The sequence below is a fragment of the Dehalobacter sp. MCB1 genome (assembly GCF_003590275.1).
Classification (GTDB): domain Bacteria; phylum Bacillota; class Desulfitobacteriia; order Desulfitobacteriales; family Syntrophobotulaceae; genus Dehalobacter.
The window spans coordinates 1-57,671 of sequence record NZ_LXPC01000008.1 but is presented as its reverse complement, the minus strand read 5'-3'; the positions used below and the strand labels follow the sequence as shown (position 1 = coordinate 57,671).

The following is a 57,671-nucleotide window of genomic DNA, read 5'->3' as shown; positions in this document are numbered from 1 at the left end:
CTGACGGCTGGTCGATGACAAAGAAAGCCAAACTCCCATCCTCAGAATTAATGATGATGTCTTTGACAGTGCTGATTTGCTTTCCTTCATTAATGTTGATGATTTTCAAACCCCGAATTTCTGCCGAAGACTTCATTTTCCGATATCCTCCCGCCTATTAAAAATGACTATCATTGTTCTCAATGTAGTTCTACAATCATACAAAATTCTCCTTCTTTATCGAATAAAATACAACTGCAACCTTGTTGCTTCAATAATTGAATAAGGTCCATATGAGGCTGAAGCAAAGTGTGGCCAGCCAGGGCAGCACGTTCAACCGGACAATCTGTGCGGCATCTGTTTGCGTGACCGCACTAACAATAGCCGGAAATCCCCATGGAATCACTGCAGCGTCTGTCCAGATCGCCGTAACCTGCCCCAGAACGGCTAAAGGAACAGCTGAAATCCCAGCAGCCTGTCCAAGAGCTGCTGCAATCCCGCCGGCTAACGGCAGAGCAGCAAAACCCGATCCGCTCATTGCCCCCAATACCGCTGTCAGCATCACCAGCAAGGCACAGGAATACTTATTAAGCACCACAATACCAGATAAATTATTGGCCAATTGTTCCAGATAACCCGCTCCTTGGTGCAGTAGCACGTTTTCGTAACCGGAATGCGTCCCGAGAAGGAAGAAACCTGATATTATAACGATCGGGGCAAATACCTCCATCGAAAACTTCATTCCGGTCTGGATATACCGCCCAAAAGTATTAAACGATGTCTTATAATCAGCCAGAACCGTACCAAGAATCAGGACAAGTAACGTTACGCCGCCTATAACCGCTACGGCACTGTCTCCCCGCAGTTTGCCATAGATCAGCCAGATCACTGCCAGCAAGTAAAATGCAGCTGCCGTCAGGGCCAGGATCGTTCTTTTTCTTTTCTGACTCTGATGGTTTTGCTTTATCGGAGGAAGTGCATCAAGTTCTTCTTGTTCTTCTTGTTCTTGCGCCTTTTGCTGCTCCTCCCCCTTCTGGCCGTCCAGTCGTTCCCTGTTGTCTACCAACTTGTACACAGGAATGTTTTTCTTTTGCTGAACCGTCATTACCCGAAAGCCGATCAAAGAAGCGATGATTCCGCTTCCGCATACGAGCGGCAGAGACTGCCATAAGACCTGCTCCATAGCAACGCCGGCTGACCTGGCAGTAAGACCGGGCGCACCCTGAATTACGTAATCACCGGCCAGCGCAATTCCTTCGCCAAAAATGCAAAGACCAACCGCCAAACCAAGCGGAGAGATCCGACTGCGGTGAATCAGTGGAAGGATCAAAGCCCCTAGCAGGGAAACTGCAGGTGTCGGCCACAAAAATAAACTTAGGGCAAGAAGCATAGCCCCTGCGAGCCAGTACAAAAAAGCGGCATTTTTAATCTTCAGGATTGGTTTGATTAGGATGGTTTCCGTTTCCGTTTCTTTCAGCATACCGGTCATAGCGACCACCAATCCAATCAGCAGAATGATCGGAAGCAGATCCGCAGCTGTCAGGAGAACTCCCCGGAAAGCAACCTGAATCCCCGCAACGAAGCTGCCGGTGTCCAGCGTGCCTACTGCCAAAAGTCCAAGGGCAGCAATGATTACCGGTTTTTTCTTAAAAGAAATGGCAATGATAATCAAAAGAATAAAAGCAAAGTAGACGAGCATGCCGGGACTTGGCAAACGATATTCACTTCCTTTTCCAAAAGACAAATGCTATACTTTTTTATGGGTTGAATCATTTGAAATGAGAGGACTATGATCATGAAACATTATGATATCGGTATTGTCGGCGGTGGAATTTCCGGCATAATGTGTGCCTATGAACTGATCAAACACAACCCTCGGCTTAATATCTGCATTTTTGAAAAAGGAAACAATATATTCGACCGAAAATGCCCCCTGACCGAAAACAAATCAGCGAAATGTGCCAATTGCCCGACCTGTGCGATCATGGAGGGGTTCGGAGGGTGCGGTTCCTTTTCTGATGGAAAATATAATTTTACCACCGAATTTGGTGGCTGGCTGAATGAGTATGTTTCCAATGACCATGTCATGGATCTGATAGAGTATATGGATTCCATTCTCGTTAACTTTGGCGCAACGACCAAACGTTTCAGTACTCAGACTCCCAAAGCGCGCGAAATCGGGAAAATTGCACTCCAAAATGACCTTCATCTTCTCCAGGCCGAAGTCAAACACCTCGGCACTGAGAATAATCTTAAAATTATGGCCAATATCTTCAACTTTTTGAAAGAAAAAATTGAAATCAGACATAAGACAGAAATCACCGATATCTCCCAGGATCAAGACAGGTATATTCTGTCCGCAGCCAGTGGTGAATATTCCTGTGACTGTCTGGTCTGCGCGGTTGGCCGGGTTGGAAGCGAGTGGTTTACTTCACTATGCAGGAAGATGAGTATCCCAATGACAAACAACCAAATTGATCTCGGCGTCAGAGTCGAGCTTCCTTACGAAGTGTTTAGTCAAATCACCGATGAAGTCTACGAGGCCAAGCTGCATTACTACACCCGGAAATACAATGACCTGGTCAAAACCTTCTGCATGAATCCACGCGGACATGTTGTCACAGAAAATACCGTTGGCGTACTTACCGTAAACGGCCACAGTTATTCCGACGATAAACTGAACAGCAGCAATACAAATTTTGCGTTGCTAGTCTGCAATAAATTTACATCGCCGTTCAACGAGCCTTTAAAATACGGTAAATATATCGCCACGCTTTCCAACATGCTTGGCGAAGGTGTCATTGTTCAGCGCTTTGGTGACCTGGTAAAAGGCCGGCGGACAAATGAAAAAAGAATGATGAAATCATTCACCAAACCCACTTTGCAATCCGCGAACGCCGGCGATCTCGGTCTAGCCCTCCCCAAACGCCATCTTGATAATATTATTGAAATGATCTATAAACTGGATAAAATTGCACCTGGCACGGCAAATTACGATACGCTACTGTACGGCGTTGAAGTGAAATTCTATTCCGCCAGACCACATCTAAATAAGCAACTTGAAACGAAATATCCGAATTTTTATGCGATCGGCGACGGTGCGGGAATTACACGCTCCCTGTCCCAATCCGCAGCCAGCGGCATCTACGCCGCCCGCAATATACTAAAAAAGCTTAGTTGACAGCAGAGTTTTGTCCCACCGCATACTAGTATACCGTTCTCTAAATAACTGGACATTTAAACCTTCATGCTGGGTCTGCGCGCCACAGTTCCGGCGCAAGCGGAGCATGGATGCGGAGCGCGGCTGTTAGCGCCAGGGAGGGCGCTATCTGCCGAGAGCGGAATGTGGCGCGCAGACCAGACCCGAATGAATATAATTTGTCAAATTATTAAAGGCCAATGTACTAGAAATCGTATAAACTATAGACGGCTTTCGAGATAGCCGAACGCTTCATCAAAATTCGGGTAGTTGCAGATGCCTTCGGCTCTGGCGGTATCCCCGATCATAAGGAAGTCCTTTGTTTCGTCTTTCATTGGCAAATCGACAATCGTATTTCCGAATACAATAACTTCCTCACTGCAAATATCAAGAATATCTTTGATGACAGCAAGGGCCCGCCCCTTGCTGTTTTGATTAGGCATGATTTCCACACAATCATCATATTTATTGATTTTATAATGGTTTTTCTTCACCGTTTCCAGAGCTTGTGCTGCCTGATGCAGTGAATTAATCCTTGCTAAATTCTTAGGTGCTGCAGTCAGCATCGTCTGATTAGGCTGGAACCAAAGATCCGGAAATCTTTTTAGAAGGTCTTGCTTCATTTCTTCACCTATCTGGTGCGGAATAGCTTCAAGCTTTTTCTCCCATTTACGCAGCGGCTCAAAAATAACGCCGCCGTTTTCTCCTGCAACCAAAGGTTGACAGATCCCAATTCCCCTGGCCAATCCCGCCAGATAGGAAGCCGTCCGACCGGAAATAAAAACAATTCTGATCCCCTGACGTTCCAGCGATCTTAATTTACAGGCTACCTGGGCAGGAATCGGATCGTCCGTTGGTGCCAGGGTGCCGTCAATATCAAATACAGCAAGCTTGATTCCTATGCTAATCCCCTCCTTGATTGTACGAATACTTTCTAATACACCAAAGAACCAACCGTATAGTTGTATCCCGAAGGAGATTTTCTAATTCAATAAATATTTATTAATCAATTATTTGACTTCTCTCATATTCGCCGATATGTAGTCTTCAAATATTTCGTTTGCTGTTCTCCTTAAAAAGAAAAGACACCTTGGGTTCAACCATCCATTTAAACAAATTTTTGATTCCGTTCAAGGCCAGGATGATTGCCAGCGCTGCCCCAAGTATGATTACCAGCGCTCGCTGCGGTCCTGTCTGTAAAATCTGATAAAACCCGTAGGCAACAAGGGCCTTCACGATCAAGCCGTGAAGCAGATACGTATACATCGTATTGCGCCCCAACGCTGAAACCAGAGGAATCTTCCTGCCAGGCACCAGCAGCATCACGCCTAAGCCTAAAACTACAGCCAGCAGGTAAATACCCGCTCGGTAAAATCCTGCAAACCATTCCGTATCGCCTAGCGCCTGATAAGATGCGCTTCCATAAAACCACGAAACGGTATAATTCTGACCAAAATAACAGAAGGCCAGAAAAGCTAGCAGCATAACACCGACAGCAGCGAAGCGCCAATTTCTCGTCAACAGCTTTTCCAGATGCTTTTTCTCAAAATAAAAGCCTGCCAGGAAAAACGGAAAGAAAACAACAATCCGCGACAGACTCGCGTAGTAACCCAGCTCACCCGTATATCCGGCAATAAGGCCGAAAAGAAATGTAACAGGCAGCGCATATCTGATCTTGACCACATAAGGCAGTGCCGCTTTCCAAATAATCATGCTGAATAAAAACCACATAATCCAGTACGGTGTAAAAAAAGTAAAATGCAGGCTTTCCTTATGGAAAATCCAAAAGTCAAAAATGGAATAGATTATTTCGAAAATAACATAGGGTATTACCAGTTTGCTGATAATTTTTATCTCATATTTCGGATCATCAATATTCTTGGCAAAATAGCCGGAAATAAAAACAAACAGCGGCATATGAAATGAATAAATGAACGCATAAATGGATTTGAAGATTGGAATATAGATGAGCGGTTCAATCATATGACCGACAACCACCAAAACAATCAGCATGAATTTCAGGTTATCGAAGTACGGATCTCTTTGATTCATCCTCTGGCCTGTTCCTTTCTTATCCTAATGTTTAACCGATTTCATATGTTCTGATTATATCATTCATTTTTTTAATAATCCCAAGATTTTTGATTTAAGCCTAAAAAAATTCCCCCTGATTGGAACAGGGGGCCTCATTTTTCAGACTACTTTCTGCCTGGAGCCCATATTCGGGGTGATTTTGCAGCTGTACTGGTTCCATGTATGGTCACATTAATTGTTTGGGTATCAATACCGAAAATTTTTATAAATACGCAATCATAGGTATCTGTAAGATTAATATCCAATTCGTAATTCCGTTCTGTTTCCGTCAGTTTTGTCTGATAATAATCTACGCTTACCTGGCTTTCATCCAGTCCATTTAATATTGCATAGGTGTCGGCAATATCATTGAGCGTTGCTTCAGGATTTTCCGAATGATCGATCGCCAATGTTTCATTAAAACGCGCATCTCTGATTATTTGTCCAACCTCAAACAAGTGTAAACGATTTAAGTACATCCCGCCAATATCCACAACAAGTCCTGTAAAGCCGAACAATACAATTAACAGGACAGCAAATAGAATTGTGATATTTCCATCTTTATTTTTTAACAGTTTACACATCGGCAAGCAAACGTTTCTAGGCATATTGCCACCTACTTTCTGACCTAACACGCTTTGATTTGCTAACCTTCTTTTGTCATAATCAGTCGATTTTTTTTAAGGTTTTTCGTAAATGTCAACTGTTCTCCGAATATCACTCTTCCTACCGGGGTCAACGGTTCAACTGTATAAACTAAACTGGCTGTGATCTGCGCATATCTCCATTTTTTTGTATTTTGATCCGTACCGCCGCCACTTTTGGGCGTGTAGTAGTCTTTCTTTTCAGTCCAACATTTTAACTTGGCATCACTCACAGACAAATCTTCCTCATCAATCAGCGACGATGTCTTTTCCATCGCCTCTTTTATTGCTTTTTTGGCAGATTCTCCACTGATTGTTTGGGAATAATCACTATCATAGCTTATACTCATTGTCCAAGACGCATTGCGATAAGCATAATCAAAAGTAAGATACTTATTCATCATCCACCCTAAATCTATCACAGCAAACGTTAACATTAGAAATAAAGGAAGTACCAGGGCAAATTCAACAAGTGCCTGTCCATTTTCATTTTTTAGCATGCGCATCAAATTGAATACCCTTCCCTTCAAACGTATCTGTTCCATATCTCTAACCATCCTCAGGATACCCCTCTAAAAACACCTGTGAAGTAAATGTTGACAATACCCTAAATTCATCACCAAAAAACAATTTTGACTGCGGCATAAGCACCGGTACATCATATTCCAAGGTTACTGTCGCGTTAAAATATGTATAATAGCTTGGTAATTCTTGAAACCGAGATCCTTTGTTCGCATGATACGTATAATTCTTCCGTTTTGTTTCTCCAGCTTTGGCCTCAATGGTTAACTGATCGAAATCCAATCTGTCTGTATAATCACTGATGGAATTTTTAACTTGTTCATTGATATTTGTCTTGCTGGTAACTTGCCGGATTCCCTCATTTGCTGCACTCTGTACCAATACTTGCGCATCGACAATTCGTCCGGCATCCAGAATAAAACCAAAAAATAGTAGTAAGATAGGCAAAACCAGTGCAAATTCGACCATAGCCTGACCTTTTTTGCATTCCTGTATTTTTCTTAAACTTATAAATTCTCTGATTTTCATATTTTTACCACCCAGCATCAATATAATCAGCTGCTGCCATATGTAGGTATTTGTTAAGCCTTGCTCTTTTTTACAATATATTTACGTTCTGTTTACAATCATTTTACATTTGGTTTTATATGGATTCTATCTATAAAAACTCAGACCCTCAAGAGGAAATTTGTCGAAATGATGTCTTCTACAAGAAATTGATACTTTCGGACTATTTCTGTTTCCCAATAGTACCAGTAGATTAATCCATGCGTTTTCAGTACCTACATATTTTGCGTAAAAAAAAGGCCCCGAGGGTCTCTCGTACCTTATCAATACTAATTCATGTAAACCTCCGAGAAAAATTTTTGTATCGCAAAGGCGAAGAAATGAGCAATGCCGGCAAATTTACCTGATTATTTTCTATACGCTAACTGGCTTTAATACAGTCCCAGCATTCTTCCAGGACACCTGTCCGTTGGTGAATTCACCCAGCCAGCCGATAAAAGTATCCTGATCTCCATCCCGGATATATACTTCAAGATCAATTTCTTCACTAAACTGTTCATTGCCGCTTTCCGTGCCTTTTTGCTTCAGGCCGTGCCGAACCTGTTCAAACCAGGAGTACGGAATCCGGAGTACATAGATCTGGTGCGGAACAAGCTGGACAATCGCTGTGTTCTCCAATGCAAGGCGGGCTGTTCCGCCATAGGCTCTTGTAAGTCCACCGGTACCAAGCAGAATGCCGCCGAAATAACGGACAACAATAATCTGGACGTTCCAGAGCTGCCGGTGTTGGAGCAGTTCCATGACCGGCCTTCCCCCCGTACCCTGCGGTTCACCGTCATCTGAGGCTTTCTCAATCCTGCCTTCGTGAATACGGTAAGCGTAAACGTAATGGCGGGCATTAGGAAGAATTTCCCGGATTTCCTTTATATTTTTTTCGGCTTCTGCTGCAATTTCGATATATTTTACTAACGCAATAAACCTTGACTTTTCAATGACTTGTTCGGCCTCTGCTTCTCCCGTGATTGTTTTAAATGCTTCCACTTCTCGTCCCCACCATTAGCATCATTAGCTTAGCATCTAACCTAACTTCAAGTTGGTTTGGTCAGATGTCATGCTTTAATATAACACAGATTCTAGAGAATGTGTCCTATTACTGTTCAAAATCCAAAGCAGTGATTGAGCGGTCCGCTTCCCTTGCCTAAATTAAGTCCGTCTTTTAAGGCCCCCGTAATATATTCTTTTGCCTTTTTCACACTTTCCTCTATGGAATATCCGAAAGCCAGATTACAGGCAATGGCTGAAGAAAGCGTACATCCGGTTCCATGAGTATTCGAATTCTTGATTCTTTCACCCTTGACCCAGATTACCTTTCCGTCCGCAAAAAGCAGATCATCTGCTGTGTCTGCAAGATGGCCGCCTTTAAGAAGAACGCCGCCTTTCAGTACTTTTGCTATTTTTTGTGCTGCATAAAGCATGTCCTCTGTGCCCAGAATTTTCATTTCACACAGCGCCTCTGCTTCAGGAATATTTGGGGTTATGACGTCTGCGATAGGCAGAAGTTTCTTTAGAACAGCCTCCATGGCATCTTCGTTTAAAAGCCTGTCTCCGCTGGTTGAAATCATCACCGGGTCAACAACAATATTCTTAGCATGATACTGTTTCAATTTCTCAACAATGATGGCAATAATTTGACTGTTGGAAACCATCCCAATTTTAATTGCATCAGGAAAAATATCGGTAAATATACAGTCTAGTTGTTGTCCGACAAACGCGGGGGATGCTTCCAAGACGCCAAAAACGCCGGTTGTATTCTGCGCCGTCAGCGCTGTGACTGCACTCATGGCATAAACTTTATGCGCAGTGATCGTTTTAATATCTGCCTGAATACCTGCGCCACCACTGCAATCGGAGCCAGCAATTGTCAGTACTTTTTTCATACCATTCCCCCCAAAAAAATCATTTCGTTATTCACATCGGAATTATCACTTAATATTCTGTCTATTTTATCAAATCTTTTGCAAGCAAGAGCAGTTTTCGGGTTGCTGAAGCGACATCCGGTTTGGCGAATATTGCGGATATTATCGCAACGCCGCTAACCCCACTACCTCTCAACTGTAAAAGATTGTTTTCATTGATTCCGCCTATCGCCACAACAGGAATGCTGACCGAGGAGCAAATCGTTCGGAGTGTTTCCAGCGGAACATCCGCAGCATCCTCTTTGGTTGAAGTTGAAAATACCGCACCAACACCAAGATAATCAGCTCCCTGACTTTCAGCAAGAATGGCCTGCTCAACTGTTTCGACAGAGACACCGAGAATTTTGTCTTTTCCAATCAGCATGCGCACATCCCTTGAATTCCTATCATTTTGTCCGACATGAACACCGTCTGCATCAACTGCAAGTGCAACATCAATATTGTCGTTAATCACAAACGGAATGTTGTACTTATCAGTTATTTCTTTTACTATTTTACCTTCTCTTACAAAACTTTCAAAGCCAAGCTCCTTTTCACGAAGCTGAATAAACGTTGCGCCTGTTTTGATAATCTCTTCAACCTGATTTTCAAGTTTATTGCCGTTAAGCCAGGTCCTATCAGTGACAACATACAAAAGCACGGAGTTTTTATCTACTTTCAATTTTGGCACCGTCCTTTAAGAGATCGGCATTAATTTTGCTCATATAATCGATAAGCAGCATTCTAAACGTGTTCGTGCCGCCGTCAAGCTCACAAAGCCTTTGGTAGGCAAGCTCTCCGCAAAGCCCCATGGCGGCCACAGCCGTAGCCGTTGCCTCCAGAACATGTGCTTTGTTCGCACCGACAAAGCTTCCAATCACGGCTGTAAGCATACAACCCGTTCCGGTTACACGACTCATCATGGGGTGACCGTTATTAATGATATAAGCCTTTTTACTGTCCGCAACAATGTCGGTTGCTCCTGTAATTGCAATGACCGCCCCTGTAGCTTTGGACAGCTCTTGGGCCAAGGCAACCACGCTGTCCAGGCTATCTGCTGTGACTGCATCAGAGGCTGAGGCATCAACCCCCTGTGCATTACTGCTTCCCGAAGCAATAAATTTGATTTCCGATATGTTCCCTCGGATTACAGCAAAATTTACTTCTTTCAAAAGTGTAAATATTGTTTCATTACGCAAGGCCGAAGCCCCTGCCCCCACAGGGTCTAAGATTACAGGAACCTTAAGCTCATTAGCCTTTTTCCCCGCTGTAATCATAGATTTTATGGTTCTTTCATTCAGGGTCCCGATATTTATAATAAGGGCGGAACAAATCGAGGTGATTTCGCCGGCTTCGGCTATATCATCTGCCATAATCGGAGAACCCCCGCTGGCCAGGATAATATTCGCACAGTCGTTGACTGTAACATAATTGGTGATAGCATGGACAAGCGGCACATTTGAATTGACATTTCCTAATATTTGCTTAAACATTTTCCCTTACCTTCTTTTCTATTCTTTGTTCGCTAATTTGTAATGTTATTTTTGTTTATTGATATTGCGATTATTTGTGATGCCCATTTTATTTGTAAGGATACATAAACACATCATAATCAGAACTACAGGTACTGTGCTTCCAAGAACTGTATCGATATTGAGAAAGAATCTGTAAATAATAAAACCCACAATCCAAAGACAAGAGTTTACCAAATTGAGCTTTTTTACGTCATCACGCTTTTTCAGGATAAAATAATCAGTGATAAAAATTGCTGCCATTGGTACGAAAACAGATCCGATTAGAGTTAAAAAGTTTTCATATTGTTCGATCGGCGTATACATGGCAATCAGCGTTCCGATAATACAAACAGCAATACCTGTTGCTTTGCCGTTCCATTTTGGCCGGATATTCAGCATGCTTTCACTTGCAGAATAGACATCAAGAAATGTCGTGGTGACCGTAGAAAGAATCACAATCAACATGGCGGCAATACCCAACCCTGCATTCATAAGTATCTGCACCACATCAGAACTGCCTGTGAAAATAGCCGCTCCCAAGCCAATTACATACATCGAACAGCTTCCTAAAAAATAGCTCATCGTGCTCACAAAGGTAAATTGAACAGGTCGATCCGTATTTTTGGTGTAGTCGGAGATAAGTGGAAGCCACGATACCGGCATCGCAATAGACAATTCAAGTGCCAGACCGAAACTCATGATCTCATTTGTTTTTAAAAGAACTCCACCTTTAAAGACAATAACACCAAGAATTGCAGTCAGAATAAAAAGTGCGCCAACCGCAACGATGTTCAGCCTGCCAATATTTTGGAGTCCTGCCAGGATCCATATGACTATTAGAAGTCCAATCAATACGCACCAAAGCATATTTCCCGCTAAGCCAAGTTTATCATTGGCAACCGAGCCAAGTGCGTTCGCTCCGCTTAAAATCATAATCGCTGTCCAACCGACCAGCTGCAAAATATTTAAAAAAGAAAAGAAGACCGAACCAAATCTGCCAAAAGAGAGTTCTACGCTTTCCATCGCCGACCTTTTACTTTTAGCACCGATAAGTCCAGTTAAGTACAATAATATACAGCCAATGAAATGCCCTGATACAATTGCAGCCACACCAAGTCTGAGACCAAGCGGCGCAAGCAAGGCGCCCGTTAAAATCTCCGTGATTGAAATGGCAGCACCAAACCACAAAAGAGAGCCGCTTAAAAATGATAGTTTTTTTTCATTCATAAAACCTCCCATAAAAATGTAATGGGATATGCCCTGTAAAGCATATCCCACTCATAATCGAAGTGTTCTCCCTACGTTGGCATTATCCAAATCAGGTTAAGGGTCGAAGCCTTTTGGTTCCTCTCAGCCTGCACACACAAGCTCCCCTGTGATTAATTTTTTTCAGTTTACAACCTTTTCTTAAATGTGTCAATCAAAGAATCTTTATTTTACGACAAAAGCTGTTTCCTTAATGGCTGATCCCTCGTGATATGCCATTTAGAGCTTCTCCGGCTTCATTGATATGAATATTTTCGATCGCAAGGTCACCTAAGGCGATCACCCCGACAATTTGCCCCTGTTTCAGCACCGGAAGACGTTTTACCTGGTATTCTGCCATGACTTCTGCCACAGTATCGATATCCTGCGTTCCATCGATACAGATTGGATCTGCTGTCATGCACTGTTCTGCCGTCGCCTGCTTGACATCCTTGTCCGAAGCGATGACTCTCAGCACAATATCCCGGTCAGTTATAATCCCCAATACTCTTCCTGCCTGAACGACCGGTACCGCACCAATATCTTTATCCCTCATCATTTTGGCTATATCTGGAACCTTGGTTGCCGGGTCCACCCAGCTTACGTCCGTTGACATAATATCCATGACCCGCATATAAAAAAACACCTCCGTTTTTAATATTTCAGCACTAGTCTTTCACTGAAACGAATGAATTATGTCAGCAAATAATCCCTTCCAAAATGTTGATCCCGATTAAATGGAAAACGATTATCTGTATTATCCTTTGTTGTAAAAATAAAAATTATCCCCGATTGACTGGGGATAATTTATATTTTATTGACTGTATTATTGTTGTCTAATGTTATCTATTTATATAATTCATTATTTTTTATTGATGCATTTGATTCATTTTGGTTTTCGGCCATACACGATCGCCACGACACCGCCGACAAGATTTTTATATCCCGTATCCTGAAGTCCGCATTCAGCAAAGATCTGGGCGAGCTGTCGCTGAGATTCAAATTCACAGGCCGAATCAAAAAGATACGTGTATTCTTTTTGTTTTCCGCCGTGGACTTTTCCCAGCCACGGAACGATCTTCTCAAAATACAGCCAGTAAAGCTGTTTGAAAACCGGTATGGTCGGCTTTCCCATATCCAGAGATACGACCATGGAACCAGGTTTGACAACACGAATCATTTCCCGGATTCCGCGGCGAAGATCGGGAAGATTCCTGAGCCCCCAGCCAACGGTTGCTCCGTCAAAACTGTTATCGGTAAAAGGCAGGCTCATCGCATCACCCTGCAAAAGCTCGATGCTCGCTTTATACCGGTCATTTTCGATATTTTTCCGGCCGACAGCCAGCATTTCTTCTGAAAAATCCACCCCTGTAACCCGACCGGAATCCCCGACGGCGGCAGCAATCTCCCTTGTAAGCTTACTGGTCCCGCAGCATAGGTCAATCATCTTCATTCCAGGTTTAGCCTCGACGATTCTGACTGCTTTGGCCCTCCAGGAATTATCCATCCCCATACTCATCAGGGAATTCATCAGATCATATTTCCCGGCAATTGCGTTAAACGTTTCTTTAACGTATTCTGATTTTTCTTTACCTTCAAAATCCATTTTCTCTCTCCTTGTACCATCTTGCCCGGTATACGGTCAGTACTATCATATGATAATCAGCCCAAATTGTCCAATTTTAATGATACGATAAAAAGCAAACATCCATACCTGAAAACTTTTTCGAAATCCTGCGGGGTTCTTTTACCCTCTGGCCTGATATGTTAAAATAGGGTAAGCATCTTTTTCCAGGGAGGATAAGACGAATGTATGAACTAAAAAATTTTAGTGAAGTCATTGTGAAGAAAACATTGGAAGATTATCTGCCCGTCGCCAATATCCCTTGCAAATGCGAACGGTGTCAGGCCGACATAATGGCTTTTGTACTAAACCGCTTCCCCCCGAGATATTATGTTTCCTTAAAAGGCGAAGTCATGACGCACTTTGAATCACAAATGTTTCCGGACAAAGCCCGAGTCTTGGCAGAAGTCGTTGGTGCTGCCCAGATAGTTGCGGCTTTCCCGTCCCATCCGCTTGACCAGAAAGAAGAATAAACCTGCTAAGGGATTGATTGACAGTCGCAAAGGCGCTTCAAATAATATGAGGCGTTTTTGCTTTTGTATGGGTATGGATTTGATTATCGTTATTTACTCTGTTACAATGATTGCGACTTCATAATAAAGCAGGTGATCAGCATGATTTCCGAGTATCAGGGACTTAAGCTCGATCAATTTCAAATGGATGCGATTGAAGCAATTAATCAGGGACATTCCGTCATTGTTTCAGCTCCTACCGGAACAGGGAAAACAATGGTCGCAGATTATCTGGTTGAAAAATCGATTCGGGAAAGCAAACGGATTATTTATACAGCACCGATAAAAGCGTTAAGCAACCAGAAATTTAAAGATTTTTCCCGCCAATTTGGCAGCGAGACCGTCGGGATCATGACCGGGGATGTTGTGATCAATCCTGGCGCCCCGTTGCTGATCATGACCACAGAGATCTTCCGTAATCAGGTCATTACCAATGATCCTGAACTGGAGCACGTTTCCTATATTATCTTTGACGAAATTCACTGGCTCAATGATGAGGACAGAGGTACAGTCTGGGAAGAATCCATCATTCTTGCTCTGCCAAACATTAAGATTCTGGGCTTAAGTGCCACAATTGCCAATGCCGCGGAACTGAAGGGCTGGATTGAGGACATCCGCAAAGACACCGTTGTCTTGATCGAGGAACAGCAAAGGGTTGTTCCTCTGGAATATTATTATTTCTGTCAGGACACCGGTATCATCGGCTATGATGACCTGATCAGGTTCTATTATCAGAAGCTTAAATCCACGGACAGAACCGATAATTCCCCGCTGTTTAAACCTACGTCACATCTTGACCTGATCAAAACTGTTGAGAAACAATATCTTCCTACCCTCTATTTTGTATTCAGCAGAAAGCAATGTGCCGATAAAGCGCATGAACTGGCCAATATCAAAAACTACCTGTCGCCGGAACAAAGCAAAGAAGTGAAAAACATCTTTTTGGAGCATTTTGGTTCTGAAGATACTTGGTCCTCTTCCACACGCAAGTTATTCAGAGTCTGCCGGAAAGGTATTGCCTATCACCATGCCGGGCTGCTGCCTTTGCAGAAATCCGTCGTAGAGGACCTTTTTCTGGCGAAGACGATCTCCGTTCTGTACTGTACCGAGACCTTCAGTGTCGGGATCAACTACCCTGTCAAGGCCGTTTGCTTTGATTCTCTAAACAAATACGACGGACGCAGCTTCAGGGCTCTGGCAAACCACGAATTTTTTCAGATGTCCGGCAGAGCCGGCCGACGCGGTATTGACGAGATCGGTTATTCCTTTGCGATTGTTGATTTGAATTACTTTGAAAAAGAACCGCCGGTAAAATTTGATATTGCCAAGTTAGAACCGTTGACCAGTCAGTTCCGACTTTCCTATAATACAGTTTTGAATCTCCTGGCAACATTATCGTCGGAGCAAATTGAAACCTATTTCAAAAAAAGTTTTGCTGCTCATTCCTATATCTTGACCGCTCAGAAAACGGAAGAAGAGATTCGTCTTCTGTCCGAGCAATCAGCCCAAGCCAAAGAGAACCTCTGTGAGCATGTCGGGACCTATCGGTGTCCGCTGAATTACTACCCGAAAAAGAAAGAATTGGACAGGCTTCATAAAGCCTTTGACAAATTGGACCCGCGACGCCGCAATAAGATTTTCGGTCGTCAGATGTACCGAAAAATTATGAAATGGGAGAAGATCCTTAAGACTGCTCCCCAGAAATGTACCAGAAAACAAAACGATAGCTGTAAATCCTTCGCCGGAAAGTGGATCAACCTTGAAAAAGAAATTTCAAATCTCAAAAATCAATTGTTCTCAATGCCGGATTACAACACCTTTAATTCCGAATTTGAAAGAAAAAAAGCCCTGCTGCAGCAAATGGGTTATATTGAAAATGACATGCTTTTGCCGCGGGGGGAGCTCGCCAGATATATTTATGTACAGGAAATCCTGGTAACCGAATTGATTTACTCAGGGATCATCGAACAGTTGGATGATGAGCAGCTGACCGCGCTGATTTCCTGTATTGATTACGAAAGCAAACGTAATGAGTATTTCCAGAAGTTTGACCAGATTGATTTTAAGCCTGTCAGGGAAATGATGAATTATATTCAGAGCATCTGCGGGCCTGACGCTGTGCGCTTTGAATCCAGAGCGGCCGTCCTTGCGTATCATTGGAGCAAAGGTGCTGCATTAATCGAGCTTCAGCAACTCTGCACCCTGGATGAAGGAGATATTATCGCGGTCTTAAGGCGGACCATCGATTTACTGCGCCAGATGCGGGAAGCCGTAACAGACCACTCACTAAGAGAACGCTTCAGCGCCTGTATCAAAAAACTGGACAGAGATGAGGCTTCGATCCAAGAATTAAATTGAAACGTTTTTCCGTCAAAAAGAGGAGCCATTTTAGGGCTCCTTTTGTTGAGTCTGCCATTTCCGACCGGATTAACCTCAGGCAGACCTTTTTAATTTTGAATCTTTCCTAACCAAACCAATTCTGAAGATTGACTGCCCGACGTTCAGGTTCTTAGGACCAGCGGTATTCAGCCAAATACCACTCCTGCAAGAAATTGCTCGTTTACTGCTATTAATTACTCCCAGCCGCTTAAGTACTTCCTGACCGCCTGACATACCTCCTTTCAATCTTCCTGTCCTGACTTGGGCCTTTTTTCTGTTCCAGGCGATCTGGTCGCCAACCGTGACAACGCATTGTCATAAGTCATTCAGAAAAAGGCTTTACGCTAACGTTAGAGATATTCTCTTTTTTGCTTTAAATTCCTTGGTCAAATAGTTTCATATTGTTTCTAAGTTTGTCGAAACGGAAAGGGCCTTGTTACTACTATGACCTCCTCATAAAATTTCGAGTTTCCGGGACTTCAGATTAAGTTCTTGCCTATGACCTTTTCAATGAATACGCTGACAATCTGCGGATCAAACTGTGTGCCGGAACATTGTAATATTTCATTGATCGCTTCTTCATTACTTAATGCTTTTCTATATGATCTTTCAACTGTCATCGCATCATACGCGTCAGCAATGGCTATAATCCTTGCTTGTAATGAAATCTCTTCCCCTTTAATGCCCCTGGGGTATCCTTGTCCTCCCCACCTTTCATGATGCTCGAGAACAAAATTGGCTATCTCCGAAAATTCATTGACTGAGCTTAATATCCGGTAGCCTATTTCAGAGTGTCTCATGATTTCATTCCATTCATCCTGATTTAATTGCCGAGGCTTATTCAGGATTTTTTCGTCAATTCCTATTTTCCCTATATCATGCATCAATCCGGCTATTCTAACCTGGCTGATATCATTTTTATCAAAATGCATCTTTGTTGCAATCGCCGCACAGATTTCTCCAACCCTTTTCGAATGTAACATTTCCCTACTGCTTTTTTCATATAGCGTATTCATAATCAGGTCTATTGTTTTACTCCTCGTGCTCATGCTGTCGGAGAGTTTGTGCCTATACATCTGATCTTCCGTATTTTTTAGTATCTCCTGGATATCTTCTTCCTTACTTATCTTTGTTTTATACCCAAAGGAAATCGAAATATCAATAGATCCAGCTTTTTCTCCTGAGGAAAGGTCCCTGATCCGGGTGAGTATTTTCTCCGTTTCAATCGCATCCGTTTTCGGCAATAGAATAATAAATTCGTCCCCGCCTAGCCTAGCAACGATCTCGTCAGCACGGCATCCCTTCCTCAGTACTTTAGCCACTTTTTTTAAAAGCTTATCGCCCATGGCATGCCCAAAGGAATCATTAATAAGTTTTAATCCGTTGACATCACCCATCACAATGGTTAGCGGAAGATTTCTTTCTGTATCGAGTCTCTTTAATTCTTCTTCGTAAAATCTTCGGTTATACAGTCCGGTAAGTTGATCATGATAACTCAAGTATTTAATTTCTTCCATTTTTTGTTTTTTCTCGGAAAAATCTCTGAATACTAAGACCACACCTATGATTTCTCCGTTTTCTTGCACAATAGGTGCGGCACTGTCTTCAATAAACCGCTCAGTACCGTCTTTTGAAATCAATATGGTATGGTTAGCCGATTCGATGGTCTTTCCGCTTTCAAGTACTTTTTTAATTATGTTTTTGCACTTACTTCTGGTAATCTCATTAATAATATTAAATACTTCTTCATATGGTTCTCCTCTTGCCTCATCTTGCGTCCATCCTGTTAAGAATTCCGCAACCCTATTAATAAATACAATATTACCTTTATCATCCGTGGAAATGACTCCGTCTCCCACAGAAATCAGCGTTGTTTCTAAAAGATTTTTTTCCTTTGCAAGAGCTGTTTCAAGCCTTCTGCGGTCGGTGATATCGCGAAAAGTCCATATCCTCCCATAGTATTTCCCTTCCTTGTCCATCACAGGCGCAGAATGTCTGTCCAGAATCATCCCGCTTTTTAATTCAATCTCGTCACGGCTAGTCTCGTTGATGTGATCATAAAGATATGTCACTTTTTCTAAAAATCGTTCAGGATCCCTGGTCAAGCTAACAACATGCTTAAGCAGTAAAGTATCATCTTCGTCATCAATAATATATTGGGGGACATTGAACAGCTCAAACATTCGGTGATTAGTAAGCATCCTTGTATGATTCTCATCAACAACCAATATTCCGTCCAGGGATGCGTTTGTCTGTGCCTCAAGAAAAGCCGTCTTAAATTTCATTGTAGCCTCTGCCTGCTTATTTTCGTTGATGTCGCGAATACTCTCAATCGCACCAATAATGTTACCCGACAGATCGTGCAGGGGAGATACCTTGATAGAAACCCAAGATCCCTTATTGTAAAGGGCAGGACAAAACGCTTCCGCCATATAATTATTTTCTTGAGAGGTAAGGTTGAAATATTGGGTCTTAATTTCTTCACTATCCGTAAAGACCAAATCCATTAGCTGCGGCCTAGCCTGGCCATAAAATGGAATAGAATAGGCGTAGTCACCTTTGCCAATCATCTCTGATGCAGGGATACCTGTCATTTTCTCAATCGCTTTGTTCCAGATGATGATTTGCTTATCCTTATTTACAGCAAGAGTGGCGTCCGGAAGAAATTCGATAATATCCATGAGCTGCTGCTGCTGTGCAGATATATCGATAAAAAGCGTAATGAAATAATACTTCTCAGGAGAATACACATTGACTCTATACCATCTGTTTAACGATTCTGAGAACTGTTCAAATTCCTTTTTCCCGCCATTGATCGCTATTTCGCCATAGTATGTTATCCAGTCAAATGCATTGTCACGAATATCTTTTAAAATATCGGTAATCTTTTTACCGATTATCTCTGAGCCCTTTAATCCCGTGAAGGTTTCAAATGCAGAATTTACTTCTATAAATTCATAATCGCAAGGGATCCCGTCATCCTTACATATGATTCTGTGATAAGCATACCCTATTGGGGATTCTTGGACTATTTGCTTATAGAAGTTATCATTCATGAAATATCTCTCTTCCTTACATGTCTAAGCGACATGCAAAAATATAATGCGCCGGTCTTTTAACTTCCTCACCATGAATTCCTGATTTCTCCACATGCCGATAGCTACCTATTTTTTTCATTATATTCTATTAATATAAAAAATTCGACATATTTCATTGATTACAATGTTGAATATTTCAGATAAATTATTTGAATATATTAGGTAAATTACATTGTATTTATTGATTAAAATTAAAGCTGCCGACAAAATCTGTCGGCGGCTTTATTATCTGAAGCTTTTTTGATTTCTTATTGATACTTTAGTACTTTTATTCGCAAATCCTACTTATATTGATTCGCCAGTCTCTTCTTCAGATTTTCTGCCACTAAGGCAGGATCAATCGGATTTCTGGCAATACCGGATTCAATTGCCGCTCTAGCTGTTGCGGCTGCGACAGCAGCGGCAACTTCGGGATTAAAGGCACTTGGGATAATGTAGTCAGCACATAATTCTTCCGGTTTGACGCAGTCGGCAATGGCCTGGGCGGCAGCGATCTTCATCGCATCGTTGATATCGGTCGCGCGAACATCAATCGCACCGCGGAACATTCCCGGGAAAGCCAGGACGTTGTTGATCTGATTGATAACGTCGGAGCGTCCGGTCGAGATAACAGCAGCACCGGCATCGAGAGCTCTTTTAATCGGCCAGATTTCCGGGATCGGATTGGCCTGAGCAAAGACGATCGGATCTTTGGCCATGGATTTAATCATCTCTTCGTCAATGGAATCTGGAGCTGATACGCCAATAAAGACGTCCGCACCCTTGATCGCATCTCTGAGGCTGCCTGTGCACATTTCATAATTTGTCTTTTCAGCGATTTCGTCCTTATATTTATTCATACCTTCAGGGCGTCCCTTATAAATCGCACCTTTGGTATCGCACATAATAACGTTCTTCAGTCCCATACTCATCATCAGCTTGATAATTGCAATCCCGGCAGCTCCGGCGCCGTTCGTTACAACTTTGATTTCATCTATACTCTTGCCGACAACCTTCAGCGCATTAAAAAGACCCGCCAAGGTAACGACAGCCGTTCCATGCTGATCATCATGGAAGATCGGGCCTTTAAAATTATTGCGGGCTTTTAACTTTCCTTCAATTTCAAAACATTCGGGAGCTTTAATGTCCTCAAGGTTAACACCGCCAAAGGTCGGGGCCATTAACTCGACAAGCTCAACAATTTTATCAATATCATTCGTATTTACACAAATGGGGAATGCATCAACGTCGGCAAAGGCTTTAAACAGAAGGGCTTTTCCTTCCATGACAGGCATAGCCGCTGCTGGGCCAAGGTTGCCAAGTCCGAGAATGGCTGTTCCATCGGAAACGATACAGACATAGTTGGCATGATTGGTGTAAACATCGAGATTCGCTAAATCTTTTGCAATTTCTTTCACAGGATCAGCCACTCCTGGGGAATAGGCGAGCGTCAAATCGTCCCTGTCATTGGCAGGAACCGTTACTTTTACTTCAAGTTTACCAGGCCTTACGGCGTGAAACGCTAAAGCCTCTTCACGCAGGTTTTTAATCCGGGACATTCACATCTTCCTCTCACTTTGTGGTTTTTTTCGTTTTATTTTTGGCTTAAGTCTTTTTTATTCAGTATGCTTTTTTAAGTAATACATTGTCGTTATTTGACACATTGCTTATGTAAACAAATTATGAAAGCGTTTCGTTAAATTATCTCATGAATGAAAACAAAAAATCAACCATTTTGTTTTTGAAAGTAAGTATCAGAATCGGTGAAATTATCCTCTGATGTTGGGATCAATACGTTATATTGATTTGAATGGATTAAATAGCGGATATCACAATGTCTGGCCGCCCCTACAGGGTAGCCAGACATTGTGTCACTCGAGTCATATAAAACTTTAGAGCAACCTTAGCTCAAGCTTCTTTCGCTTCAATCTCAGCTTGAGCAGCCAGAATATCTTTGGCATTCAGGTATACGGGAGTATCCACCATTTTTCCGTTGTAGGATACGGCTGCTTTTCCTTTGGCAATACCCTCTTCTTCGAATACTTTGACAACGCCGTTAGCCCATTCGACATCGGCCGGATCCGGAGCATACAGACGGTTGGACGGTCCAACCTGACCCGGATGAATAATCATACGACCTTCATAGCCCATCTGCTTGCCGTCGGCAACGTTCTTTTCAAAAGCGGGGATATCCTGGTAAGCAACGAATGGTGCGTCAATTGCTACAATACCGGCTGCACGGCAGGCAACACCAACTTTGGCGCGTCCCCACAGCTGCTCATTCGCTTCGGAGGTCAGTTTGATCCGCATGTCGCGGCAATAATCTACTGCACCAAAAATAGCATTCACGTTACGTTTGCTGGCCATGCAGCACTCATACGCATTCATAATTCCTTTTGCTGTTTCAAGCAGCATAGAAATTTTGATGGAACCCACTTCCAGACCCCTGCGGCGCTCCAACTCTTCGAGTTTCCAATCCAGACGTTTAACATCATCAGGATGTCCGGTCTTAGCAAGCGTTACGCCATGAAGGCCTTCCCAAACGACAGCCTCAAGGTCATCGTTGGTTAATTCTGTTTCCCAGTTGTTAATTCTGACATAAACCTGGGAACCATTGGACCCGGCATATTTCAAATTCTCGGCAATAATTTTGCGTGCATTTTCCTTCTCCGCCGGTGGTACGGAATCCTCCAGATCCAGTGTGATGATATCAGCAGGAAAGCTTGGCGCTTTCTCAACCATCTTCGGGTTATTTCCCGGTACGTAGAGAATCGATCTCATAACAGCCATTTTAAGATGCCTCCTATTTTTACTGGAATTAATAATTATTCCTTTATTTTCTCCTTCAAAATAATTGGGATATCTATTGGAGTTTCAGCGACAAAACCGCCTGCTTTAAGAACAGCTTCAATTTTGCTCTTCGCGGACCCACGTCCGCGTTCAACAATATTAGAAGCATGGGAAAAACGCTGGCCTTCGGGAGCCCATGCTCCAGCCACGTAGATCACAAAAGGTTTTGTGAATTTGCCTTCCGCAATCACATCGGCACATTCCTCTTCCTGAGAGCTGCCGATCTCGGCATAGACGGCTACACCTTTTGTTTCAGGATCTGCTTCGAATAAGGGCAGCAAATCAGCCATAGATGTTCCAAGTACAGGCTCGGTTCCGGTATGAACGACTGTACTTACGCCGAAACCACCTTCTCTTAGTACCCAGGGGATGGTCCCTGATTGTCCGCCACTGCGCGAAAAGACACCAATATTACCTTTCTTGAAGAACTTGTTAGCCCACTCGACATTGCCGCCAAGCCAGCCGACAACTGCTTCTCCCGGTGTCAGAATGCCAATGGATCCTGGGCCGATTAAGCGGGTTCCTCTCAGCTTGCAATAAGCGACCATTTCCATAATATCATGGATAGGTGTTCCTTCAACGCACGGAATGATATTTTTGACGCCCGCGTCGGCAGCTTCAAAAACAGCGGTTTTTAGAACGCTGCCCGGCACAAAGATGACGCTAAAGTCAATTTCACCTTGTTCTCTGGCAATTTCCTTAACCGTATTATAGACGGGGATATCATGAACCTCGTCCCCTTTTTTTCCGGGGCTGGTTCCGCCGATGACTTTGGTACCATATTGTTTCATGTATTTGGTTCTTACAGACCCTTCACGGCCGGTAATTCCCTGGATAATGACTTTAGACTGGTTACTGATTAAAATGCCCATTCTTATCCCTCATTTTAGTTTTGAAATAAACTATTGTAAACCACGTTTGGCCTGATAGGCATCAAGGCCCGTAATCGGAACATCGATGGTCAAAGCCTTATTCCCTTCGAACTTGCAAGCGATCTCACAAGCCAGACATTCTGTTCCAAGCCGGAGAACTTCCTCCGCACCCAGATGCTCGACGGATGGTTTTCCGTCGGCAATTTGGAGCAGTCCTCTGGCATATTTTTTACAAGCTGCTGCGCACGCTTTGGTTTCACATGTGTCACACTTGCTGGTATCGATGCTTATGGTAATACTTTTTTCTTTGATTTCCAGCATGGCATTTCCCTACTTTCTTTGAGCATCTTTTTCTGCTCTGTATTCTTTGGCCAGAGCCAGAAGTCTTTGACCAATAAATTTAGTATCTGTGACATGCTCTTTTCCGTATATTTCAATTCTTTTGCCAATCCCGTCCGGAGTCATCAGCTCTGCCAGGCCCTTGCACAGAATCTCCATGGATTCATCCTCGCGATTGCCGCAGAGTAATAGAACGCAAGGCAGGCCGGGCTTCTTGGGAAGCTCTTCCCATAGTACTTTGACAATCGCATTGGCATGGTGCCATTGCTCCTGATTCGCCATCATAAAACCGCCAAGAAGATAACCATCAATATTGGGCTGCGATAATACACACTTGGCAACACGATATATTTTGGATCCGACAGGATTGCCGCTTGTGTCGGCATAGTTGGCAGGCTTAAGCCCTACCTGATTCAGTGCATCGAGTCCCATCATCGCCGAACCACCGCCAATTGGGTGATAACCGATATAGCCGGGACTTACTTCATCGTATCCCATATTCATCAGGAAGCCCGTACCGCGGGCATCTGTTTCTTCAATGCTCCAGCCGATCATATCGAGTTCGGTGACTTCACCAGGCAAATCGCGGGCAATTTTAATGTCAAATTCCGGATGACGGCCCACCGAGCTATTGTCAATCTCCATTTTACAGTCCGCACAGATCAGGTTTCCATCCTCCGTCATGACAAAAGGATTGATCTCCAGGGTCTGGCAGTCATACTTTTTGTACACTTGAGCCAGTTTGGTCAGAAAAGAAGCAAACTTGCTCAAGTCTTTATTAGGAATGCCGGCAGAGGCACAGAAGTCAATCGCATCATAAATCTGCAGACCAAAAATGGGGTCGATATTCATCTTAAAAATCAGTTCTTCAGGAACACTCTCAATATCCATGCCGCCTTCTGAGCTGAACATCAGCATCGGGCAGCGGGCGTCTCTCGCATTGTTAATGACAAATGAACAATAATATTCTTTTTTGATCGCCAGTTTTTCCTCAATCAAAACCTGTCTGACGGGGAGCCCTTTTACTATCTTGGACAGTATTTCAGCTGCTGCTGCCGAAGCTTCGGACGGGGTTTTAACCAATTTCACAATCCCAGCCTTTCCTCTTCCTCCTGCCTGAACCTGACCTTTGACAGCAACGGACTTACCAATCCATTCTGCCGCTTGTTGTGCTTCTTCCGGAGAAGATGCCGGCCTGCCCTTCGGTACGGGTATTCCCGCTTTGGCAAGCCATTCCTTACCTTGATACTCTAGAAATTTTGCCATCCGTAATCCCTTCCATATCGTCGTTTTGATCTGATACCTTGTTAACCTAAAATTGTAATAAAATGGCGAGCAGATTTTTTTAAGCCAAGGAAAGATTGAGGCGTACTGAAGTATGGTGATTGATGACAGCGCAGTATTGCAAAAAATATGCCGCCAGGATATATAAGATTTTAGAATTAATAGGGTACTAGGGCTTGTATATACTGAACGAAAACTCAAAAAATTAAAGGAATACATGGTTATTCCTTTTCCTTTAATTTTTTTGTTTATTTATTATAGTGATCTATGTACCGTTCGTTATTAACTCACCTTATGATTATTATAACGAAATTATTTGCAAAAACAAGACTAAATACAGCGAATAGCATGATTTATTAGGGAAAAACCAATCTTAAAAACTTAATCAGCTAATGCCTGGGCAATTGCTTTGCGGGCAAGTTCGTCACATCGTTCGTTCTCAGGATGTCCAGAATGGCCTTTGACCTTGACCCAGACAACTTCATGCTTTGCCGTGAGTTCTAGAAGTAATACCCAGAGATCACGATTCTCAACCGGTTTCTTTTGAGAACTCTGCCAGCCATTCTTTTGCCAGCGGGAAAGCCATTTTTGTTCGAACGCATTAATTAAATAGGCGCTGTCACTGTGGACTTGGACACTGCAAGGTTCTTTCAGGGCTGCCAGTCCTTGGAGTGCCGCAGTCAGTTCCATACGTTGATTGGTTGTATTTGCTTCAAAGCCACTAATCTCTCTTTCATATTCGCCATATTTTAGGACTGCCGCCCAGCCTCCCGGTCCGGGATTACCTGAACAGGCTCCGTCCGTATAAATTTTTATACTTTTTACAGTCATTGAACCCCCTATTTTAAGTAAAGAATCAGGGCATTTTCATCACAATTAGGAAACTTAACACAATTGATGCATTCTTTCCAGACCTTATGGGGCATTGAATCCTTTTCGGTGATTTCGAATCCCATATGTTTGAAGAAATCTACTTGATACGTCAGGGTAAATACCTTGGGGCAATGGAGCTCCTTGGCCTCTTCCAAAAGGAGCTCAACAATCTTGCGGCCTAAGCCCTTCCCTCTATAGCTTTCATCAACCGCCAGTGCCCTGATCTCAGCGAGATCATCCCAGGTAATATGTAAAGCGCCGGTTCCGACAATCCGGTCATCCTCCACCGCTACAATGACCTCCCTGATTCCCTCATACAGTGCACTTCGAGTTCTGGGCAGCATGAGTCCCTGTTCAGCATAGTAATTGATCAGGTTAATAATGTCTTCCACATCGCTTAGCTTTGCGTGTCTATAGGTTACCATCTTTTCTCCTTTATCCGTCCGTGTTTCCCGACAAATGTTAGAATGATCATTCTCTTTACCACAATCTTACTATGCATCGATCCCGAATGCAATGAAGTTATCTTTTACTCCTTTAAAACCTTCCGTCCGCCATTCTTTGGGCATGATCATCAATGGATATTTGTCGGGCTGCTTCAGCCAGGATTGGCACAGACGCAATTCTTCCATGTAATCGGCTTCGCAAAAAAGGAATATTTTGCGGTTCCACTCCAGTTGCGAATATCCCGGAAAACCTTGATGATGCTTCGCATAGTTTTCAAAAGCTGAAAATACTAGCAGCGTTTGTACAATTTTTAGCGATGGTTTCTCCAGAATAGGTTTAATAATCCTAATAGATTGATCCCGTTGGAAAAAATACAGTTGCCGGCTTTCAATCAAATCACTGAAGTCTCTTGGATACCAAGGAACCTCCAGGTACTTTCCAAAATATTGGGGGATAAATTCCCTGTCATAGATTATCTTAAGATCTAATAATTCCCTGGAATCAAGGCTGCCATTGATCTCCATATTTTCCAGCAGTTCCAGTATCCCGTTAATGGCTCTGCAAAATTCATCATTAAGATTCCCGGAAAAATCGACCCATCCCAACTTTAGAAATTTGGAAGCAATATTTTTATTCCTGGTCCATTTTACTTTAGTAGACAGTTCAAACTTGTTCCCTTTCTTTTTAAACTCGGCAATTTGAATATTTCCCCAGCAATAGGTGATTTTATTCTTTTCGGATACTGCCCGGACTCTTCTCTTAGCCAAGCTTTCAAAATAGCGGTTGATCACCATCAGGTGATTCCAAGCCACCGGATTTAATTCTCTTTGCCAGTGTTCCCAACCGGGGTGCAACTCTCCTGTATCCAGCCGAAAAAAGCCTTTATCGTAATCTTTTTCTGACAGGACATATAAATTTGGGGTTAATTTTTCCCGCCAAAAAACCGTCCTGGCAAACAGCATGCCTCCTATTTGAGAAACCGCACCTAAAAATACAGGAGAAAATTCTTTTGCCACATAATAAATCAAAGTCCTGCTGCCATTTCCTAGATGCCCTCCCCACAAAATCCCTCCTAGAAGGAAGTCTTCCTCCCGGTAAACTCCCTGCGCAGCGATGATCCCGACTCTGAAACTGATATCCCCGGCACTGAAATAATCAAACTGGGAAGGCAGATGCCAACCTTTCCTGACCTCTTCTGGACATTCTTCCCATCCGGATACACTAAAAATGTCCGGATTAGCATCCCATAATTCCTTCCATTTTATATTCAAGTCAAATCCTCCCTTTACAAGCTGTTTTTTTATTATTACGCTTGATAAAGGCAGGAAATGACAAGGTATCTTTTTCAATTATAAAATTATAGAAAAATTAACCCGGGTAAACCCGGGTTCTTTAGCTGATGGTCAAGATAGAATATAAATTTTTTATATATATTTCTGTCTATTTGTTTAAATTTTCCCTAACGCCTAATTGCATATAAATAACTTCTTCCCCGATATTCGTACAGTAATCCCCGATTCTTTCGATATAGCGGGTTGCTAGAAGCAGGTAGACAGCCTGGCCAGATATTGCCGAATCTTGTGCCATCATCTCGTTAAGTTCGTTAAAAATCAATTTATAGTAATGATCCACTTTGTGGTCGGTCTCAGCCAATGACCGTGCAAGTTCAATATCTTCATAGATAAAAGCCTGGACGGCCGTACGCATCATTTGGATTGCGATCTCAGCCATTTTCGGCATGTCGATCAACGGCTTGATCAGTGGATCGGGTCCAATCCGCAAGGATACTTTGGCAATATCGACGGATAGATCGCCCATTCTTTCCAGAGAGGAAATGATTTTATAGCTCGCAACAATATTGCGGAGATCCGAGGCAAACGGCTGCTGGGTTGCAACAAGGTGGGTACAGAGCAGTTCGATGTCCTGCTCAGAATCATTGATCAGGCCGTCATCGCTGACTACCTTTTCCGCCAGAGCCATATCCCTGTTCTTCAAGCTTTCCATGGCCTGTTCCAGCGCCTTCTCAACTAACACGCTCATTTCTACTATTTTTTTCTTAAGCTCCTGAAGCTGATCTTCAAATTTATGGCGCATCGTATCCCCCCGAATGTGACTTCATCTGCAAAATGTGTAATGTAATATAAAATAACATACCCTAATGTACAAATGATAACAAAGAATTTAATTCCAAAGCAAGCTATCTAGGATGATCCATCATCATGCTTATTAAAGCACTGGAAATTGTAAATAGTAAGGGTATAATAGAATAGGGATGGGATTAAAGCAAAAAATACAAAGGAACTGAATGATGTTCTATCGGATCAAACAATTACTCAATGCGTTGCACCCGGTTGTAAATGAGAATGAATACTCCTGGCTAAATACCGTACTGTCGGAGCGGGAAAGACAGCTATTTCTGAAGCAGACCCTTACAGAACAGAGGCATGCACTCGATGTCGCCCGGGATATTCAGGAACGAAGCAGTTTTATTGAAAATGGTTATGGAAAAGAAGTTTACCATAGCCTTTTAAGTGGTGCGCTTCTCCATGACTGCGGAAAATCCGTGATTCATCTGCTTCTGTGGCAGAGGATATTTATTGTTATCTTTAATTATTTACCTGAACGGACCAAAAACATCATCCGCCAAAGCAAATCAGTTTTTGGCAAGACGGTGGTGATTTACACTCAACATCCTGACTGGGGGAAACGGCTGGCCGCCCGGGCCGGACTCTCTCCTGAAATCCAGTGCTTAATCCAAAATCACCATACCCCACAAAATTCTTTGGAAGAAATCCTCCATCAAGCCGACAACCGGCACTAGTTTCAAAGTTACCCGTACAGTAATTCCAAAGTAACTTGAACTATTAAAACAAACTTTCACAAACTACAGACTATGTCTCCGCAATGGATGGCCAACGTCAAGCGTAGTACGATGCAAGCGCGTCTTTTGACGAAAGCGGCCATCCATTGCGAAAATAGCCCAAGCAAAGGCTTTAAACTGCTATTCTTTCAAATAATCCTTAAGTTCATATAATTCAAAATCCTGCGAATAAACCGGTTTATGCTGGTTTATCTTTTTGTATTTCTGAAGATATCTGCTTTTTTGATCAAGCTTTTGCGTAAGGATCTTATTTTCCTTTTCAATCTGCTCAAGCAGGTCCATAAGGACTCTCCTGCTTAAACGCAGATTATCAAGCTGTTTTTCCAATTCCATAATTCTATGAGTTAACAGGACGGTTTCCTCATTCGTGCTCAAACTTTCATCTCCCGGAACAGAATTATATTCTTATATAGTTATTCTATACGCTTCAGATTGTTTTTAATCCTTCCCGGCTAAAAAAGTTCCAACCCGCTGAACCGCTTCCTGAAGCCTTGTCTCATCCTGAACCAGGCCAACCCTGACATATCCCTCGCCATACCGGCCAAAGGCAATGCCCGGCACGATAAGAACACCAGCCTCGCTGGCCAGTTCAAGCGCAAAGGATAATGAATCTTGCTTCGTAGGCACCGGGGCCCATACAAACATGGATCCTTTGGACCTGTTCATCTTCCAGCCGACTCTGGCACATCCGTCGACCCAGATATCCCTTCTGTTTTTATACGTCTGCTGATTGGCAAGGATGGTCTGATCACCACCGCTTAAGACAGTAGCTCCGGCCTTCAATACAGGCTGAAAACTTCCATAGTCAATATTGGATTTGATGGTCTCCAGCGCTCTTATGACTTCTTTATTGCCGACCACAAAGCCAAGTCTCACTCCGGCCATATTATACGACTTGGAAAGGGAATGAAACTCTACCCCTACCTCCTTTGCTCCTTTGGCCTGCAGAAAGCTTGACGGACTATAGCCGTCAAAAGCCAGTTCCGTATACGCAGCATCATGGCAAACCACAATTTCATGTTCGGAGGCAAACCTAACAACTTCATTAAAGAAAGCCATCGATGCAACTGCAGCAGTTGGATTATTTGGATAGTTGAGGATCATCAATTTGGCCCGGTCAGCGGTCTGGGGGGCAATTCGATTAAGGTCCGGCAGAAAGTCGTTCGTTTCCAATAACGGCAGTGTAACCTTTTCACCTTCGACCAGCGCCAATCCGTCTGAATAAATCGGATAACCCGGATCAGGGATAAAAGCAGCGTCACCCTTATCAATAAATGCCCAGAAAATATGCGTTAGACCATCCTGGGAACCCATGACCGGAAGCACTTCCGTCGCAGGATCAATAACAACGTTAAATCTTCTTTTATACCATAATGAGCAAGCTTCCCGAAACTCCGGAATTCCTCTGGTCAGTGTATAACCATACGCTTTTTCATCGAGGCTCTGCTCACTGATTATTTTTCTGATCTCCAGGGACGGAGGCAAATCAGGGCTCCCTACACTGAGATCAATGAGCGTTTTCCCTTCACGTTTAAGCTCTTCTTTCAACGAAGCCAATTGTGAAAAAATCGATGTTTGCAGACTTCCCATTCTTGCTGCGAGCTTCATGTCTTCTTCCTCCTCAGCTGCTCAATTTGTTGAATGGTCTCCATACCGACTCCCCAAGAGCCTAATTTTATGCCAGGCTTAATCGCATGACCATGAAAATCAGATCCGCCTGTAATCAGAAGGCTCTTCCTTTCTGCCAGTGCTCTAAAGTAATTTCGTTCCTCCGCACCGTGGTCGGGATGATAGACTTCAATTCCCTGCAGCCCTGAGTCGACCCAGGCGGCAATCTCGGGTTCTGTACATTGGCTGCCCGGATGCGCGAGCACGGCTACGCCTCCGGCTTCTCTGATAATTGTAATAGCTTTGACAGGATCAAGCTTATACCTGGGAATGTAAGCCGGCCTTCCTATCTTTAAAAATCTCTCAAAAGCGTCTTTCAGATTAGCGGCATACCCGTGCCTAATCATGGCCTGAGCCACATGGGGTCGTCCGACAGAATCTCCGTTCACAAACTGACTTACTTCATCAAATGTCAGGGTGATTCCAAGTTGTTCCAGCTTCTGAAGGATCTTTCTTATTCTTTGCACTCTTTTTTCCCGCAGTTCTTGTAGCCTGATATGAAGGACCTCATTGCCCTCCTGTAACCCATACCCGAGGATATGGACTTCCTTGCCGACCCAGTCGGTGTTAATCTCGATGCCTTTAACCAGACAGAGTCCAGTCTTGGCTGCAGCCCGCCCTGCCTCCCTCCAGCCATTAATGGTATCATGATCCGTGATGGCCAAAGCTTTCAATCCGACTTCTGCGGCAGACTTAACGACTTCTTCCGGTGTAAGGATCCCGTCTGAAGCAGTCGTATGACAATGCAGGTCGGCCTCAAATCTTGTTTGGTATTTCATGATGTTTACCTCTAAGAATTTTCACATTAAGACATCGCTCAAAAACCTGACATAATTCCCATAACATATTTTGGCTATTTCGTTCTGATTAAAACCGCACTGAGACAATTTTTCCACTAGATCCAGAAATTTCCCGACATTTTCCAGACCTTTTGGTGTCGTCTCGATTCCGTCAAAATCTGATCCGAAGCCAACGGTATCGACTCCCGCTACTTCTGCGATGTGGCAAATGTGCAGGACAACATCATTCATAGTTGCTTTTCCGGTCTCACTCAGGAAATCTTCACAGAAATTGACTCCGACCAAACCTTTCTTGTCTCCTAGCGCACGCAGCTGGTGGTCAGTCAAGTTCCGGCGATGGCCGCATAATGCTTTGGCACAGGAATGGGAAGCAAGGATCGGACGTTCAGAATGTCTCAGAACATCCCAAAAACCTGCCTCATTTAGGTGGGAGACGTCGATTACCATCCCAAGCTGATTCATTCTTTCGATGACCTGAAAGCCAAAACTAGATAAACCGCCACTTCCTTCGCTTTCCCCAACGCCGTTGCCGATCGCATTCCTTTCATTCCAGGTAAGGCCAATGCTTCTGACTCCAAGCCTGAAAATCAAATCAAGCATAAAAACGTTTTCCCCAAGAATTTCTCCGCCCTCAATATTGATCAGCAGGCCTAGCTTATTGGTCCGGCCTAATTGGGCTGCGTCTTCTTGAGTTTTTACTAAAAATACATCACTGGAATTATGATCAATAAACTTAAGTGCAGCTTCGATCAATTCCAGCCCTCTCCAGGCCGCCTGAAACGGTTTGTGTTCACTTTCAATATAAGCAGCCAGAAACTGCAGGCCCAGATTGGCCTGTTTTGCCCTGCTCAAATCCCAGTGTCCAAATTTCGCTGTTTCTTTTAAATTTCTTTTTCCGGCAGCAAAATCTCCAATGCTGTCGCAATGCCCATCAGCAATCCATATGTTCTTCATGGTCAAATTTAGCTCCTTTATTTATATTCTAAAGGATAATCGGGCAGAAGGCTACGCATTAAGAAAATCTGACTGATGCCAAGCCTTTGATGACTGCCTTAGTTGCACTTAGAATATTAGAAAGTACGAAACTTTCTGATATACTAAAAAAACCTGCCCCTAAGCAGGCAGGTTTAGAATCATTGGGTTATCTGGGTTCGACAATCAGTTTAATCGCGGTCCTCTCTTCGCCTTCAATTTGGATATCAGTGAAAGCTGGAATACAAACCAGGTCAAGACCACTCGGAGCAACAAAACCCCTGGCGATAGCAACTGCTTTCACTGCCTGGTTTAATGCGCCTGCGCCAATTGCCTGCAGTTCAGCTCCGCCTTTTTCCCTGAGTACTCCTGCTAACGCTCCTGCTACTGAATTAGGACTTGATTTTGCTGAGACTTTTAACACATCCATTATCTAATACCTCCCAATCAATCCTTTTTACATGTATTTCCACTTTAATGCTATATACTATTCGCGTAATAGTAAAAAAATCCTCTTTTTAGAAATGTCTGATTTTCGTATTTTTCGCCCAAAAAAAACCTGCACCTCATTTAGCGCAGGATGTCTGTTTCTGTATAGGAATAATACGCTGCGTTTTGCCGTTTTTTTCATCTATTTGAAGCACCACAGCGTTCAGCTGGTTCACTCCGTTGGCCACTTCAAATCTTACCGGCATCTGCGTCAGAAAATTGTTGATAATAATTTCTTTTTTGACTCCGAGGACTGAATCCCGCGGGCCAGTCATTCCAACGTCTGTAATATAGGCCGTACCCTGGTCCAGTATCCTGGCATCCGCAGTCTGGATATGGGTATGCGTTCCAAGAACTGCGCTTACTTTGCCGTTAAGAAACCAGCCAAGCGCAACTTTTTCCGAAGTTGCCTCGGCATGAAAATCGACAATGATCACCGGGGTCTCCACAGCCATCATATTGATGATTTGATTCACCATCGTAAAAGGATTCTCTAACGGTGGCAGAAAGACTCTGCCTGATAGATTGATAATTCCCGTCTTTATTCCGTTACGAATAACAAAACCATAGCCTTTTCCCGGAACCCCTTTCGGATAATTGGCAGGCCGGATCAGCTTGGTTTCATCATCGATAAACTTTATAATTTCCTTTTGGTCCCAAACATGGTTGCCCATCGTCAAAAAGTGGATTCCGTAATCATATAGCTCATAGGCGACTTCTTTGGTGAGCCCCCGCCCGCCCGAGGCATTTTCAGCATTGGCAATCACCAGATCAAGTTTATGCTCTTTCTGGAGTTCTGGGAGAAAAGCAGCCACCGCTTCTCTTCCCGGTCTACCGACGATATCACCAATAAAAAGAATCTGCATAAGGTACTCCTTTATTTGCACTAGACCCTTGGTTCAACCATTGAAAACAAGTACTCTGCCGTCTTCTCGTACAGCTGTAATGTTTTTTTCTGTTCCGTTAGAACGTACAGCTGCCATCATATGATTAATAATTTCTTCCTGTAGTATGACCTCTTCTTCAGGCAGGCTGCATTCATCAGCAATCAGTTTAGCGCCAAGCTCGCTTTTCATGATTTCTACAATGAGATTGATTTCGGTGTGGGTAATGCTGCTTAAATCTCTGCTGATGATAATTAGATCCAGTTCCTGCTCAAATTTTTCGACATTAAACAGCTGAATTTTCCGGCCTTCAATCTGATGAAACAATTCCAGGGCCTGCCGAAGTTTAATCTGAAGCGCTTCGAAACCGCACTCCTTGACGACCAGGAATTTCAGTCTCATGGTCTGATACTCGTGACTGCAGCTAATCGTAACAACTTCCGGATAGCGCAGCAAAATAGAAACAAGTAATCCTGTACTATAATTAAGATAATTTGATTCAACAGTTACGACTTCTGAAGCGGTCATCTTGATAATCCTTTCCCTAATGTGAATTAAGTATTCTTCTCCAAAACATATAATAATTCTTCAAGGAGACGTAAAGTCCTTCCTAGAGTGCCCTAGCAATTATAACCTATTTTGTCCCGACATACCAATATAACGTAAACCTGTGCACTTAGATGGCTCAGAAAATACTAGAAAATACTTATATTCTATGATACACAAACAAAGCAGGCCTAACACCTGCTTTGCTCTATATACGCATGGTTCAATATCTAATCATTGTACGCTTAATCCGTAAGGTATCTTTGTGTTAACGTCGTTTCATCGCAGATTACTTCGCATAATCTACTGCGCGGGTCTCCCGCATTACGACAACTTTGATCTGTCCGGGGTATTCCAGTTCTTCTTCAATTCTCTTTGCAATATCATGTGCAAACCTTGGTGCAAGTGCATCATCAATCTTGTCCGGATTCACAATAATGCGAATCTCTCTGCCGGCCTGAATTGCGTAGGATTTTTCAACGCCTTCAAAGGTTTCGGCAATTTCCTCAAGCTTCTGCAGCCTTTTAATGTAGGACTCCAAAGTCTCGCGTCTGGCGCCAGGTCTGGCAGCCGATACCGCATCTGCAGCGGCAACAAGCACTGCAACAATCGTCTTAGGTTCAGTGTCACCGTGATGGGCCTCAATCGCGTGAATAATATCCCATGATTCTTTGTACTTTTTGCAGAGATCAACACCAATCTCAACATGCGTGCCTTCGGTATCATGGTCAACGGCTTTACCAATGTCATGCAGAAGTCCGGCGCGTTTTGCGGTCTGGACATCAACGCCCAGTTCGGAAGCCATTAGCCCGGCCAGATGAGATACCTCGATAGCGTGTTTTAAAACATTTTGTCCATAACTGGTTCTGAAACGCAGTCGGCCAAGCAATTTAATCAGTTCGGAATGTATGCCGTGAACCCCAGTTTCGAAGGTAGCTTGTTCTCCTTCTTCCCTGATTTTTTGGTCAACTTCCTTCTGCGCCTTTTCAACCATTTCTTCAATTCTAGCCGGATGAATACGTCCGTCCAAAATCAGTTTTTCCAGAGCGACTCTGGCGACTTCTCTTCTAATCGGATCAAATCCTGATAAAATAACAGCCTCAGGCGTATCGTCAATAATCAAATCAATACCCGTTAAAGTCTCAAGAGCTCTGATGTTTCGGCCCTCTCGGCCAATGATACGGCCTTTCATTTCATCGTTCGGTAGAGCAACCACTGAAACTGTGCTTTCAGCAACATGGTCTGCAGCACAACGATGAATAGCCAAAGAAATAATATCTTTAGCGCGTTTTTCGGCTTCTTCTTTTGTCCGGGTCTCATATTCCTTAATCATGATTGCCGATTCGTAACGTACTTCTTCCTCGACACTTTTTAACAACAATTGTTTGGCTTCTTCAGGAGTCAGACCGGAAAGCCTTTCCAGCTCAGCTACCTGTTTAATCAGGAGATCATTTAAATCAAGTTTTTGTTTTTCAACTTCTGATTCTTTGCGATGTAAATTTTCTTCCTTACGCTCTAAAACTTCAATTTTTCTTTCAAGGGTCTCTTCCTTTTGGAGATTGCGTCTTTCCAGACGCTGGATTTCGTTACGTCTTTCTCTGGTCTCTTTTTCAATATCATTGCGAAGCTGCATAACCTCTTCTTTAGCTGCAACAACTTTTTCTCTTTTTTTAGCTTCAGCCTCTGCCTCAGCATTTTTTAAAAGCCTTTTTGCTTCTATTTCAGCAGATCCAATCATTTTTTCCGCAGATGATTTGCGGATAAACCAGCCGATCAGACTGCCAATCGCCAATCCGGCGAGTACAATAACAACTGCAATTAAGCCTGATATTTCCAAAGCTTCACCTCCTTAAATAATAGTATTAAATATTTCGTAAAATAACAAAAAAACTGGTCAGACCAGTTCCGTAAAATCTATAACCCTCATTCAATTATGTTTCCCTTAAATATAGCTACACCGATACCCGGTGCAGCTGAAATGTTCAGTTTAATATAAGAGAAAACCTTGAAAGGTTAAAAATTTACTAGAAACAGATCCATTTGATAATAGTTTAATGAAATGTGCAAATAATGTCAAGTTGGTGAGATAATAAAGTATACTAAATACTTAAAGATTATCAAAAATAATAATCTCTTCAAGTACTTTTTTGACGATATCCAATTGATAACCTTTCGCTAAGAGCTTGTCCCCGACCTTTTTCCTTAAATATAACTCTTTTGGATGGATATTTCTGTTTTGATCGTTTAGGGATTTTTTCTGGTATTTCCTATACTCCTGCTCAAACATTTTACGGCCAAGCAGCAGGCAATTTTGAACCTCCTGCTGCTCGGGATAGTATTCATCCATGACGAGAGAGATCATCCGATTGTCCAGACCGGCTTTTTGCAGTTCAATACATATTCTGATCCGAGAAAACCTTGTTTCCTTACTTTTAACATATGACAAGGCATATTGCCGATCATCAATATACTTCCATTCTTCTAGTTTTCGAAGAGCCTCAGCATTTTCCTCTGCTGAATAACCTTTAGCCTCCAATTTGCCAGCAAGCTGCCTGGCAGACAGCTGCCTGCGGCTTAAGAAATCCAGCGCAGCACCTAGCACACTTTTCTTCGGCGAGGCCTGATTTCTATTCATCATTCATGCTGTCATCCTTAGCACCGTTGGACCTGTCTTTCGAGACCAGAACCAGATCACGCACTTTTCTCTCGATCTCTGCAGCAATATCAGGATGCTGACGCAAAAAGTCCTTTACATTCTCTCTTCCCTGTCCAAGCCTTTCGCCATTGTAGGAATACCAGGCGCCCGATTTCATAAGAATACCTGTTTCCGATCCCATATCGACAATACTGCCTTCCCTGGATATCCCTTCGCCATAAACCAGGTCAAAATCAGCAAAGTTAAACGGCGGTGCAACCTTGTTTTTGACGACCTTTACGCGGGTACGATTGCCGATGATTTCCTGCCCCTGCTTGATGACATCCTGCTTTTTGACTTCCAGCCGGACTGAAGCATAAAATTTCAGTGCCCGTCCTCCGGTCGTCGTCTCAGGGTTGCCGAACATTACGCCAACTTTCTCCCTGATCTGATTAATAAAGATGACACAGGTACGGCTTTTACTGATTGCCCCGGTAAGCTTGCGCAATGCCTGGGACATCAGACGGGCATGCAGCCCCATGTGGGAATCGCCCATCTCCCCTTCGATTTCAGCCCGTGGCACAAGTGCCGCCACCGAGTCAATTACGACGACATCAACCGCGCCGCTACGGACAAGGGCTTCACAGATTTCCAGTGCTTGCTCACCGGTGTCTGGCTGGGAAACCAGCAGATCGTCGACATTCACACCCAGCGCACGGGCATATACCGGGTCAAGGGCATGCTCCGCATCAATAAAAGCTGCAACGCCACCTGTTTTTTGTGCCTCAGCAATAATATGCAGCGTTACGGTGGTTTTCCCCGAAGACTCCGGTCCATAAACCTCTATTACCCGGCCCCTGGGAACTCCGCCAACGCCCAAAGCCAAATCCAGGGCCAATGAACCTGTTGAAATCGTCTCAACAGCCATTCTGTCCGAAGCTTCGCCGAGTTTCATAATCGCTCCCTTGCCAAACTGCTTTTCAATTTGGCTCAGTGCAATATCCAATGCTTTCAGTTTATCTGGAGTAGCCATCTTTTCGTGCCTCCTCATGATTATACAAAACATATGTTCGGTTTCTATTATACTTTTTCTGACTGTCTATTGTCAATCCGTTTAAAAGTAAAATTTTTACATAGGATTGGTCATCTCTCGTTTGACAAGAACTTACTGCATGTATTTCCTAAGTAAATACAGCCGCAGCATATTCAAGGCGGTTTCTACAATCATATTTCTGACGGATTCCCTGCTCCCGACAAACTGGTTTTTAGTGATCTCGATACCTTCCGGATGAGCCAGGGCGATATAGACCAGACCGACGGGTTTGTCCGCAGTTCCGCCTCCAGGTCCCGCAACTCCGGTCGTCGCAATCCCAAGATCTGCACCGAGGGCCTTTCTTGCCCCTCCGGCCATTTCCCCGGCTACAAGTTCACTGACTGCGCCTTCCTGCAGCAGGCTGCTGCTTTTCACCCCGAGCAAAATTTCTTTGGCTGAATTCGCATAACTTACAACGCCGCCAAGATAATACGCCGAACTTCCGGCTTCGGCGGTGATTCTTCCGCCCAGAAGACCACCGGTGCAGGATTCGGCCGTTGCCAGCGTCAGATTGTTTTCCAGAAGCAGTTTTCCAACAATACCCGCCTGGGTATCCGTTCCGGCTCCGAATACCCTGTCCCCAAAAATGCTGCGGATCTCTGCTTCTGTCTGATCCAGGAGCTGGACAGCTTGACTGATATCCCCGCTTCGGACCGTAAGCCTGACATCCATGTAGGTATGCCTGTCCAGCAAAGTGAGAGACGGAGATTTACGCTGCATCAGAACGGTTAGTTCCCGTTCCAGTTCCGGTTCCCCGAGTCCAAATATTTTTAGAATACGTACCTGCATCCGTCTTGAATCTCGAAGGATAATCTGCTCCAGTTTGGGCAGCAAATACTTTTGGAACATAACCTCCATTTCGGGAGGCGGTCCGGGAAGGATCGCGCAAAACTGGTCATTTTTGCAGATAAGCGTCCCCTGCGCAGTTCCTTTATCGTTCGGCAGCAGGATCGAACCTTCTGGAAAATAAGCCTGTTTTTCCGTACTTGGCGGCATCCGGTCATTGATATAAAACTGCGTCAGGGACTGCATGCTTTCCGGATCATAGCTCATTTTCAGACCTAAGACTTCAGCGGCAATTTCTTTGGATAGGTCATCTGCCGTCGGTCCAAGCCCTCCGCTGACAAGCACAAGCCTGGAACGCTGCAGCGCATTCTTTAGTGTCTCGGTCAGCCGTTCTTTGTTGTCCCCTACCGTCGTATGGTAGCGTACTTCTATCCCGAGATCCGAAAGCTGTCCCGTAAGATAATGGGCACTCGTATTCAGCGTTTTTCCGAGCAGTAATTCTGTTCCCGTGGAAATAATTTCGGCCTTCATTATTTTTCACACTCCCTCAGTCATTATCTCACCGTGGGAGAATCTTATCCCCGAACTTTGTTACCTAGTCAATTCATGGCTCAAATAATTCCATTCAAGCCTGATTACCCCATATTAGGTCTGGGTGCCACAAGTTCCAGCGTCAAGCGGAGCATGGATGCGGAGCGCGGCTGTTAGACGGCCACGGATGGCTAATGTCGCGATGCCATGGATGGCTCTTTTTATTTGGAACGCACAAACAGCTGTTTTGATTTTATGATATAATCCACGCCGGAAATGATGGTTATCATCAGCGCAAGATAGATCATAGGCTGGGCAATATATATGTTAAGGATTGATAATGGCCAATCTCTCAAAATCAACAGTGCTATGGCAATGATCTGAGTGACCGTCTTCAGTTTTCCAAGCTTGCTGGCACTGATCACTACGCCTTCGGCAGCAGCAATCGCTCTTAACCCTGTGACCGCAAACTCTCGGGCCAAGATAATCCAGACAATCCAGGCCGAAACGAGATTTAACTCGACCAGGGCAATCAGCGCGGCTGAAACCAGAAGCTTGTCGGCAAGCGGATCCAGAAATTTACCGAGATTGGTCACTTGTTTCAGCTTGCGTGCGAAATAACCGTCCAAACCGTCTGTCGCAGACGCCAGGATAAATATCCCCGCGGCTACAAAGTCCTGATAAGGAAAATAAGCGGTGCCGTCAGGCATTTTTACCAATAAAAAGGCCATAAACAAAGGTATCATGGCAATTCGAATCAGAGTCAGCGTGTTAGGTAGATTCACTCGAGCTCCTCCCCTCCCATATCATAGCTGTCCGCTTCTGTAATTCTGGTCTGTATGATTTCACCAACCAAATGTTTCTTCTGAACCTTGAGGTAAATCTGACCGTCAATCTCCGGGGCATCCCCTTCGCTCCGTCCGACCCATTCATCAGGGGCAGTCTGTTCTTCGAGAATGACCCGGATGATTTGTCCGACCCTTTGCTGCTGGATCTGATCCGCGATTTCCGTTTGGGCTGCCATGACAGCATTTTTGCGAGCTTCCCGAACCTCAGGCGGTACCTGGTTCGCCATGTTCGCAGCAGGCGTATTTTCCTCCTGGGAATAAGCAAAAACCCCAATACGGTCTAATTTCATTTTATTGACAAATGACAATAAATGCTGAAACTGTTCTTCGGTTTCCCCAGGGAATCCGGTAATGAACGTCGAACGGATAAAAATACCCGGTACAGCCTCGCGGAGCTTTCCGATCAGCGTTTCTGCTTCTTCGGCTGTATTTCTGCGGTTCATTTTCGAAAGTATGGCGTTATCGGCATGCTGAAGAGGCAAATCAATATAATTGCATATCTTGGGTTCCGTCCCAATCAGGTCAATCAGTTCATCTGATACTGCCTCAGGGTAACAATACATCAGCCGAATCCATTGTATACCGTCTATTTCCACTAGTTCCCGCAGAAGATTCGGCAGCCGGTAAGCGTGATAAAGATCAATGCCGTAACGGGTTGTATCCTGGGCTACCAGCGCAATTTCCTTCACACCTTCACCGGCGAGCTTCCTTACTTCTTGTACGATTGACTCCATTGTCCTGCTACGGTAGCTGCCTTTGATCTGCGGAATGACACAATAGCTGCAGCGGTTATCACAGCCTTCGGCTATTTTGACATATGCAAAAAAAGAAGGGCTGAAACGGACCCTCGGCATCTCATTGTTATAAAGATAGTCCTGCTTCTCTTTTTTCCTGTATACTCTCTCGCCGCCGGAGCTTTCCAGGACCTCGGGGATTTTATCCAGATCCCCGTCCCCGAGCACACCATCAAGCTCTGGAAGCTCTTTAAACAGCTCTTCACCATAACGCTGAGCCAGACATCCCACAGCATAGACCTTTTTCTGAGCACCGCTATTTTTCAAATTGATCATTTCACAAAGGGTGTCAATCGATTCTGCTTTGGCATCTTCAATAAAACCACAGGTATTCACGACAATCATATCGGCTTCAGACGGTTCGGTTGTAATCTCGAAGCCTTTCGCCAGCATGCCGGTTATTACTTCACTGTCAACCTGGTTCTTCGGGCACCCAAGGTTAATCACTGCAACTTTTTTTTTCAATTTTCAACCCTCTGAAATCGTTTTTTATCACTTTAGTATATATCAGGTTCCGACCTGCTGTCAAAACGAATGCTTTCCCTTTACCTTCCCTGACGGCTTCCCCGGAGACATCCTTTTGACTTTCCCTGTCGCCTTGCCTGACGCCTCTGTGCGGCTTCCCTGGTGCTTTTCTTTTTGATTTTCTTTGAGATTTCTTTTCTTATTCCCCAGGCTTCTTTGTTGTCTTTCTTTTTCCATCTTTTCGTTTTTTACGGTTCCCCGGGATTTTCCGCTGTCCTCTGCAATCTTTTTTTTATGTTCCTTATTTATTCGTCCCTTGGATAAAAGGTCTTTATTTACTTTCTCTTTATTCAGCTTGCTTTTAACAGAATTTTTCTGTTTATTTTGTTTATAACCAGAATCTTGTTCCTTGTTTTGATCGGAATAGGCGGTTTTGCCTCTGGGCCTGATCAGACATTTGGGGCCGAACCCTATCAAATCCGTCCTATCGGCTTCAACAAGGGCAGCGTGGACCAGGGCATATTTCTTGGGTTCTCTGAACTGCAGCAACGCTCTCTGCATTGCTTTCTCCGTTTTGCTTTTTGGAACATAAACCTTCTGCATGGTCAGCGGATCGAGCCCTGTATAAAACATTGCCGTAGACAGCGTTCCCGGAGTCGGATAAAAATCCTGGACCTGTTCCGGCTGATAATGAATGTCACGCAAGTATTCCGCCAGTTCTACGGCTGCTTCCAGCGTACTCCCGGGGTGGCTGGACATAAAGTAAGGAACTATAAACTGCTTCTTGCCAAGACGCTCGTTAATCTTAAAGAATTTTTCCCTGAACTGTTCAAAGGTTTTCCCGGCCGGTTTACGCATATCGTGCAGGACCTTGGGCGAGATATGCTCCGGAGCCACCTTTAGTTGACCACTGACATGGTGTTCGAGCAGTTCTTTAAGAAAATGTTCGCTTTTATCCGCCATGATATAGTCATAGCGAATCCCCGAGCGCACAAATACTTTTTTGACTTTGGGCAGTTTTCTGAGTTTCCGTAAAATCCCCAGGTATTCCTGATGGTCGATATGCAGGCTTTTGCATGGTGAGGGATGCAGGCATTGTTTTTCCTTACATGCGCCGGTTTTCAATTGTTTCAGACAGGCCGGCCGACGAAAATTTGCTGTCGGTCCGCCAACGTCATGAATATATCCTTTAAAGTCTTCCAAATTGGTGATTTCCACAGCTTCGTGCAGGATCGATTCCTCGCTCCTGCTCTGAACGATTCTTCCCTGATGAAAGGTAAGCGAGCAGAAAGCACAGCTTCCAAAACATCCCCGGGAGCTAACAATACTGAATTTAACTTCCTCCAGCGCAGGTATTCCCCCATCTCTTTCATACATTGGATGTGCGTCTTTCAGATAAGAAAGGCCATAGACTTTATCCAGTTCTGCCTGAGACAAAGGCATTTCCGGTTTATTCTGTACCAGATATTTTATGCCGTGCTGCTGGACAATGGTTTTTCCTCTGACCGGGTCCTGCTCCTGATATTGGACCTTGAAAGCCTCCGCATACTTTGTTTTGTCTTCTGCCGTCTTTTTGAAGGAAGGTATCTCGATATAACCGCTGCTTACCCCTTCCAGAGAATCCGCTATATAGCAGGTTCCGGGGATATGGCGGATATATTTCACTTCCAAGCCGTCATTCAGATACGCGGCAATCTCCACAATCTGCTTTTCCGCCATGCCATAGACCAACAAGTCCGCACTACTGTCAATTAGAATTGATTTTCTAACGGTATCGCTCCAATAGTCATAATGGGCAAATCTCCGCAAACTGGCTTCTACACCGCCAATGATGATCGGAACGTTTTTATAGGCTTCCCGAATTTTATTGCAATAGACAATCGTCGCCCGGTCCGGCCGTAAACCCATTTTGCAGCCGGGTGAATAGGAGTCTTTTTCACGTATTTTTTTATTGACTGAATAATGGTTGACCATAGAATCCATATTGCCCGCCGAGACCAAAAATCCGAGTCTGGGACGCCCAAGCCTCTGAAATTCTTCAGTCTTATTCCAATCTGGCTGAGGAATGATTCCAACCTTGTATCCTGCGTCTTCAAGGACCCTGGAAATGATGGCCAGGCCAAAACTGGGATGATCGACATAGGCATCCCCGCTGACCAAAACGAAGTCCACCTGGTCCCATCCCCGGCTTTCCATATCTTCTCTGTTCACTGGCAGATAATTTACAGACACTTGATTTTGCTCCTAACTATATCAACATTAGCTTACTGCCTTCTATCCTTCATTTAATCCATTGGATTCTAATCTTTGCAGCCGTATTTATTTTAAATCGATTTAACCTGATCCGCAAATATAGGAAGAGGGTATCCTACTCTTCCGGCATACCCTCTTCACAATCTTATCTTATCAGCTTGGTGTAAACTAACTTCCCGCAAGCTCTTTCACTTTATTTTCATCGATGATGTAGTTTTGAAGGACATCACCAGTCTTCCCGAGTGGCGGGACGGTATGTCCGTTCACTTTGAGTGACAATCCACCGGCGTTGCCGATCGATGTAAACTCAATTTGGTTGTCAGCCTGCAAGGTTTGAGTTGTTCCTGCAGGGATCGTTCCGCTTAAAGCCTGCTTGCCGTCCACATTGACTACGACCCAGCAATCAGCAGTAAACGTAAGCTCAGCAACAATACCCTCGTATTGTTCAGCTTGCTGCTGAGACGGCTGCCCGGCATTTTGTTCCTGCCCTGCAGTATTCGTATTCTGCCCCGTACTGGAATCGGCAGTATTTTGATCGCTCACCTTCGGTGCAGTCGGCAAAGGAATGGGTGTATAATGGGAAGTACCGGATTTGTTGCCTAAATTTGATACAAAGATAATCCCGACGACAATGATCACAGCCAGGATGGCCATTCCTGCAAGGACGATCGGTCTGAACCATACCTGATTGCTTGGAATCGGACTTAAGGGTGGCTGAATTTCGGACTCAGCTTCTTTGACCAAAGAAGCATTATAGCCATCTATAATTTCCTGTGGATTAATGCCAAGATGTTTGGCATACGTCCGTAAAAAGCCTCTGGTATAAGTGGTTCCGGGTAGTATGCCGTAGTTCTCATTTTCCAGAGCTTCCAGATACCTTACCCTAATCTTAATACTGTCTTCAACTTCCTGATAACTTAAACGTTTTTCTTCTCTGGCCTTCCTAAGAACGGCCCCTTCACCAGCCATTTCTACACCACCCTATTAATATTTAATTTTATTTTAAATTAATTACTGTCAAGCAAACCGTTCATTCAAAAATTGTTTCAGTGTTTTCAGCGATAATAACATAGATTCCTGAGAAACACATAAGTCGTAGCCCTCAGATTCCTGATTGGGATAGCCATATAGCTGGTCATAGTATTCCATAATAAGATACCGGGCAAAGTCCTCGTAAGCTTGTTTCTGCAGAAAATCATAAAGCTGATCAATTTTCTTTCGTCCCAGTCTTTTCGTTAGTCTGTCCAGAGCCGTTTTAAGTTCTTCAGTCATTCCCGGGTTATCCGTATACTCGAGCATCAGCCGTTTGGCTCTGTTGTCCAGCGAATCGTAAACAAGAACGGAAATTCCCTGCTGCATGGCTTTGAAAACTGCGTCAGGGAGTGTGATTTTGCCGATCCGCCGGCTTTCGCATTCCATCACCAAATACAGATCGTGATTATAGCGATGGATTTCCTCGTAAAGCAAGGACTCAAACGTTTTTTGGGTAGGCTGAGCACCAAGACCGATGCAGCCAAAAACTGAACCACGGTTATTGGATAGCCCCTCAAGATCAATGACCGGATAACCCTCTTCCTTGAGTTTTTTCAGCAACTCTGTTTTTCCAGTTCCGGTATTCCCTTTCAGGACGATAACCTGATGATGAAATCCAGTCTCAAAAAATGAAACAATCGAATGCCTGTAGGCCTTGTATCCGCCAATCAGTCGAAATACCGGCAACCCCATCAGGTCAAGTACTGCCGCCAAAGACTTGCTTCTCATACCTCCGCGCCAGCAAAATAGCAGAATGGGTCTTTTTTCGGCAGCTTCCTCAACTTGTTTATATAAATCCGGCAGTTTTCGGCTAACAATCTCTAACCCGATATCTCTGGCTTTTTGGGGAGACTCTTTCGTATATATCGTTCCAATGACGGCTCTCTCTTCATTATTGAAGATCGGTATGTTTACCGCTCCGGGAATCGTTCCTTCCTCAAATTCGTTTTCTGACCTCACATCTATATATAATGCATCTGATAGCTCAGAACATTCATCGATGGAAATTTCACGCAGCATATTCTTCCCCAATCTTTTTTATTCTACAGTATTTTAACTAATCCTTCCTGAAATTAACCAAAAAGCGCAAATAGTTGGTAATTATGACTAAGAATTTAAGTTTTTCCCGAATTTTTGTTCAAATTGGCCCTTGGTCAACAAAACTTCCCTGGGTTTCGAGCCTTCATGTTGGCCGACAACCCCTTTTTCTTCAAGCATATCAACGATTCTGGCCGCCCTGGAATAGCCAATCTTTAGTCTGCGCTGAAGCAGGGACACGGATGCCGTATTGCTCTCCATAAAGATGTTCGCAGCCTTGTAGAAAAGCTCATCTTCCGGCTCCTCAGAATTTCCGGAACTCAAGCTCACTTCCGGAATTTCAAAATACTCCGGCTTGGCCTGTTCCAGCAGATAATCGACAATATTTTTAACTTCCTTGTCTGACAGGAAACAGCCTTGGACCCGGATCGGCTTGCTGATCCCAATTGGATGATAGAGCATGTCCCCGCGGCCGAGTAGTTTTTCTGCACCGCCCATGTCCAGAATGGTTCTGGAATCGATCTGGGAAGAAACCGCAAAAGCGATCCTGGAAGGAATATTGGCTTTGATCAGACCGGTGATGACATCAACCGAGGGTCTTTGCGTCGCAACAATCAGATGAATACCTGCTGCCCTGGCCATCTGGGCCAGCCGGCAGATAGACTCCTCGACCTCTCCCGGAGCAACCATCATCAGATCGGCTAACTCGTCGATGATGACGACAACATACGGCAGCGGCTTCGATTCAGTATCCTTTTTTTCACTTACAAGGAAGTTATACCTGACGATATCACGAACTCCGGAAGCTGCAAAAAGTTCATATCTTGTCTCCATTTCGGTAACAATCCACTTCAAAGCTCCGGCAGCCCTCTGGGGCTCTGTTACCACAGGAGAGATCAAATGTGGGATTCCATTGTAATTGGCCAGTTCAACAACTTTGGGATCAATCAGCAACAGTTTTACTTCATCCGGTTTTGCTTTATAAACGATACTTCCGATAATCGTATTGATGCAAACCGATTTTCCTGCTCCGGTCGCTCCGGCAATCAGTAGGTGCGGCATTCTCGTCAGATCACCGATAATCGGCGTGCCAGTGATATCTTTGCCGAGCGCCAAACTAAGCTTGCTTGGTGAGTCCTGAAAATCTTCCGTTTCCAGCACTTCCCGGAAATGAACAATGGCAATCTCCTTATTCGGGACCTCTATCCCAACTGCAGACTTTCCCGGGATCGGCGCTTCCATCCGCACATCGGAGGCTGCCAGGCTCAGTGCAATATCATCTGAAAGGCTGGTAATTTTACTGACTTTGACACCGGGCGCAGGCTGCACCTCGTAGCGGGTAATCGTCGGCCCCTGTGTGACTCTGGTAACTTTGACCCTGACCCCAAAACTGGCTAGCGTATCTTCCAGCAGACGGACATTATCGGCAATATCCTTGCCGCTTTTTTGGCCTTTTTTCATTGATTTATGAACAAGATTCAAAGGCGGCAGCCTGTAATGTTCATTCTTCTCGGTCTGTCTGGAAATAGGCGTCCCGGTAAGCTTGCCCGGCGGTGCCGCTGTGGTTTCCCTGCCTCCTGCATAATCTCCTATATTTCCAGCCTTTCTTTCAGCTAAATCATCCATCCTTGTGTTGATCAGGTAATGATCCGTTTCCGGCTGCGGAACCAGCTTGCTTTTTTTATTCCGTTCTTCTCCACGATTCCGTTCTTCCCCAAAAATTTCGATCACCGGGTTACCCTGCTTTGAATCGAAATAATCATCCGGGGTTAAGGACTTTACAGGCTCACCTTTCTTTGCTGCGGCAAACATGCTGTTCCGGTCATCCTCTTTGCGCTCCTGTCTTTCTTGGCGTCCGTCCGCCAGTACCTGCAGAAAATCCCTGATGTGGCGGTCGACCATCTGTGCAAAATTGGCTGTGAGAGACAACAGGTCTTTGACCGTCCCGACCATAGAGCGGTTCATTGCCAGGATAGCCCCGATTAAAGCTAATACTGCCAGAATCACATAACCACCTGTCACGCCGACCAGCATGACCAGCATAATACTGATCACCGCGCCAAGAAGGCCACCTCCTAATCCTGCTTTGCCAAGCTCAAGCAGCCCTGCAGTATCATACGCAGCAGATGACCCGAGATGCAGGAATCCTTCCGCTACAAGCCATAACAAAATCACACCGGTTGTTCTGGACTTCATACTTTTCCGGTTGTTGCTCATCAGACTGATCCCAATGACTCCGAGAATGATAAAAATTCCGACACTTCCATCGCCTGCCGCAATCCTGAGTGCTTTGACAATATGCGTGACAATAGCACCCTTGCTGTTGGAATAGAGCATGACAAACCCCAGACAGGCCAAACCCATCACCAGGATTCCAATAATTTCATTTCGAATCGTATCATGAACGGACTGTCTTTTTTTACGTGACCCCCGTCGGTTCTTTTTTGTCGCCTTCGTCGCCAATGTTTCTAACCCCCAGCTTTTCATTACAACAGTAATATTTCCACAATTCTAAGCCAATTCCTTTAATTACTCAACATATAAGGCCTTTGAATGATTCCTTGTTGATTCCTCGATAATCATTCTTACCTATATATGATGGTTATATGATGGTATATATAATGTAAAGCATTTATCACCCAAAAACAAGAAATTCTCAGGACAATCAACCCTTATTTGATAAGATTCTTAAAAAGCACAGGATATTAATAAGTCTTTAGTCCTATCACATCGTGACTTACGGTGAATTGTTTCGATTGTCAAACTGTTGTAAATTTGTAATACGAACCAGAATACCAAAAAACGAAAATATATTATTAAAGGGAGAGATTATCATGATGTTATACCTTGTTCAGTTCCTTCAAAGATTCCAGAAAGACGAAAAGGGTCAAGCACTTACAGAGTACGGTCTTATAATCGCCTTAATTGCACTCGTTGTAATTGGTGCAGTCGTGGTTATCGGCACAAACTTGAATGAGATTATGACTACAATTGGAGGAGACCTCGACATTACTCCAACTCCCTAAAATCAAGAGTCTTCGTTGGTTTTACCTCGAAAGCCCTACTGTCAGGGAACAGTAGGGCTTTTTTAAACTAAAGAAGGATAACTTTTATTTTGCGTTTTAACAGTTTTTGCATTGTAATTTGTCTCTTCACTGCTTAGTGGTATCAGAATTGGTTTAACGAAAGTAAACCTGCATTGAGAGGGTGTATAAAATGCTAAAAAAATTAATAAAATCCTCCAATGGCCAGTCTCTTGTCGAATTTGCGCTGGTCCTGCCCATCTTTCTGCTCTTAGTCTTTGGCGTGGTTGAGTTTGGGCGGCTTGGCTATTCCTATGTCACCCTAAACAACGCCGTTAGAAGCGGCGCCAGGACAGCAAGCCTGAGCGGGCTGGACAGCACTATCCAGGCTTCAGTAGCTGATTCCGCCCCTTTGTTAGACCGCAACCTACTGACCATTCAGATCACCCCAATTGAGTCCAGCAGACATTCCGGCTCAAATGTTACGGTATCTGCCTCTTATCCTGTATCTCTTACGACTCCGGTATTAAATCGTATTCTTCCGAATCCGGTTGTGATCCATGCGAGCCTGTCCATGCGCATTGAATAGGAGTGCATTCGCTATGAAGAATCATCCACTCAAAAATGAAAAAGGCAGTATTGCCGTTCTTACGGCAGTACTTTTAGTCGTTCTTCTGGGCTTTGGTGCCCTATGTACAGATATGGCAGTTCTCTACGTAGAAAAAGCAAGGTTGCAGAATGCGGTAGATGCAGCAGCGTTAGCAGGCGCTCAAAAATTACCGAACAGTCCGCAGGACGCTTATCTAACTGCTGCAGAATATGCTGACAATAATGATGTCTCCCTTCCCTCAATTTCGATATCCAATCATAACCGGGAAATTGAGGTATCTGCTTCTGAAGAACATTCCATGTTTTTGGCCAAAGCACTAGGTATTACCAAAGGAAAAGTCAGTGCACGTTCCAAGGCAGGTGTTTACCCTGTCCGCAGTATCGCCGGAGCCGCTCCTTTAAGTGTTACGATGCAGGACTTTGTCTATGGCCAGGAATATACACTGAAAAATGCCCCTCCGGAAGGTGAAACCGGCTGGTATGGTCCTGTCAGGTTGGATGGATCAGGTGCCAGCACCTACGAAGATGCACTCGCCTACGGAAATAATACCCCGCTATCTGTCGGCCAGACCCTGCAGATAGAAACCGGTAATATGAGCGGTCCGACACGAAAAGGTCTTGATACCCGGCTTGCTTCCGATACGCGTGTCCCTGGGAATACTTTTACTGATCATGACAGTAATGCTCCCGAGATTGTCTTTATTCCAATCGTAGAAGTCCTCACTCGATCAGGTGAATCCATCCAGGAAGTTAAAATTTTGGGATTTGCTGCTTTTTTCATTGAAAATGTAACTCACAATGGCAATGACTGTTTTATCACCGGGCGTTTTTTAAAGACCTGTTCCACGCTCGGCAAAGAAACAAGTTCAATTATTGATGACGGAAATAACCCCGTACAGGATTACGGTTTATATTCTATAAAATTGCTAATGAATTGAGGGATAAATGGTGAAAAGAAAATTCTATGTTTTTATGGCGATTATCTCAGGATTGATTTTTAGCCTGGCTGTCTTTTTCTACCTGAACTATGGTTCGGGAGCATCAAGTCAAGAATTAAAACCGCTGGTTGTTGCAGCAGCAGATATTTCCTCGCGAAGTATCCTGAAGGCTGATCAACTCCAAATCAAACAAGTTCCGCTCTCAGGCTATCCTCAGGGAGGGGCCTCTACCGTGAAAGAATTAACAGGTCGGGTGCTCCTGGTTGACGTCAGTCAGGGTGATGTACTGCTGAGTCCAATGCTTGGAGATCCGTACCAAAAAACCGGCAGCAGTTCAGGTGCCTCAGCCGACAGCTTTTCACTGACTGTTCCTTCGGGCAAAAGAGCCGTTGCTATTCCTGTCGATTTGGTAGGCAGTGTCAGCTATAAGGTAAAGGCCGGTGACCATGTGGATGTCCTGATTACCATGGATATTAAGGACAGTCAGGGAAATCAAAGAACAATTACTTCTTTGGCTGCCCAGGATGTTTTGGTCTTAAATACGGGTGAAACCATTCTCAAAGAAGGAGAAACTGCCGAAAATCCCGGTTCCTATATTTTGGCGCTGAGTGTTTCCCAGTCTATGTCCATAACACTGGGCGGTGAAAAAGGCTCCATCCGCTTACTGCTGAGAAACCCTGCCAATAAAGAAACTTACACCGAAGCACCCATCGATCCCAATGTCTATACAAACGCAAATTACTTCAATCATTATAAATAAAAGATAAATAAAAAAGGAGGTATAGCACATGCAAGGTATACGGATTCTCATTGTTGATGATATCAGAAATACCCGCGAAAACATTCGCCGAATCCTTGCTCTTGATTCCGGCTTTGAAGTGGTCGGCGAAGCGGGCTGCGGTTCAGAAGCAATCCGTCTGGCAGAATTGTTGAAACCGGAAATTATTCTAATGGACATCAGCATGCCCGACATTGACGGGATAAAAACAACAGAACTGCTTTCTTTCCGCGTCCCAAATACCTCCATTATTATGATGTCTGTTGAGAACGACCCCGACCATATGACCAAAGCCATGATGGCCGGAGCCAAAGCTTATATCGTCAAACCGTTTACCGGCAAAGAACTTACCAGTACAATCCTGAACGTGTATCACAAGGAAAGCCGCAAAAGAGAAATGATCAATTCCCCTCTGTCCCCCGATCCCGCTGTAAAAACATCCGACACTGCAGCAAAAGTAATCAGTATTTTCAGCGCCAAGGGAGGGGTAGGCAAAACGACGACCGCTGTGAACCTCGGTGTTGAATTGGCGAAGTCATCCAAAGTCCTCTTATTGGACTTGAGCCTGCAATTCGGGGACATCGCCTCCTTCTTAAATCTTGTTCCGAAAAGGACAATTACCGATCTGGTCCAGATCGGTTCAATCAAAGAAGAAGATATCCGGCTTCATACCCTTAGTCATTCTTCCGGACTGGATATCCTGGCGGCTACGAATCGCCCCGAATATGCAGAAAAAGTAACCACAGAACATATTGAGCAAATCCTGGAAGAAATTAAACCCCATTATGATTTTGTAATTCTTGACAATACCAGCCGTTTTGATGATATCAGCCTTGCCGGTTTAGAGGCCGCAGACGAGATCTGGGTTGTGGCCGGCATGGATATTCCGTCAATCAAAAATACCAAGCTGGCGCTGGAAATCATGCATACGCTTGATTATTCTCCAAAAATCAAGTTGATTCTAAATAAATTTGAAAAGAAAATCGGTATCAGCATGAAGGATATTGAAAGCAGCCTCGGCCTCAATGTAACCTATCTTATTCCTTATGAAGAACAGCTCACATCCGTGCTTAATAAAGGTGTACCGTTTGTTGATGCTTTAGCCCGTTCAGCTCCCGCTCTGGAAATTAAAAAGATGGTGAGTACGCTAGGTGTTAATTCGGAAATTACTAAAAAAGGTCAGGACAGCAAAGAAACCAGCCGTCTTTCCTTTTTAAGATTTGGAGGTTGATCGCATGTCGCTCCTTAGCCGTTTAGAACAGGAAAGAGGTAAAGAACGCGAAAGAACCGGATCAGAGAAACAAAGCCTGATTGAAATCAGACAAGCCTTTACCGCTTCTCCTTCCTCTCAGCCCGCTGATCCCTGGAGGGAACTCAAAAGCATTATCCATAAGGAAACCATCAAAAATATTCAACTCAATGATGTTGATCCGCAAGAAGTCGAGCCGATCGTTCAAAAAGTCATAGACCATTATGTTGAAACAAATGGTGCCCTTCTGCCCCGGAATGAAAGACAAAGAATCGTGCAGGAAGTGGTTGATGAAATCCTCGGTTTTGGTCCCATTTCCCCACTGTTAAATGACGACAGCATTTCAGAGATTATGGTCAACGGGCCGAGTCAGGTCTACGTAGAGCGTCATGGCATTGTCGAACTATCCAATGTAACTTTTAATGATGACCAGCATGTTCAGCATATTATTGAAAAAATCGTCGCGCCGATTGGCCGAAGAATTGATGAAAGTCAGCCAATGGTAGACGCCCGCCTGCCGGACGGTTCTAGGGTAAACGCTATTATTCCGCCTCTGGCGCTTAAAGGTCCTACCATTACAATTCGGAAATTTTCACGTGACCCCTACCGTGTCGAAGACCTGATTAATTTTGGCACGCTAACCCGTGATATGGCGCTTGTCCTCGAAGCCTGTGTTAAAGCCAGACTGAATATTGTTGTCTCTGGTGGTACCGGCTCCGGTAAAACCACGACATTAAACGTTCTATCTTCCTTTATTCCAGATCATGAAAGGATTATTACCATCGAAGATGCCGCTGAACTGCAGCTTGATCAAAGCCACTTGGTAACGCTTGAAACCCGGCCTCCAAATATAGAGGGAAAAGGTGCCATCACCATTCGTGACTTGGTTAGAAACACGCTGCGTATGAGGCCTGACCGAATCATCGTCGGTGAAGTCCGCGGCGGAGAAGCCTTGGATATGCTGCAGGCCATGAATACCGGACACGATGGTTCCCTGACCACAGGTCATGCTAACACCCCGAGGGACATGCTCTCCCGTCTCGAAACCATGGTTTTAATGGCAGGCATGGATTTGCCGATCCGGGCCATCCGTGAGCAGATTTCCAGTGCGATTGACTTAGTTGTTCAGCAAAGCCGGCTCAGGGATGGTACCCGGAAAATTACCCATATCACTGAGGTTCTTGGTATGGAAGGAGACACCATTGTCACCCAAGATATCTACAAATTCGAGCAAAAAGGTGTTGATTCCAACGTCCACGTTCTCGGAGGCTTTAAGGCTACTGGTGTCCGCCCCCGCTTTATGGATACGCTGGCTGCCACAGGCCAAATCCTGCCGGACAATATTTTTGTTAGTTGATTAGCCATCCATGGCCGTCGGAGGTATTTATATGACAAAGGTCATCGTCGTGGCCTCGATTATGGGATTTATCCTGATATACTCGGTGATCATGGCCCTGAAACCAAAAAATGAAAGCGTCGAAGATAAAGTTAAGCGACTAGTGGCAGAAAAAGAAGATACCCCAGTTAAAGCCAAAAAGGCTGCTTCTTGGAAAGAGTATCTGACTTCCCTATCCAAATATACACCTCGGAAATGGGGCAAACAACTTGATAAAGATCTTTACAGCGGTGATATTGGGTTAACTGGCAGGGAATTCATCGTGATGCAAATCTTCTTGTTCATTCTTGCTTTCCTTATCGCCCTAATTCTTCTGCCTTTGAGTGCTGTTTTTATTATTCTGCCACTGTTAAGTTTGATCTTTCCCAGGCTGTATATTAGCAGTGCTAAAAATAAAAAAATTAAGAAATTCAATAACCAGCTGCCGGATATACTTCTAACCCTTGCCAATTCCTTAAAAGCCGGTTTTAGTTTATTTCAGGCCATGGAAATGGCCGCCCAAGAAATGCCAGACCCGCTCTCCTCCGAAATCAAAATGACTCTGAAAGAAATGGCCTATGGGGAATCTACCGAAAATGCTTTGCTAAATCTCTCGCAGCGGGTTGAAAGTAAAGACCTGGAATTAATGGTAACCGCCATCCTGATTCAACGGCAAATTGGTGGTAATCTAGCCGAAATTTTAATTAATATTCACGATACAATTCAGGAACGTTTACAGATTCAAGGCGAGATTAAAACACTTACTGCTCAAGGTAGATTATCCGGATATATTATTGGTGCTTTGCCTATCTTAATTGGCCTGGTTATCACGATGATGCAGCCATCATTTATGATGCCGCTGTTCCAGGATCCACTCGGAATTGTGTTATTATGCTGTGGAGCTGTTCTGGAAATCATCGGTTTTATCGCCATCAGAAAGATTGTTAATATTAAATTCTAGGGGAGATTATCATGGAGTCAATCTTGATTTTCAGCGGTTTTTGCCTTATTTTCTTCTTAGTCCTGGCGATTCTGTCCAGGAAACAGCCTTCTCTTTCCCAGAGCAGGATTATGCGTTCCCTTGGAAGATCTTCAGTGCCAGCAGAAAATGAAGAAAATCAAAAAGAAAAATCCAAAAAAGACAAAAACACAAAAGATAAAAACAAGCAAGAAAAATCTGAGAACAGTTTTTTTCGCAGATTGATCATTGCCTTCTCAAAAAACAGCAAAGAAACAGACCAGAAAGACACGGAATTAATTGCTGCCGGACTAAAGGGCTGGTCATCAGCTGAATGGAAAGCGCTTAGGTTGATCCTTGGCCTATGCTTTGCAATAGCAGCTGCTGCCTTAAGCTTTATGTTAAGCTTTCCAATCCTTACAAAAATTGAATTCCCATTATTTTGTTTTGTTATTGGAAATATCGCTCCCAATTTCTGGCTTAAATCAAAGATCAAACAACGTAAGGGTGAGATTCTTCGTACGCTTCCTGACATCCTCGATCTCGTTATGGTCAGTGTTGAAGCCGGACTTGGCTTTGATGCAGCCATGATGAAAGTCGTAGAAAAACAAAAAGGCATTCTTGCTGAAGAGTTCAACTTGGTTCTCCAGGAAATCAAAATCGGCAAACCGCGCCGGGAAGCTTTGAGAGATATGGCCAAAAAAAATGACGTAGAGGATTTAAGCAACGTCATTGCCTCATTGGTTCAAGCTGACCAGCTCGGTATCTCTATGGGAAATGTCCTTAGAAACCAGTCGGCGCAAATCCGTTTGAGAAGAAAACAACGCATACAAGAAGCTGCGCAAAAAGCCCCCGTTAAGATGATGGTTCCACTTGTTTTCTTTGTTTTTCCAAGCCTTTTCATCGTGATACTTGGTCCGGCAATCATTAATATCATGGATATTTTGGGTAATTGATTTACGAGGAAAACATCTTATGAAAGAGCTAACCGTTAAAAACCTAAGAACACAAAATTATCTTGGTACCGTTTTGCTGGCTGACACCTTTCTCACCAGATTGAGAGGTCTGCTCGGAACCAAGTTTTTGGATGATTTTCGTGGTATGCTAATTAAGCCTTGCAACCAGGTCCATATGATCGGGATGACCTATCCCCTTTCTGTCTGGTTTATCAGCAAGGATCTGCAAATTGTCAAAATCATTGATGATCTCTATCCGAGAAAGGTCTCACCATGCATCAAGGATGCCCTTTTTGTGATAGAGTTCCCGCGTAACTGGGCAGATTTCACTGGAAGCATGGAAGGCGACAAGCTGGAAATATATTTTTGATATTTTCTTCAAGCAACAAGCTCACGATGCCGTTATAAAATCATAAGAGTATATGTACTTCCCTATGATTATTTGGAACAGAGTATTTCTCTATAAATAGAGTAACGCCTACCAATTATCTACGAAAGCGGGTAATTGCAGTTGTCAGAATTTCTGACTGTATTCTTAAATTATCTACAAGGGTTTCAACCTGATCGACAATTTCCGCTTGTTGCTTTGTAGCAATAGCAAGCTCCATTGCACTTTCTGAAGTTTTTTCTGCAATCTCGGCTACTTCGCGGGACTGATGTGCGCTTTTATCAATACCCTCCATTTGACGATCGACAAGTTTTGATATTTGTTCAACGCTACGTGCTACTTCAAGAATTGTTTTAGTCATTTTTTCTATTACTTCATTCGTCCTGAATCCTTTCTGTGCTTCCATATCTGCATTCTGAACTTGTATCGTAATCTGATTCACAACATTTATCACTTCAGACTGAATGTTCGTAATAAGACTTGAAATCCCTTGCATAGCATTTGCGCTTTCATCAGCTAGTTTTCGTACTTCTTCGGCCACAACTGCAAATCCCTTGCCATGTTGTCCTGCTCGAGCAGCTTCAATGGAAGCATTCAATGCAAGTAAGTTTGTTTGTTCCCCAATATCACCTACTAACTGGATGATCTGACCGACTTTCTTGGCATTCTCTTCGAGACTTTTAACAATTTCAAGCGATTGCTGGTTCCCTTTGGCTAGATTATTGATTCCATCTATTAAAGAATGAATTACTTCTTTACTTTCGGTTAGTTCCATTAGCATTTCTGCAGAGATTTTTTCAGAAGACTTGGCATAGTTTTGTACTTCTTTGGCAATATGGGCGACTTTTTCAACGGATTCTGCTGTTGATTGAATCGCAATCGAGGAAGTTTCTGCACCTGCAGATATTTCTGTGATGGTATGTACAATAGCATCGGCTTGGTGAGAAGCAGCTGATGACACTTTTGAAATTTCAAACATATTCTCATTAGTCTTCGCACAATTCGTTTCAATACTCTGGACAATTTCCCTAAGATTATAAAGCATATTGTTAAAAGCTATTCCTAACGAACGAATCTCATCATCAGTGTTTGATAATTCAACATCACAACCGATATCCCCTTCAGATGCCTGATTTGCAGCTTTTTCTAACTTCTGCAAAGGTTTAATGATAAAACTTGCCATAAAAAAGGAAAGTAAACCCGACCAGAAAACCCCTAGTACTAAAGTAGCAATCGTAAATATAACCTCATTGATATTCGGAACAAAATTGGGCCGAACAAAATAGATAAAGAATGCACTTGTAGAATAAGTAACAATTGCCAAAATAATAACAAATAAGGAAATCTTCTTTCTAATACTAAATCGATGGTTTTTTGATTCTCTCATTAATCCGCGCTCCTCTTAGCAAAAATCTTTGTCACCAAAACTGGAAAATCTAGCTGCGTATATTGTTATTTTGCAGCAATTCAATGAGCAGACAATAGTATTTTTTTCTATCAATTACATTATAATGTAAATATTACTTTTTTTGAAGTAATATTTTGAATTAATGTAAAGAGAATGTAAAACGTAATGTAAAAAGACTACATCAAATGATGTAGTCTTTTTACATTACCTGGCAACGTGCTATTTTTCCTTACAGTATCGTCGCCCCAGGAGGTCTTAACTTCCGTGTTCGGGATGGGAACGGGTGGTACCCCTCCGGTATAGTCACCAGATCTTTTCGAGGTTCGAAGTTCGAAGTCCGAGGTTCGATCTTGTTGAAATCGGCTTACCGATTCCTTCT

55 protein-coding genes, 1 rRNA gene and 1 riboswitch (1 of these 57 running past the window's edge) are annotated in these 57,671 nt (G+C 43.8%); of the genes, 13 read left to right on the top strand and 43 right to left on the bottom strand.

Features of this window, described 5'->3' with window-relative positions; all coding sequences use genetic code 11:
* Both A7K50_RS04575 and A7K50_RS04570 read right to left on the bottom strand, forming a co-directional pair.
* Nucleotides 1-136, bottom strand: partial view of a PRC-barrel domain-containing protein gene (locus A7K50_RS04575; RefSeq protein ID WP_119774811.1) — the start only. 704 nt of this gene lie to the left of the window's left edge; only the first 136 of its 840 coding nucleotides appear in the window; the start codon lies at nucleotides 134-136; the stop codon falls past the left edge of the window.
* Between the two features lie 114 nt (nucleotides 137-250).
* Nucleotides 251-1,723 (bottom strand): Na+/H+ antiporter NhaC family protein, encoded by a 1,473-nt coding sequence (locus A7K50_RS04570; RefSeq protein ID WP_243103641.1) that lies wholly within the window; start codon nucleotides 1,721-1,723, stop codon nucleotides 251-253.
* A 45-nt stretch (nucleotides 1,724-1,768) separates the two neighbouring features.
* On the opposite strand from A7K50_RS04570, the gene A7K50_RS04565 reads away from it, so the two are divergent.
* The gene (locus A7K50_RS04565; protein ID WP_119774809.1) at nucleotides 1,769-3,160 is read left to right on the top strand and encodes an FAD-dependent protein; all 1,392 of its coding nucleotides are present in this window, start codon (nucleotides 1,769-1,771) and stop codon (nucleotides 3,158-3,160) included.
* 239 nt (nucleotides 3,161-3,399) lie between these two features.
* Here the strand turns inward: A7K50_RS04565 and A7K50_RS04560 are convergent, their stop codons facing one another.
* The 12 genes from A7K50_RS04560 to A7K50_RS04505 all read right to left on the bottom strand — a co-directional run bounded on the left by A7K50_RS04560 (nucleotide 3,400) and on the right by A7K50_RS04505 (nucleotide 13,244).
* Nucleotides 3,400-4,074 carry an HAD family hydrolase gene (locus A7K50_RS04560; protein ID WP_282432369.1) on the bottom strand — a complete coding sequence of 225 codons (675 nt, stop codon included), beginning with the start codon at nucleotides 4,072-4,074 and terminating at the stop codon, nucleotides 3,400-3,402.
* 151 nt (nucleotides 4,075-4,225) lie between these two features.
* Complete coding sequence (locus A7K50_RS04555) at nucleotides 4,226-5,230, bottom strand: acyltransferase family protein (RefSeq protein ID WP_119774807.1); 1,005 nt, start codon at nucleotides 5,228-5,230, stop codon at nucleotides 4,226-4,228.
* Between the two features lie 146 nt (nucleotides 5,231-5,376).
* A complete protein-coding gene (locus A7K50_RS04550; protein WP_119774806.1) occupies nucleotides 5,377-5,859 on the bottom strand; it encodes a Tad domain-containing protein in 483 nt (160 codons plus the stop codon).
* Nucleotides 5,860-5,897: 38 nt separating this feature from the next.
* The gene (locus tag A7K50_RS04545; protein WP_119774934.1) at nucleotides 5,898-6,440 is read right to left on the bottom strand and encodes a TadE family protein; all 543 of its coding nucleotides are present in this window, start codon (nucleotides 6,438-6,440) and stop codon (nucleotides 5,898-5,900) included.
* Between the two features lie 4 nt (nucleotides 6,441-6,444).
* Nucleotides 6,445-6,945, bottom strand: coding sequence for a TadE/TadG family type IV pilus assembly protein (locus A7K50_RS04540; RefSeq protein WP_119774805.1), 501 nt, complete (start codon nucleotides 6,943-6,945; stop codon nucleotides 6,445-6,447).
* A 393-nt stretch (nucleotides 6,946-7,338) separates the two neighbouring features.
* Complete coding sequence (locus tag A7K50_RS04535) at nucleotides 7,339-7,965, bottom strand: YigZ family protein (RefSeq protein ID WP_119774804.1); 627 nt, start codon at nucleotides 7,963-7,965, stop codon at nucleotides 7,339-7,341.
* 116 nt (nucleotides 7,966-8,081) lie between these two features.
* Nucleotides 8,082-8,861, bottom strand: coding sequence for a bifunctional hydroxymethylpyrimidine kinase/phosphomethylpyrimidine kinase (gene thiD / locus A7K50_RS04530; protein ID WP_119774803.1), 780 nt, complete (start codon nucleotides 8,859-8,861; stop codon nucleotides 8,082-8,084).
* A gap of 61 nt (nucleotides 8,862-8,922) precedes the next feature.
* Nucleotides 8,923-9,561: a thiamine phosphate synthase gene (thiE, locus tag A7K50_RS04525; protein ID WP_119774802.1), complete on the bottom strand. Its 639-nt coding sequence runs from the start codon at nucleotides 9,559-9,561 to the stop codon at nucleotides 8,923-8,925.
* Nucleotides 9,548-10,372 carry a hydroxyethylthiazole kinase gene (gene thiM, locus A7K50_RS04520; RefSeq protein ID WP_119774801.1) on the bottom strand — a complete coding sequence of 275 codons (825 nt, stop codon included), beginning with the start codon at nucleotides 10,370-10,372 and terminating at the stop codon, nucleotides 9,548-9,550. The genes thiE and thiM overlap by 14 nt, the downstream gene beginning before the upstream one ends.
* A gap of 45 nt (nucleotides 10,373-10,417) precedes the next feature.
* Complete coding sequence (gene cytX / locus A7K50_RS04515) at nucleotides 10,418-11,620, bottom strand: putative hydroxymethylpyrimidine transporter CytX (RefSeq protein WP_119774800.1); 1,203 nt, start codon at nucleotides 11,618-11,620, stop codon at nucleotides 10,418-10,420.
* Nucleotides 11,621-11,671: 51 nt separating this feature from the next.
* Nucleotides 11,672-11,778, bottom strand: a riboswitch (TPP riboswitch).
* 71 nt (nucleotides 11,779-11,849) lie between these two features.
* Nucleotides 11,850-12,272 carry a CBS domain-containing protein gene (locus tag A7K50_RS04510; RefSeq protein ID WP_119774799.1) on the bottom strand — a complete coding sequence of 141 codons (423 nt, stop codon included), beginning with the start codon at nucleotides 12,270-12,272 and terminating at the stop codon, nucleotides 11,850-11,852.
* Nucleotides 12,273-12,524: 252 nt separating this feature from the next.
* On the bottom strand, nucleotides 12,525-13,244 hold the full coding sequence (locus A7K50_RS04505) for a demethylmenaquinone methyltransferase (RefSeq protein ID WP_119774798.1): 720 nt from the start codon (nucleotides 13,242-13,244) through the stop codon (nucleotides 12,525-12,527).
* A 203-nt stretch (nucleotides 13,245-13,447) separates the two neighbouring features.
* Here A7K50_RS04505 and A7K50_RS04500 point away from each other — a divergent pair, with 203 nt between their 5' ends.
* Both A7K50_RS04500 and A7K50_RS04495 read left to right on the top strand, forming a co-directional pair.
* Nucleotides 13,448-13,735: a late competence development ComFB family protein gene (locus tag A7K50_RS04500; protein ID WP_019225747.1), complete on the top strand. Its 288-nt coding sequence runs from the start codon at nucleotides 13,448-13,450 to the stop codon at nucleotides 13,733-13,735.
* Nucleotides 13,736-13,876: 141 nt separating this feature from the next.
* Nucleotides 13,877-16,132 carry a DEAD/DEAH box helicase gene (locus A7K50_RS04495; protein WP_119774797.1) on the top strand — a complete coding sequence of 752 codons (2,256 nt, stop codon included), beginning with the start codon at nucleotides 13,877-13,879 and terminating at the stop codon, nucleotides 16,130-16,132.
* Nucleotides 16,133-16,632: 500 nt separating this feature from the next.
* On the opposite strand, the gene A7K50_RS04485 is transcribed toward A7K50_RS04495, so the two are convergent.
* The 10 genes from A7K50_RS04485 to phoU all read right to left on the bottom strand — a co-directional run bounded on the left by A7K50_RS04485 (nucleotide 16,633) and on the right by phoU (nucleotide 27,989).
* Nucleotides 16,633-19,209, bottom strand: a complete 2,577-nt coding sequence (locus A7K50_RS04485; RefSeq protein WP_119774795.1) for an HD domain-containing phosphohydrolase — start codon at nucleotides 19,207-19,209, stop codon at nucleotides 16,633-16,635.
* Nucleotides 19,210-19,532: 323 nt separating this feature from the next.
* Complete coding sequence (locus tag A7K50_RS04480; protein ID WP_119774794.1) at nucleotides 19,533-20,789, bottom strand: malic enzyme-like NAD(P)-binding protein; 1,257 nt, start codon at nucleotides 20,787-20,789, stop codon at nucleotides 19,533-19,535.
* A 349-nt stretch (nucleotides 20,790-21,138) separates the two neighbouring features.
* Complete coding sequence (locus tag A7K50_RS04475) at nucleotides 21,139-22,020, bottom strand: CoA ester lyase (RefSeq protein WP_119774793.1); 882 nt, start codon at nucleotides 22,018-22,020, stop codon at nucleotides 21,139-21,141.
* A gap of 35 nt (nucleotides 22,021-22,055) precedes the next feature.
* Nucleotides 22,056-22,952, bottom strand: a complete 897-nt coding sequence (locus tag A7K50_RS04470; protein WP_020491735.1) for a CoA-binding protein — start codon at nucleotides 22,950-22,952, stop codon at nucleotides 22,056-22,058.
* A 30-nt stretch (nucleotides 22,953-22,982) separates the two neighbouring features.
* Nucleotides 22,983-23,273: a hypothetical protein gene (locus A7K50_RS04465; protein ID WP_020491736.1), complete on the bottom strand. Its 291-nt coding sequence runs from the start codon at nucleotides 23,271-23,273 to the stop codon at nucleotides 22,983-22,985.
* Between the two features lie 9 nt (nucleotides 23,274-23,282).
* Nucleotides 23,283-24,557, bottom strand: coding sequence for an ATP-grasp domain-containing protein (locus A7K50_RS04460; protein WP_119774792.1), 1,275 nt, complete (start codon nucleotides 24,555-24,557; stop codon nucleotides 23,283-23,285).
* 399 nt (nucleotides 24,558-24,956) lie between these two features.
* Nucleotides 24,957-25,406 (bottom strand): ribonuclease HI, encoded by a 450-nt coding sequence (gene rnhA / locus A7K50_RS04455; RefSeq protein WP_119774791.1) that lies wholly within the window; start codon nucleotides 25,404-25,406, stop codon nucleotides 24,957-24,959.
* Nucleotides 25,407-25,414: 8 nt separating this feature from the next.
* The gene (locus A7K50_RS04450) at nucleotides 25,415-25,873 is read right to left on the bottom strand and encodes an N-acetyltransferase (protein ID WP_119774790.1); all 459 of its coding nucleotides are present in this window, start codon (nucleotides 25,871-25,873) and stop codon (nucleotides 25,415-25,417) included.
* A 69-nt stretch (nucleotides 25,874-25,942) separates the two neighbouring features.
* Complete coding sequence (locus A7K50_RS04445; RefSeq protein ID WP_119774789.1) at nucleotides 25,943-27,166, bottom strand: hypothetical protein; 1,224 nt, start codon at nucleotides 27,164-27,166, stop codon at nucleotides 25,943-25,945.
* Between the two features lie 169 nt (nucleotides 27,167-27,335).
* Nucleotides 27,336-27,989: a phosphate signaling complex protein PhoU gene (gene phoU, locus A7K50_RS04440; protein WP_119774788.1), complete on the bottom strand. Its 654-nt coding sequence runs from the start codon at nucleotides 27,987-27,989 to the stop codon at nucleotides 27,336-27,338.
* Between the two features lie 211 nt (nucleotides 27,990-28,200).
* Here phoU and A7K50_RS04435 point away from each other — a divergent pair, with 211 nt between their 5' ends.
* A complete protein-coding gene (locus A7K50_RS04435; protein WP_243103640.1) occupies nucleotides 28,201-28,716 on the top strand; it encodes an HDOD domain-containing protein in 516 nt (171 codons plus the stop codon).
* A 180-nt stretch (nucleotides 28,717-28,896) separates the two neighbouring features.
* Here the strand turns inward: A7K50_RS04435 and A7K50_RS04430 are convergent, their stop codons facing one another.
* The 17 genes from A7K50_RS04430 to A7K50_RS04350 form a co-directional block, all read right to left on the bottom strand.
* The gene (locus tag A7K50_RS04430; protein WP_119774786.1) at nucleotides 28,897-29,151 is read right to left on the bottom strand and encodes a hypothetical protein; all 255 of its coding nucleotides are present in this window, start codon (nucleotides 29,149-29,151) and stop codon (nucleotides 28,897-28,899) included.
* A 63-nt stretch (nucleotides 29,152-29,214) separates the two neighbouring features.
* A complete protein-coding gene (locus A7K50_RS04425) occupies nucleotides 29,215-30,384 on the bottom strand; it encodes an aminotransferase class I/II-fold pyridoxal phosphate-dependent enzyme (RefSeq protein ID WP_119774785.1) in 1,170 nt (389 codons plus the stop codon).
* The gene (locus A7K50_RS04420) at nucleotides 30,381-31,223 is read right to left on the bottom strand and encodes a PHP domain-containing protein (RefSeq protein WP_119774784.1); all 843 of its coding nucleotides are present in this window, start codon (nucleotides 31,221-31,223) and stop codon (nucleotides 30,381-30,383) included. Before A7K50_RS04420 ends, A7K50_RS04425 begins: the two co-directional genes overlap by 4 nt.
* A gap of 21 nt (nucleotides 31,224-31,244) precedes the next feature.
* Nucleotides 31,245-32,198 (bottom strand): dipeptidase, encoded by a 954-nt coding sequence (locus tag A7K50_RS04415; protein ID WP_119774783.1) that lies wholly within the window; start codon nucleotides 32,196-32,198, stop codon nucleotides 31,245-31,247.
* 187 nt (nucleotides 32,199-32,385) lie between these two features.
* On the bottom strand, nucleotides 32,386-32,646 hold the full coding sequence (locus A7K50_RS04410) for a stage V sporulation protein S (protein ID WP_026156341.1): 261 nt from the start codon (nucleotides 32,644-32,646) through the stop codon (nucleotides 32,386-32,388).
* A gap of 136 nt (nucleotides 32,647-32,782) precedes the next feature.
* Nucleotides 32,783-33,571 carry a TIGR00282 family metallophosphoesterase gene (locus A7K50_RS04405; protein ID WP_119774782.1) on the bottom strand — a complete coding sequence of 263 codons (789 nt, stop codon included), beginning with the start codon at nucleotides 33,569-33,571 and terminating at the stop codon, nucleotides 32,783-32,785.
* A gap of 33 nt (nucleotides 33,572-33,604) precedes the next feature.
* Nucleotides 33,605-34,117, bottom strand: coding sequence for a hypothetical protein (locus A7K50_RS04400; protein WP_119774781.1), 513 nt, complete (start codon nucleotides 34,115-34,117; stop codon nucleotides 33,605-33,607).
* Between the two features lie 307 nt (nucleotides 34,118-34,424).
* A complete protein-coding gene (rny, locus tag A7K50_RS04395; RefSeq protein WP_119774780.1) occupies nucleotides 34,425-35,972 on the bottom strand; it encodes a ribonuclease Y in 1,548 nt (515 codons plus the stop codon).
* Between the two features lie 270 nt (nucleotides 35,973-36,242).
* Nucleotides 36,243-36,773, bottom strand: coding sequence for a RecX family transcriptional regulator (locus tag A7K50_RS04390; RefSeq protein ID WP_119774779.1), 531 nt, complete (start codon nucleotides 36,771-36,773; stop codon nucleotides 36,243-36,245).
* Nucleotides 36,763-37,803 (bottom strand): recombinase RecA, encoded by a 1,041-nt coding sequence (gene recA / locus A7K50_RS04385; protein WP_020491750.1) that lies wholly within the window; start codon nucleotides 37,801-37,803, stop codon nucleotides 36,763-36,765. The genes A7K50_RS04390 and recA overlap by 11 nt, the downstream gene beginning before the upstream one ends.
* Nucleotides 37,804-37,935: 132 nt before the next feature.
* The gene (locus A7K50_RS04380) at nucleotides 37,936-39,180 is read right to left on the bottom strand and encodes a competence/damage-inducible protein A (protein WP_119774778.1); all 1,245 of its coding nucleotides are present in this window, start codon (nucleotides 39,178-39,180) and stop codon (nucleotides 37,936-37,938) included.
* A gap of 221 nt (nucleotides 39,181-39,401) precedes the next feature.
* Nucleotides 39,402-39,965 carry a CDP-diacylglycerol--glycerol-3-phosphate 3-phosphatidyltransferase gene (pgsA, locus tag A7K50_RS04375; RefSeq protein WP_020493179.1) on the bottom strand — a complete coding sequence of 188 codons (564 nt, stop codon included), beginning with the start codon at nucleotides 39,963-39,965 and terminating at the stop codon, nucleotides 39,402-39,404.
* Nucleotides 39,962-41,287 carry a 30S ribosomal protein S12 methylthiotransferase RimO gene (gene rimO / locus A7K50_RS04370; RefSeq protein WP_119774777.1) on the bottom strand — a complete coding sequence of 442 codons (1,326 nt, stop codon included), beginning with the start codon at nucleotides 41,285-41,287 and terminating at the stop codon, nucleotides 39,962-39,964. Before rimO ends, pgsA begins: the two co-directional genes overlap by 4 nt.
* Before the next feature lie 60 nt (nucleotides 41,288-41,347).
* On the bottom strand, nucleotides 41,348-43,519 hold the full coding sequence (locus A7K50_RS04365; RefSeq protein WP_119774776.1) for a YgiQ family radical SAM protein: 2,172 nt from the start codon (nucleotides 43,517-43,519) through the stop codon (nucleotides 41,348-41,350).
* A 189-nt stretch (nucleotides 43,520-43,708) separates the two neighbouring features.
* Nucleotides 43,709-44,509 (bottom strand): RodZ domain-containing protein, encoded by an 801-nt coding sequence (locus A7K50_RS04360; protein ID WP_119774775.1) that lies wholly within the window; start codon nucleotides 44,507-44,509, stop codon nucleotides 43,709-43,711.
* A 48-nt stretch (nucleotides 44,510-44,557) separates the two neighbouring features.
* Nucleotides 44,558-45,592, bottom strand: coding sequence for a tRNA 2-selenouridine(34) synthase MnmH (mnmH, locus tag A7K50_RS04355; RefSeq protein ID WP_119774774.1), 1,035 nt, complete (start codon nucleotides 45,590-45,592; stop codon nucleotides 44,558-44,560).
* A gap of 87 nt (nucleotides 45,593-45,679) precedes the next feature.
* On the bottom strand, nucleotides 45,680-48,097 hold the full coding sequence (locus A7K50_RS04350; protein WP_119774773.1) for a DNA translocase FtsK: 2,418 nt from the start codon (nucleotides 48,095-48,097) through the stop codon (nucleotides 45,680-45,682).
* A gap of 347 nt (nucleotides 48,098-48,444) precedes the next feature.
* Between A7K50_RS04350 and A7K50_RS04345 the strand changes: the two genes are divergently transcribed.
* The 9 genes from A7K50_RS04345 to A7K50_RS04305 all read left to right on the top strand — a co-directional run bounded on the left by A7K50_RS04345 (nucleotide 48,445) and on the right by A7K50_RS04305 (nucleotide 55,866).
* Nucleotides 48,445-48,636 carry a Flp family type IVb pilin gene (locus tag A7K50_RS04345; protein WP_243103639.1) on the top strand — a complete coding sequence of 64 codons (192 nt, stop codon included), beginning with the start codon at nucleotides 48,445-48,447 and terminating at the stop codon, nucleotides 48,634-48,636.
* A 190-nt stretch (nucleotides 48,637-48,826) separates the two neighbouring features.
* Nucleotides 48,827-49,222, top strand: a complete 396-nt coding sequence (locus A7K50_RS04340) for a TadE/TadG family type IV pilus assembly protein (protein ID WP_119774772.1) — start codon at nucleotides 48,827-48,829, stop codon at nucleotides 49,220-49,222.
* Nucleotides 49,223-49,235: 13 nt separating this feature from the next.
* The gene (locus tag A7K50_RS04335) at nucleotides 49,236-50,180 is read left to right on the top strand and encodes a pilus assembly protein TadG-related protein (protein WP_119774771.1); all 945 of its coding nucleotides are present in this window, start codon (nucleotides 49,236-49,238) and stop codon (nucleotides 50,178-50,180) included.
* 7 nt (nucleotides 50,181-50,187) lie between these two features.
* Nucleotides 50,188-50,940 (top strand): Flp pilus assembly protein CpaB, encoded by a 753-nt coding sequence (gene cpaB / locus A7K50_RS04330; protein ID WP_243103638.1) that lies wholly within the window; start codon nucleotides 50,188-50,190, stop codon nucleotides 50,938-50,940.
* A gap of 28 nt (nucleotides 50,941-50,968) precedes the next feature.
* Nucleotides 50,969-52,189, top strand: a complete 1,221-nt coding sequence (locus A7K50_RS04325) for a response regulator (RefSeq protein ID WP_119774770.1) — start codon at nucleotides 50,969-50,971, stop codon at nucleotides 52,187-52,189.
* 4 nt (nucleotides 52,190-52,193) lie between these two features.
* Nucleotides 52,194-53,564: a CpaF family protein gene (locus A7K50_RS04320; RefSeq protein WP_119774769.1), complete on the top strand. Its 1,371-nt coding sequence runs from the start codon at nucleotides 52,194-52,196 to the stop codon at nucleotides 53,562-53,564.
* Between the two features lie 31 nt (nucleotides 53,565-53,595).
* Nucleotides 53,596-54,543 carry a type II secretion system F family protein gene (locus A7K50_RS04315; RefSeq protein ID WP_020493168.1) on the top strand — a complete coding sequence of 316 codons (948 nt, stop codon included), beginning with the start codon at nucleotides 53,596-53,598 and terminating at the stop codon, nucleotides 54,541-54,543.
* 11 nt (nucleotides 54,544-54,554) lie between these two features.
* Nucleotides 54,555-55,496 (top strand): type II secretion system F family protein, encoded by a 942-nt coding sequence (locus A7K50_RS04310; protein ID WP_020493167.1) that lies wholly within the window; start codon nucleotides 54,555-54,557, stop codon nucleotides 55,494-55,496.
* Nucleotides 55,497-55,515: 19 nt separating this feature from the next.
* Nucleotides 55,516-55,866, top strand: coding sequence for a DUF192 domain-containing protein (locus A7K50_RS04305; protein ID WP_119774768.1), 351 nt, complete (start codon nucleotides 55,516-55,518; stop codon nucleotides 55,864-55,866).
* Between the two features lie 115 nt (nucleotides 55,867-55,981).
* Here the strand turns inward: A7K50_RS04305 and A7K50_RS04300 are convergent, their stop codons facing one another.
* Together A7K50_RS04300 and rrf are read right to left on the bottom strand one after the other, a co-directional pair.
* On the bottom strand, nucleotides 55,982-57,271 hold the full coding sequence (locus A7K50_RS04300) for a HAMP domain-containing methyl-accepting chemotaxis protein (RefSeq protein ID WP_020493165.1): 1,290 nt from the start codon (nucleotides 57,269-57,271) through the stop codon (nucleotides 55,982-55,984).
* Nucleotides 57,272-57,498: 227 nt separating this feature from the next.
* Nucleotides 57,499-57,603: ribosomal RNA gene (gene rrf / locus A7K50_RS04295) — 5S ribosomal RNA — on the bottom strand.
* Between the last annotated feature and the right edge of the window lie 68 nt (nucleotides 57,604-57,671).

Excerpts from the sequence above, each read along its gene's own strand:
- A7K50_RS04460 (WP_119774792.1), bottom strand. The coding sequence starts at position 24,557 with ATGGCAAAATTTCTAGAGTATCAAGGTAAGGAATGGCTTGCCAAAGCG.
- A7K50_RS04420 (WP_119774784.1), bottom strand. The coding sequence starts at position 31,223 with ATGAAATACCAAACAAGATTTGAGGCCGACCTGCATTGTCATACGACT.
- A7K50_RS04300 (WP_020493165.1), bottom strand. The coding sequence starts at position 57,271 with ATGAGAGAATCAAAAAACCATCGATTTAGTATTAGAAAGAAGATTTCC.
- A7K50_RS04310 (WP_020493167.1), top strand. The coding sequence starts at position 54,555 with ATGGAGTCAATCTTGATTTTCAGCGGTTTTTGCCTTATTTTCTTCTTA.
- A7K50_RS04435 (WP_243103640.1), top strand. The coding sequence starts at position 28,201 with ATGATGTTCTATCGGATCAAACAATTACTCAATGCGTTGCACCCGGTT.
- A7K50_RS04380 (WP_119774778.1), bottom strand. The coding sequence starts at position 39,180 with ATGAAGGCCGAAATTATTTCCACGGGAACAGAATTACTGCTCGGAAAA.
- A7K50_RS04470 (WP_020491735.1), bottom strand. The coding sequence starts at position 22,952 with ATGGGCATTTTAATCAGTAACCAGTCTAAAGTCATTATCCAGGGAATT.
- A7K50_RS04475 (WP_119774793.1), bottom strand. The coding sequence starts at position 22,020 with ATGGCTGTTATGAGATCGATTCTCTACGTACCGGGAAATAACCCGAAG.
- A7K50_RS04315 (WP_020493168.1), top strand. The coding sequence starts at position 53,596 with ATGACAAAGGTCATCGTCGTGGCCTCGATTATGGGATTTATCCTGATA.
- A7K50_RS04505 (WP_119774798.1), bottom strand. The coding sequence starts at position 13,244 with ATGGATTTTGAAGGTAAAGAAAAATCAGAATACGTTAAAGAAACGTTT.
- A7K50_RS04350 (WP_119774773.1), bottom strand. The coding sequence starts at position 48,097 with ATGAAAAGCTGGGGGTTAGAAACATTGGCGACGAAGGCGACAAAAAAG.
- cpaB (WP_243103638.1), top strand. The coding sequence starts at position 50,188 with ATGGTGAAAAGAAAATTCTATGTTTTTATGGCGATTATCTCAGGATTG.
- mnmH (WP_119774774.1), bottom strand. The coding sequence starts at position 45,592 with ATGCTGCGTGAAATTTCCATCGATGAATGTTCTGAGCTATCAGATGCA.
- phoU (WP_119774788.1), bottom strand. The coding sequence starts at position 27,989 with ATGCGCCATAAATTTGAAGATCAGCTTCAGGAGCTTAAGAAAAAAATA.
- A7K50_RS04405 (WP_119774782.1), bottom strand. The coding sequence starts at position 33,571 with ATGCAGATTCTTTTTATTGGTGATATCGTCGGTAGACCGGGAAGAGAA.
- A7K50_RS04415 (WP_119774783.1), bottom strand. The coding sequence starts at position 32,198 with ATGAAGAACATATGGATTGCTGATGGGCATTGCGACAGCATTGGAGAT.
- A7K50_RS04500 (WP_019225747.1), top strand. The coding sequence starts at position 13,448 with ATGTATGAACTAAAAAATTTTAGTGAAGTCATTGTGAAGAAAACATTG.
- thiD (WP_119774803.1), bottom strand. The coding sequence starts at position 8,861 with ATGAAAAAAGTACTGACAATTGCTGGCTCCGATTGCAGTGGTGGCGCA.
- A7K50_RS04480 (WP_119774794.1), bottom strand. The coding sequence starts at position 20,789 with ATGTCCCGGATTAAAAACCTGCGTGAAGAGGCTTTAGCGTTTCACGCC.
- A7K50_RS04465 (WP_020491736.1), bottom strand. The coding sequence starts at position 23,273 with ATGCTGGAAATCAAAGAAAAAAGTATTACCATAAGCATCGATACCAGC.
- A7K50_RS04550 (WP_119774806.1), bottom strand. The coding sequence starts at position 5,859 with ATGCCTAGAAACGTTTGCTTGCCGATGTGTAAACTGTTAAAAAATAAA.
- A7K50_RS04425 (WP_119774785.1), bottom strand. The coding sequence starts at position 30,384 with ATGAAGCTCGCAGCAAGAATGGGAAGTCTGCAAACATCGATTTTTTCA.
- A7K50_RS04545 (WP_119774934.1), bottom strand. The coding sequence starts at position 6,440 with ATGGAACAGATACGTTTGAAGGGAAGGGTATTCAATTTGATGCGCATG.
- A7K50_RS04340 (WP_119774772.1), top strand. The coding sequence starts at position 48,827 with ATGCTAAAAAAATTAATAAAATCCTCCAATGGCCAGTCTCTTGTCGAA.
- A7K50_RS04360 (WP_119774775.1), bottom strand. The coding sequence starts at position 44,509 with ATGGCTGGTGAAGGGGCCGTTCTTAGGAAGGCCAGAGAAGAAAAACGT.
- cytX (WP_119774800.1), bottom strand. The coding sequence starts at position 11,620 with ATGAATGAAAAAAAACTATCATTTTTAAGCGGCTCTCTTTTGTGGTTT.
- A7K50_RS04540 (WP_119774805.1), bottom strand. The coding sequence starts at position 6,945 with ATGAAAATCAGAGAATTTATAAGTTTAAGAAAAATACAGGAATGCAAA.
- A7K50_RS04410 (WP_026156341.1), bottom strand. The coding sequence starts at position 32,646 with ATGGATGTGTTAAAAGTCTCAGCAAAATCAAGTCCTAATTCAGTAGCA.
- rnhA (WP_119774791.1), bottom strand. The coding sequence starts at position 25,406 with ATGACTGTAAAAAGTATAAAAATTTATACGGACGGAGCCTGTTCAGGT.
- A7K50_RS04495 (WP_119774797.1), top strand. The coding sequence starts at position 13,877 with ATGATTTCCGAGTATCAGGGACTTAAGCTCGATCAATTTCAAATGGAT.
- A7K50_RS04390 (WP_119774779.1), bottom strand. The coding sequence starts at position 36,773 with ATGATGAATAGAAATCAGGCCTCGCCGAAGAAAAGTGTGCTAGGTGCT.
- A7K50_RS04485 (WP_119774795.1), bottom strand. The coding sequence starts at position 19,209 with ATGAATGATAACTTCTATAAGCAAATAGTCCAAGAATCCCCAATAGGG.
- A7K50_RS04510 (WP_119774799.1), bottom strand. The coding sequence starts at position 12,272 with ATGCGGGTCATGGATATTATGTCAACGGACGTAAGCTGGGTGGACCCG.
- A7K50_RS04345 (WP_243103639.1), top strand. The coding sequence starts at position 48,445 with ATGATGTTATACCTTGTTCAGTTCCTTCAAAGATTCCAGAAAGACGAA.
- A7K50_RS04325 (WP_119774770.1), top strand. The coding sequence starts at position 50,969 with ATGCAAGGTATACGGATTCTCATTGTTGATGATATCAGAAATACCCGC.
- A7K50_RS04450 (WP_119774790.1), bottom strand. The coding sequence starts at position 25,873 with ATGGTAACCTATAGACACGCAAAGCTAAGCGATGTGGAAGACATTATT.
- A7K50_RS04555 (WP_119774807.1), bottom strand. The coding sequence starts at position 5,230 with ATGAATCAAAGAGATCCGTACTTCGATAACCTGAAATTCATGCTGATT.
- A7K50_RS04305 (WP_119774768.1), top strand. The coding sequence starts at position 55,516 with ATGAAAGAGCTAACCGTTAAAAACCTAAGAACACAAAATTATCTTGGT.
- A7K50_RS04320 (WP_119774769.1), top strand. The coding sequence starts at position 52,194 with ATGTCGCTCCTTAGCCGTTTAGAACAGGAAAGAGGTAAAGAACGCGAA.
- recA (WP_020491750.1), bottom strand. The coding sequence starts at position 37,803 with ATGGCTACTCCAGATAAACTGAAAGCATTGGATATTGCACTGAGCCAA.
- A7K50_RS04335 (WP_119774771.1), top strand. The coding sequence starts at position 49,236 with ATGAAGAATCATCCACTCAAAAATGAAAAAGGCAGTATTGCCGTTCTT.
- A7K50_RS04565 (WP_119774809.1), top strand. The coding sequence starts at position 1,769 with ATGATCATGAAACATTATGATATCGGTATTGTCGGCGGTGGAATTTCC.
- thiM (WP_119774801.1), bottom strand. The coding sequence starts at position 10,372 with ATGTTTAAGCAAATATTAGGAAATGTCAATTCAAATGTGCCGCTTGTC.
- A7K50_RS04400 (WP_119774781.1), bottom strand. The coding sequence starts at position 34,117 with ATGACCGCTTCAGAAGTCGTAACTGTTGAATCAAATTATCTTAATTAT.